45 protein-coding genes (1 of these 45 running past the window's edge) are annotated in these 57,671 nt (G+C 46.4%); 10 read left to right on the forward strand and 35 right to left on the reverse strand.

The features are described 5' to 3' along the window. Window positions 1-95 precede the first annotated feature (95 nt). A complete protein-coding gene (locus G519_RS50100; protein ID WP_244280087.1) occupies window positions 96-956 on the forward strand; it encodes an IS3 family transposase in 861 nt (286 codons plus the stop codon). Between the two features lie 179 nt (window positions 957-1,135). On the opposite strand, the gene G519_RS0109850 is transcribed toward G519_RS50100, so the two are convergent. Together G519_RS0109850 and gltB are read right to left on the reverse strand one after the other, a co-directional pair. Beyond that, window positions 1,136-2,620 (reverse strand): glutamate synthase subunit beta, encoded by a 1,485-nt coding sequence (locus G519_RS0109850; RefSeq protein ID WP_029194535.1) that lies wholly within the window; start codon window positions 2,618-2,620, stop codon window positions 1,136-1,138. Between the two features lie 144 nt (window positions 2,621-2,764). Then, complete coding sequence (gene gltB, locus G519_RS0109855) at window positions 2,765-7,357, reverse strand: glutamate synthase large subunit (RefSeq protein WP_029194536.1); 4,593 nt, start codon at window positions 7,355-7,357, stop codon at window positions 2,765-2,767. A gap of 614 nt (window positions 7,358-7,971) precedes the next feature. On the opposite strand from gltB, the gene G519_RS0109860 reads away from it, so the two are divergent. The 6 genes from G519_RS0109860 (at window position 7,972) to G519_RS42480 (ending at window position 13,199) form a co-directional block, all read left to right on the forward strand. Next, window positions 7,972-8,949, forward strand: coding sequence for an HD domain-containing protein (locus G519_RS0109860; RefSeq protein ID WP_084160096.1), 978 nt, complete (start codon window positions 7,972-7,974; stop codon window positions 8,947-8,949). Between the two features lie 41 nt (window positions 8,950-8,990). Then, window positions 8,991-9,566 (forward strand): thymidine kinase, encoded by a 576-nt coding sequence (locus G519_RS0109865; protein ID WP_029194538.1) that lies wholly within the window; start codon window positions 8,991-8,993, stop codon window positions 9,564-9,566. Window positions 9,567-9,623: 57 nt separating this feature from the next. Beyond that, window positions 9,624-10,805, forward strand: coding sequence for an MGDG synthase family glycosyltransferase (locus tag G519_RS42470; RefSeq protein ID WP_064743420.1), 1,182 nt, complete (start codon window positions 9,624-9,626; stop codon window positions 10,803-10,805). 25 nt (window positions 10,806-10,830) lie between these two features. Continuing rightward, window positions 10,831-11,334 (forward strand): hypothetical protein, encoded by a 504-nt coding sequence (locus tag G519_RS42475; RefSeq protein WP_064743422.1) that lies wholly within the window; start codon window positions 10,831-10,833, stop codon window positions 11,332-11,334. Window positions 11,335-11,486: 152 nt separating this feature from the next. After that, the gene (locus G519_RS0109880; RefSeq protein WP_173185800.1) at window positions 11,487-12,218 is read left to right on the forward strand and encodes a polysaccharide deacetylase family protein; all 732 of its coding nucleotides are present in this window, start codon (window positions 11,487-11,489) and stop codon (window positions 12,216-12,218) included. Window positions 12,219-12,272: 54 nt separating this feature from the next. Then, the gene (locus G519_RS42480) at window positions 12,273-13,199 is read left to right on the forward strand and encodes a polysaccharide deacetylase family protein (RefSeq protein WP_051253293.1); all 927 of its coding nucleotides are present in this window, start codon (window positions 12,273-12,275) and stop codon (window positions 13,197-13,199) included. Window positions 13,200-13,308: 109 nt separating this feature from the next. On the opposite strand, the gene G519_RS0109890 is transcribed toward G519_RS42480, so the two are convergent. Next, complete coding sequence (locus G519_RS0109890) at window positions 13,309-14,511, reverse strand: WD40/YVTN/BNR-like repeat-containing protein (RefSeq protein ID WP_051253294.1); 1,203 nt, start codon at window positions 14,509-14,511, stop codon at window positions 13,309-13,311. A gap of 265 nt (window positions 14,512-14,776) precedes the next feature. Here G519_RS0109890 and G519_RS0109895 point away from each other — a divergent pair, with 265 nt between their 5' ends. Next, window positions 14,777-15,787 carry a M23 family metallopeptidase gene (locus G519_RS0109895; RefSeq protein ID WP_029194541.1) on the forward strand — a complete coding sequence of 337 codons (1,011 nt, stop codon included), beginning with the start codon at window positions 14,777-14,779 and terminating at the stop codon, window positions 15,785-15,787. Beyond that, window positions 15,787-16,239 carry a bactofilin family protein gene (locus tag G519_RS0109900; protein WP_029194542.1) on the forward strand — a complete coding sequence of 151 codons (453 nt, stop codon included), beginning with the start codon at window positions 15,787-15,789 and terminating at the stop codon, window positions 16,237-16,239. Before G519_RS0109895 ends, G519_RS0109900 begins: the two co-directional genes overlap by 1 nt. A 399-nt stretch (window positions 16,240-16,638) precedes the next feature. Here the strand turns inward: G519_RS0109900 and G519_RS0109905 are convergent, their stop codons facing one another. From G519_RS0109905 to G519_RS0110060, 31 genes are all read right to left on the reverse strand, one after another. Beyond that, window positions 16,639-17,307, reverse strand: a complete 669-nt coding sequence (locus G519_RS0109905) for a DUF559 domain-containing protein (RefSeq protein WP_029194543.1) — start codon at window positions 17,305-17,307, stop codon at window positions 16,639-16,641. Between the two features lie 250 nt (window positions 17,308-17,557). After that, the gene (locus tag G519_RS42485) at window positions 17,558-19,096 is read right to left on the reverse strand and encodes a leucyl aminopeptidase family protein (protein ID WP_051253295.1); all 1,539 of its coding nucleotides are present in this window, start codon (window positions 19,094-19,096) and stop codon (window positions 17,558-17,560) included. Beyond that, entirely contained in the window at window positions 19,093-19,374 is a 282-nt protein-coding gene (locus G519_RS53265) for a metallophosphoesterase family protein (RefSeq protein ID WP_307720085.1), read from the reverse strand. The genes G519_RS42485 and G519_RS53265 overlap by 4 nt, the downstream gene beginning before the upstream one ends. Beyond that, the gene (locus G519_RS42490; protein WP_307720084.1) at window positions 19,371-19,991 is read right to left on the reverse strand and encodes a metallophosphoesterase; all 621 of its coding nucleotides are present in this window, start codon (window positions 19,989-19,991) and stop codon (window positions 19,371-19,373) included. Before G519_RS42490 ends, G519_RS53265 begins: the two co-directional genes overlap by 4 nt. Window positions 19,992-20,042: 51 nt before the next feature. After that, window positions 20,043-20,999 carry a carbohydrate kinase family protein gene (locus G519_RS0109920; protein WP_029194544.1) on the reverse strand — a complete coding sequence of 319 codons (957 nt, stop codon included), beginning with the start codon at window positions 20,997-20,999 and terminating at the stop codon, window positions 20,043-20,045. 32 nt (window positions 21,000-21,031) lie between these two features. Beyond that, window positions 21,032-22,051, reverse strand: coding sequence for a LacI family DNA-binding transcriptional regulator (locus G519_RS0109925; RefSeq protein WP_029194545.1), 1,020 nt, complete (start codon window positions 22,049-22,051; stop codon window positions 21,032-21,034). Between the two features lie 42 nt (window positions 22,052-22,093). Further along, window positions 22,094-22,981, reverse strand: a complete 888-nt coding sequence (locus G519_RS0109930; RefSeq protein WP_029194546.1) for a CehA/McbA family metallohydrolase domain-containing protein — start codon at window positions 22,979-22,981, stop codon at window positions 22,094-22,096. 23 nt (window positions 22,982-23,004) lie between these two features. Continuing rightward, the gene (locus tag G519_RS0109935; RefSeq protein ID WP_244280084.1) at window positions 23,005-23,916 is read right to left on the reverse strand and encodes a carbohydrate ABC transporter permease; all 912 of its coding nucleotides are present in this window, start codon (window positions 23,914-23,916) and stop codon (window positions 23,005-23,007) included. Between the two features lie 77 nt (window positions 23,917-23,993). Continuing rightward, entirely contained in the window at window positions 23,994-25,724 is a 1,731-nt protein-coding gene (locus tag G519_RS0109940; protein WP_029194548.1) for an extracellular solute-binding protein, read from the reverse strand. A gap of 84 nt (window positions 25,725-25,808) precedes the next feature. Next, the gene (locus G519_RS0109945; protein ID WP_051253296.1) at window positions 25,809-26,768 is read right to left on the reverse strand and encodes an ABC transporter permease; all 960 of its coding nucleotides are present in this window, start codon (window positions 26,766-26,768) and stop codon (window positions 25,809-25,811) included. Window positions 26,769-28,167: 1,399 nt separating this feature from the next. Then, on the reverse strand, window positions 28,168-29,193 hold the full coding sequence (locus G519_RS0109950) for an ABC transporter substrate-binding protein (RefSeq protein ID WP_029194550.1): 1,026 nt from the start codon (window positions 29,191-29,193) through the stop codon (window positions 28,168-28,170). A gap of 16 nt (window positions 29,194-29,209) precedes the next feature. Next, window positions 29,210-29,974 carry an ABC transporter permease gene (locus G519_RS0109955; RefSeq protein WP_029194551.1) on the reverse strand — a complete coding sequence of 255 codons (765 nt, stop codon included), beginning with the start codon at window positions 29,972-29,974 and terminating at the stop codon, window positions 29,210-29,212. Beyond that, on the reverse strand, window positions 29,907-30,746 hold the full coding sequence (locus G519_RS0109960) for an ABC transporter ATP-binding protein (RefSeq protein ID WP_029194552.1): 840 nt from the start codon (window positions 30,744-30,746) through the stop codon (window positions 29,907-29,909). The genes G519_RS0109955 and G519_RS0109960 overlap by 68 nt, the downstream gene beginning before the upstream one ends. Before the next feature lie 39 nt (window positions 30,747-30,785). Then, window positions 30,786-32,039, reverse strand: coding sequence for a DUF445 domain-containing protein (locus G519_RS0109965; RefSeq protein ID WP_029194553.1), 1,254 nt, complete (start codon window positions 32,037-32,039; stop codon window positions 30,786-30,788). A gap of 716 nt (window positions 32,040-32,755) precedes the next feature. Beyond that, window positions 32,756-33,427, reverse strand: a complete 672-nt coding sequence (locus G519_RS0109975; protein WP_036632562.1) for an HD domain-containing protein — start codon at window positions 33,425-33,427, stop codon at window positions 32,756-32,758. Next, on the reverse strand, window positions 33,424-34,308 hold the full coding sequence (locus tag G519_RS42495) for a TrmB family transcriptional regulator (RefSeq protein ID WP_051253297.1): 885 nt from the start codon (window positions 34,306-34,308) through the stop codon (window positions 33,424-33,426). Before G519_RS42495 ends, G519_RS0109975 begins: the two co-directional genes overlap by 4 nt. Before the next feature lie 184 nt (window positions 34,309-34,492). Continuing rightward, window positions 34,493-35,461 (reverse strand): sugar-binding transcriptional regulator, encoded by a 969-nt coding sequence (locus G519_RS0109985; protein ID WP_029194556.1) that lies wholly within the window; start codon window positions 35,459-35,461, stop codon window positions 34,493-34,495. Window positions 35,462-35,541: 80 nt separating this feature from the next. After that, entirely contained in the window at window positions 35,542-36,417 is an 876-nt protein-coding gene (locus tag G519_RS0109990; protein ID WP_029194557.1) for a cupredoxin domain-containing protein, read from the reverse strand. A gap of 33 nt (window positions 36,418-36,450) precedes the next feature. Next, a complete protein-coding gene (locus tag G519_RS0109995) occupies window positions 36,451-37,386 on the reverse strand; it encodes a TIGR03943 family putative permease subunit (RefSeq protein WP_029194558.1) in 936 nt (311 codons plus the stop codon). Between the two features lie 16 nt (window positions 37,387-37,402). Further along, window positions 37,403-38,434, reverse strand: a complete 1,032-nt coding sequence (locus G519_RS0110000) for a permease (RefSeq protein WP_244280085.1) — start codon at window positions 38,432-38,434, stop codon at window positions 37,403-37,405. A 35-nt stretch (window positions 38,435-38,469) separates the two neighbouring features. Then, window positions 38,470-39,681, reverse strand: a complete 1,212-nt coding sequence (locus G519_RS0110005) for a HupE/UreJ family protein (protein WP_029194560.1) — start codon at window positions 39,679-39,681, stop codon at window positions 38,470-38,472. Window positions 39,682-39,758: 77 nt separating this feature from the next. Continuing rightward, window positions 39,759-47,285, reverse strand: a complete 7,527-nt coding sequence (locus G519_RS51595) for an S-layer homology domain-containing protein (RefSeq protein WP_051253298.1) — start codon at window positions 47,283-47,285, stop codon at window positions 39,759-39,761. A gap of 464 nt (window positions 47,286-47,749) precedes the next feature. Beyond that, window positions 47,750-48,439, reverse strand: a complete 690-nt coding sequence (locus G519_RS0110020) for a response regulator transcription factor (protein WP_029194561.1) — start codon at window positions 48,437-48,439, stop codon at window positions 47,750-47,752. Beyond that, entirely contained in the window at window positions 48,436-49,911 is a 1,476-nt protein-coding gene (locus G519_RS0110025; protein WP_029194562.1) for a sensor histidine kinase, read from the reverse strand. The genes G519_RS0110020 and G519_RS0110025 overlap by 4 nt, the downstream gene beginning before the upstream one ends. A gap of 5 nt (window positions 49,912-49,916) precedes the next feature. Beyond that, on the reverse strand, window positions 49,917-50,666 hold the full coding sequence (locus tag G519_RS0110030) for an ABC transporter permease subunit (RefSeq protein WP_029194563.1): 750 nt from the start codon (window positions 50,664-50,666) through the stop codon (window positions 49,917-49,919). Next, window positions 50,659-51,396: an ABC transporter ATP-binding protein gene (locus G519_RS0110035; RefSeq protein ID WP_029194564.1), complete on the reverse strand. Its 738-nt coding sequence runs from the start codon at window positions 51,394-51,396 to the stop codon at window positions 50,659-50,661. Before G519_RS0110035 ends, G519_RS0110030 begins: the two co-directional genes overlap by 8 nt. A 66-nt stretch (window positions 51,397-51,462) precedes the next feature. Continuing rightward, on the reverse strand, window positions 51,463-52,395 hold the full coding sequence (locus tag G519_RS0110040) for a hypothetical protein (RefSeq protein ID WP_029194565.1): 933 nt from the start codon (window positions 52,393-52,395) through the stop codon (window positions 51,463-51,465). Window positions 52,396-52,594: 199 nt separating this feature from the next. Next, on the reverse strand, window positions 52,595-52,870 hold the full coding sequence (locus G519_RS0110045) for a Ger(x)C family spore germination C-terminal domain-containing protein (RefSeq protein ID WP_029194566.1): 276 nt from the start codon (window positions 52,868-52,870) through the stop codon (window positions 52,595-52,597). Next, complete coding sequence (locus tag G519_RS0110050) at window positions 52,863-53,756, reverse strand: Ger(x)C family spore germination protein (RefSeq protein WP_029194567.1); 894 nt, start codon at window positions 53,754-53,756, stop codon at window positions 52,863-52,865. Before G519_RS0110050 ends, G519_RS0110045 begins: the two co-directional genes overlap by 8 nt. Beyond that, on the reverse strand, window positions 53,753-55,204 hold the full coding sequence (locus G519_RS0110055) for a spore germination protein (protein ID WP_051253299.1): 1,452 nt from the start codon (window positions 55,202-55,204) through the stop codon (window positions 53,753-53,755). Before G519_RS0110055 ends, G519_RS0110050 begins: the two co-directional genes overlap by 4 nt. Further along, window positions 55,204-56,295, reverse strand: a complete 1,092-nt coding sequence (locus G519_RS0110060) for a GerAB/ArcD/ProY family transporter (RefSeq protein WP_029194569.1) — start codon at window positions 56,293-56,295, stop codon at window positions 55,204-55,206. Before G519_RS0110060 ends, G519_RS0110055 begins: the two co-directional genes overlap by 1 nt. 205 nt (window positions 56,296-56,500) lie before the next feature. Here G519_RS0110060 and bluB point away from each other — a divergent pair, with 205 nt between their 5' ends. After that, window positions 56,501-57,154, forward strand: coding sequence for a 5,6-dimethylbenzimidazole synthase (gene bluB, locus G519_RS0110065; RefSeq protein ID WP_029194570.1), 654 nt, complete (start codon window positions 56,501-56,503; stop codon window positions 57,152-57,154). A 262-nt stretch (window positions 57,155-57,416) separates the two neighbouring features. On the opposite strand, the gene helD is transcribed toward bluB, so the two are convergent. Next, on the reverse strand, window positions 57,417-57,671 hold the final stretch of the coding sequence (gene helD / locus G519_RS0110075) for an RNA polymerase recycling motor HelD (protein WP_029194571.1). The gene runs 2,043 nt beyond the window's last position; only the last 255 of its 2,298 coding nucleotides appear in the window; the start codon falls outside the window, past its right edge — the gene reads right to left on this strand; it ends in the stop codon at window positions 57,417-57,419.

Below are 57,671 nucleotides of genomic sequence, written 5' to 3' on the forward strand. Positions count from 1 at the left end.
AAAGACCGCCGTTTAGCTGATGTAGAAGAGGAATTGGCTATCGTAAAAAAGGCGGTGCACATCTTCAGCAAACCAAAGAATTAAGGTTTCAATTCATTGAAGATCATCGCTCTGAGTTTCCAGTGGAGAAGATGTGCAGCGTGCTTAAAGTATCCAGGAGCGGCTATTACAAATGGCGTACGGCAGCACCGTCCGAACAGCAAAAACACAAAGAGATGCTAACAGAGCGGATTAAGTTTCACTTTAAGGACTCTGATCAACGGTACGGAAGTCCAAGGATCTGGAATGAACTTAAAAAGGAAGAATTGCGGGTATCTGAGCGTACTGTCGGCAAGATCATGCGTGAACAAGGCCTTCGCTCTTGTATGTCAAAGAAATTCAGAGTAACAACAACGGATTCGAAACACAATGAACCCATCGCTCCAAATGTACTCGAGCAAGACTTTTCAGCGACAAAACCCAATGAAAAATGGGTAGCTGACATTACCTACATTCCCTGTCGTGAAGGAAAACTGTACTTAGCAAGCGTAATGGATCTGTATACGAAACAGATTGTAGGCTGGAAACTGAGCGACAGCATGACGACAGACCTCGTGCTAGACGCATTAAAACAAGCCTATCGCGCAAAGAAGCCTAAAAAGAATCTTATTCATCATTCTGATCGTGGCGCTCAGTACGCGTCCAGTGACTACCGTAAACAGCTCAAAACCTATCGAATGAGAGCTAGCATGAGTCGTAAAGGGAACTGCTATGATAATGCCTGTATCGAGGCATTTCATAGCATTTTAAAGCGCGAACTTATTTACTGCACCCCGACATTCAAAACGAAGCAGGAAGCCTATGAGAAGCTGTATCGTTACCTTGAATTATTTTACAACCGCAAAAGATCCAACAGTACGCTAGGCTATGTGTCCCCTCTACGCTTTGAGCAGCAGTATTATAGACGCACTGCCTGAAAATTAGGAGTGTCCACTTTCTTGACAGAAGAGCAGTTTTCCAGTTAGATGACCGTTTAGTTCAATTAACGCCAAATTAACGGGAGGAATTCCTGTTAGATTCCGCTCCGTTTCGAAACAAAATAGAGGCTGCTCGCTAGGTTATTTAACCTTTTGAGTCAGCCTCTTTCCACGCATCTTTATGGTAAATTCGATGATCCCATCAAGTATCGATCGACTTCACGAGCCGCTGCGCGGCCTTCGTTGATCGCCCAAACCACGAGGCTTTGCCCACGGCGCATGTCACCGGCAGCGAAGACACCGTCCACGCTCGTCGCGAACTTACCGTAGTCAGCTTTCGCGTTGGAGCGCTCGTCTTTGACGACGCCGAGTTGATCCAGCACCGTGTTCTCCGGTCCTGTGAAGCCCATCGCGATCAGTACCAGCTGAGCTGGATATACTTTCTCACTTCCGGGTACTTCCACAGGAACGAACCCACCCTTCTCGTTCTTCTGCCACTCGATAAGCACCGTGTGCAGTTCCTTCAAGTTGCCATTCTCATCCCCCACGAATTTCTTCGTGTTGATTAAATATTGGCGCGGATCTTCGCCTTGCACGGCAGCCGCTTCTTGTTGGCCATAGTCCACCTTATGGACTTTTGGCCATTCCGGCCAAGGATTGTTCGCAGGACGCGTGTCCGGTGACTTCGGCATAATCTCAAACTGCGTAACACTCTTCGCTTTGTGACGCAAAGATGTACCCACGCAGTCTGTACCCGTGTCGCCGCCGCCGATGACAATAACATCCTTCCCTTCGGCGGAAATGAACGCGCCGTCAGCGTGCTCGGAATCCAGCAAGCTCTTCGTGTTCTTGCTCAGGAATTCCATCGCCAAGTGGACGCCGCCTAGCTCACGCCCCTCGATCGGAAGATCGCGGCCTTTTGTTGCCCCGCCGCACAGAACGATGGCATCGAATTCCTCTTGCAGCTTCTCGATCGGATAGTTCACACCGACATGAGCGCCGGTAACGAACGTGATGCCTTCGGCTTCCAGCAGGTCCACACGACGCTGGACGTACTTCTTATCCAGCTTCATGTTCGGAATGCCGTACATGAGCAATCCGCCAACGCGGTCTGCACGCTCAAACACGGTGACCCAGTGCCCGGCTTTGTTCAGCTGCGCTGCTGCAGCGAGTCCGGATGGCCCCGAGCCTACGACAGCTACCTTTTTACCTGTGCGCACTTCCGGAGGCTCAGGTGTAATCCAGCCCTCATCGAAGCCTTTATCAATAATGGCTTTCTCGATGCTTTTGATCGTAACCGGTGTATCCTTCAGACCTACCGTACACGAGCCTTCACATGGCGCCGGGCAAACACGTCCCGTGAACTCTGGGAAGTTGTTCGTCTTATGCAGACGGTCCAGAGCCTCTTTCCACTGACCGCGATACACCAGATCATTCCATTCCGGAATGAGGTTATTGACTGGGCAACCAGCGGCCATGCCGCTGATCAACGCCCCTGTGTGACAGAAAGGAATCCCACAATCCATACATCTAGAGCCTTGCGTCTGCAATTTATCTTCTGTCAGCGGCGTCGCAAACTCCTTCCAATGTCCAATCCGGACTAGGGGAGCAGCTTCAGTTGCCACTTCACGACGATGTTCTATAAAACCAGTTGGTTTACCCATTTACGTTTAATCCCTCCTGAGAGTTTTCGCGAGAAAACTTACTTCGTAAGCATCTGCTGAGTTTTTCACCAGAAAAACGGGCATCGGAAGCATCTCCTGTTTTGCTTCAGCAAAACTTACTTCGTCAGCATCTGATCTGATTCGTTAATTTCCACCGACCCGAGAAACGTCCCTCATATTCGCCTCGAAAGCAACCATGATGGCTTCTTGTTGGCTTAGTCCGGAGCGTTTCACCTTTTCGATAGCATCAAACATCCGTTTGTAGTCCTTCGGTATAACCTTCACGAACTTCCAAACGTACTCATCCCAGTGCTGAATAACTTGGTGGGCAACGCTGCTATCCGTAAATGTGGCATGATGCTGAATCATCGTTTTCAGTTCGTTCATTTCATAGGTTTCTTCCAACTGCTCAAGGTAAACCATTTCTTTGTTCACCTTACTTGAGAAATCGCCCTTCTCATCCAGTACGTAGGCGATACCGCCAGACATACCTGCTGCGAAGTTGCGGCCCGTAGAACCAAGAACAACAACACGGCCGCCAGTCATGTATTCACAACCATGGTCGCCAACACCTTCGACAACCGCTCGCACGCCGCTGTTTCTTACGCAGAAACGCTCGCCTGCAATCCCCCGGATGTAAGCATCCCCGTCGGTTGCGCCATAGAACGCGGTATTCCCAATAATGACGTTGTCTTCAGGAACAAAATGAGACTTACTGGAAGGGAAAATAGCCAGTTTACCACCGGATAATCCTTTACCAACGTAGTCATTCGCATCGCCTTCCAACGAAAGCGTGATCCCTTTCGGTACAAAAGCACCGAAGCTTTGACCAGCAGAACCATTAAAGTGGAGGCGGATGGTATCGTGAGGTAAGCCGTCCACGCCGTGATGACGTGTAACCTCACTACCTACAATCGTTCCGACAACACGGTTGACGTTCGCAATTGGCAGGATGGCGTGCACATGCTCCTTGCGCTCAATAGCAGGCTCACAAATTGCGAGCAGCTTCGTTACGTCCAAAGAGCGATCCAAACCATGATCCTGCGACATTTGGCAGAATCGGCCTACATGCTCGCCCATCTCTGGTTGGTGCAGAAGCGGCGATAAATCGACGCCCTTAGCTTTCCAATGCTCGACAGCTTGCTTAGACTCCAGCACATCTGTGCGGCCGACCATCTCTTCGATGGTGCGGAAGCCAAGCTCAGCCATCATTTCACGCACGTCCTGCGCGATGAAGGTCATGAAATTGACTACATGCTGCGGATCCCCGGTAAATTTCTTGCGAAGCTCCGGATTTTGCGTAGCAACCCCAACCGGACAGGTATCCAGATGGCACACGCGCATCATTACGCAGCCGATGGTAATGAGCGGAGTTGTAGCGAAGCCAAACTCCTCAGCCCCTAGCAGGGCAGCTACGACAACGTCGCGCCCCGTCATCAGCTTGCCGTCTGTCTCGACGACGATACGGCTGCGCAGGTTGTTGAGCACGAGCGTCTGATGCGTCTCCGCCAGACCGAGCTCCCACGGCAGTCCCGCATGGCGAATACTCGTCTGCGGCGACGCGCCTGTTCCTCCGTCGTAGCCGGAGATCAGGACAACGTCCGCTTTCCCTTTGGCTACGCCGGCAGCGATGGTGCCAACACCGACCTCGGATACCAGCTTCACGCTGATCCGTGCCCGCGGGTTGGCATTCTTGAGATCGTGGATCAGCTCAGCTAGATCCTCGATCGAATAAATATCGTGATGCGGCGGTGGCGAGATCAAGCCTACGCCTGGCGTAACACCGCGAACCTCGGCTACCCAAGGATACACCTTGGTTCCCGGGAGCTGACCGCCCTCGCCGGGCTTCGCGCCCTGCGCCATCTTGATCTGAATCTCGTCAGCATTGACGAGATAATGGCTTGTGACGCCGAAGCGGCCGGACGCCACCTGCTTGATTGCGCTGCGGCGAAGGTCGCCGTTCGCATCCGGCGTGAAGCGCTCCGGATGCTCGCCGCCCTCGCCGGTATTGCTCTTGCCGCCGATGCGATTCATCGCAATCGCAATCGTCTCATGCGCTTCTTTACTGATGGAGCCATAAGACATGGCTCCCGTCTTGAAGCGCTTAAAGATCGACTCGATCGGCTCCACTTCTTCGATCGGGATCGGTTGTCGGCCTTCCTTGAAGCTCAAAAGCCCGCGCAAAGCCATATATTTCTCATCCTCACGTTTGATGAGCTTCGAGAAATTCTTATACATCGCGTAGTTGTTCGTACGAACGGCTGATTGTAAGGCATGCACCGTTTCCGGTGTATAGAGATGGTCTTCTCCATCTCGGCGCCACTGCAGATCACCACCGGTATCGAGTACCTTATCGCGTCCCTCTTGCTCGGAGAAAGCGCGGTTGTGGCGGATCAAAGCTTCCTTAGCCACAATATCGATGCCAATCCCGCCAACAGGTGTATGCGTCCATGTGAAATACGAATCGATGAGCTCTTGGCTAAGTCCAATCGCTTCGAAAATTTGCGCCCCGCGATAACTCTGGATCGTGGAGATACCCATTTTCGCCAGGACTTTAACAACGCCCTTCGTCACCGCTTTCATGTAGTTATAGGTCGCTTTCTCAATATCAACACCAACAAGCTGTTTGCGCGCTATCATGTCGTCTAACGTTTCCAACGCGAGATACGGGTTAATAGCCCCTGCGCCATAACCGAGCAGCAAAGCAAAATGGTGCACTTCACGCGGTTCGCCCGACTCTACAAGCAAGCTGACCTTGGTCCGTGTGCCTTGGCGAATCAAATGGTGATGAAGACCCGAAGTCGCAAGCAGCGCCGGAATCGGCGCCTTACGGAAATCCACACCGCGGTCTGAGAGAATGAATAGCGAAGCGCCTTCCACAATGGCTTGATCAGCCGCAGCATAAAGGTCTTGCATAGCCCTTTCCAGACCTTCTGTGCCTTCGGCCGCCTCGAATAGAGTAGGCAAGGTAACTGTTTTGAAGCCATCGCGCTTAATATGACGCAGCTTCGCCAACTCTTTATTAGAAAGAAACGGTGATTGCAAACGTATTTGTCGACAGCTCTCCGGTTCAGGGTTAATCAGGTTGCGCTCAGGACCGATTGTCGTGCCTTGAGCTGTAATAATTTCTTCGAAATTCGCATCGATCGGCGGGTTGGTAACCTGCGCAAACAATTGCTTGAAATAGTTATATAACAGCTGCGGTCGATCGGAAAGCACAGCAAGCGGGGCATCCGTCCCCATTGAACCAATGGGGTCTACACCCGTTTTGGCCATTGGCTCCAGTGTCTTACGCAGTTGTTCGAAGGTATAGCCAAATGCGTGCTGACGCTGCAGCACCGTGTCATGGTCGGAACCGAGCACGATTGGGGCATCTTCCAATTCTTCAAGGGAAACCAGGTGCTCGTTCAGCCAATCGCGGTAAGGCTGTTCGCCAGCGATGCGGCTTTTGATTTCCTCATCCGTCACGATGCGTCCTTCAACCGTATCAACAAGCAGCATGCGTCCCGGTCTGAGACGATCTTTGTACAGAATACGCTCAGGCTCAATATCCAAGACACCCACTTCTGAAGCGAGTACAATTAAATCGTCGGTAGTGACATAGTAACGCGATGGCCGCAAGCCATTACGGTCAAGGATTGCTCCAATTTGACTGCCATCGGTGAAGGCAATTGCTGCCGGACCATCCCACGGCTCCATCAATGTACTGTGGTACTCGTAGAAAGCCTTCTTCTCATCATCCATCGTTTCGTGCTTGGACCAAGGCTCTGGCACCATCATCATCGCTGCATGCGGCAGCGAACGCCCAGAAAGCATGAGGAATTCTAAGGTATTATCAAACATTTGTGAATCGGAGCCATCGGTATCAATAACAGGAAGAATGCGCTTGAAATCTTCACCGAATAATTCGGTTTCGCACATAGCCTGACGGGCGTGCATCCAGTTCACATTGCCACGGAGGGTATTAATTTCACCATTGTGAATCAAATAGCGGTACGGATGTGCACGTTCCCAGCTCGGGAATGTGTTCGTACTAAAGCGGGAGTGAACGAGTGCGAGTGCGGAGTCTACTTTCTCATCTTGCAATTCCAAATAATAAGCGTCGACTTGCTCAGGTGTTAACATTCCTTTATAGACAATCGTTCTGCTAGACAAGCTAGAATAGTAAAATTGCGAATCACCATGAGATAATTTGATAGCGTTTTCAGAGAGCTTACGAATAATATATAACTTACGTTCAAAATCCAAGTTGCTCGAAACATCTTCACTTTGACCAATAAACACTTGGCGTACAAACGGCTCTGCTGACTTCGCGGAATCTCCCAATGAACTGTTGTCCGTTGGAACGGTTCTCCATCCGAGGAATTGCTGCCCTTCTTGTTTGACAATTCGCTCAATTATACTCTCACATGCTTGGCGCGCCTCCAAATCCTGAGGTAAATAGACCATACCGACACCATAGCTGCCAGCAGCAGGGAGCTTTATATTTTCCTCCACACAAGCGGACTGAAGATACGTATCCGGGATTTGCATCAATAAGCCTGCCCCGTCACCCGTATTCGGTTCACTGCCTTGACCACCGCGATGATCTAAATTACAAAGGACACGAAGCGCCTGTTTGACGATTTCATGTGATTTGACACCTTTGATATTGGCGACAAAGCCAATACCGCACGCATCATGCTCAAACCCCGGATCGTACAATCCCTGTTTGGGAGGTAATCCAATTTTAGTCATGTTGTGCAACCTTTCTTTCCTCTTTTTTGGTTGTACTCTTCATCCTTGCTGGATGATGGAGTCATTTACCCTTGGACGCACGCGTTAAAGCGCTAAAAAGTGATGACACGCGAATGCCTATTCCATCTAAACCAAGCTAATTAATTAGCTAATTAATTAGATGAAATATTCTCAATATTTTTTATATTATATTAACACTTGATATCTTATAGTTCAATTCAAAAATAATTATAATGAGAAGGTTTTCATTATAATAGATTCCAGTCCGCCATAGTCGCCTGATTGTTCTGTAAATTATCCTTGTTGCTTTGTGATTTCACCGCTAAAAGGATGACCCGCTGCTATAAGTCTCTACCTTTAAATTCAATCGTTCTCCCACAGCCGGACCCGACTTGCCATCCCATACCGCAGCGCCTAAAATAATGATACAATCACTAGGAGTTCCATGGGGATGTTTCCAAGTAAAGTTAACTTTCCACGAGCATCCAGAGCCAAGTTTTGAGTTTCTTTTTCATTGGCCGATGATAGCGAACATTCTATGTTTCATGCTATGATAGCTTATACCGCTGCAAAGAACATACATCCAGATTCCACAGCCTAGGAGGAACTCTGTTTTGAGTATACAGCATACTTTTTCAACCGGAACGATCTGGGAGCCTCTTTATCAATGGCACATGCAGGCCCATCCGATTGAAGTTGAGCTTTTCCGGTCGCAGCCGGTTCGCCGTCTGAAATTTTTGCATCACTTCGGGGCATCTGCGCTATTTTCACCGATGACACATTCCCGTTTTGAACATACCGTAGGCGTCTGGTCATTGATGGCTCACTTTTGCCCAGATGATCCTCATCTGCGCATTGCTGCGCTACTGCATGATATTGGACACTTGCCTTTCTCTCATGCGGTTGAGAGAACACTTGGGTTCGATCATCATCAGCAGACTGAGCAATTGATAAGGCGCGGTGTCGTTGCTGATATTCTTATCAAGCACGGCATTTCACCACCGTCGATTGTCGATATTTTGAATCAAGACAGCCCTCTTACGAATAAAACGACACTTCTCGGGCTCGATCATCTGGATAGCTTTCTAAGGGATACTTATTATGCCGGACTACAAGTACGGTCCCCCTCAGAGATTGTCAAAGGGCTTCGCTTACGCGGTCATTACGTGGAAGCTGATGAAGATACAGCTGCTGCGCTCGTTCATGCGGTCGTCGAGGACCACCGGCTCTTTCTGAACCCGCAGTTTCTTGCGATGGATGCTCTGCTGGCCAAGGCCGCTGCTCATCACTGCGAGTCGAATCCCGGCATGAAGGAACGTATTCCTTCCCTTATGGATCATGAATTGATCCAGGAGCTTTTGCAAAGCAACAATACGACTTCCAGGGAAATCATTCATGTGCTGATGTACGAGCCCCAACGGATTCAAATCACAGGGGAGCCTGTTCCAGGTAGTATAGAAGTCAAAATTCGAAAGCTTTACAAGAAACAGCCGCTTATCGGCGATAAACTCGCCTCAGAAGCAAGCTTTCAATCCGCCGTCAAACTAGCAGAGCTTGATAGCATGACAGCCACCTACTTTTTTACCATTTAAATACTTACATTTATTTCATCCGCAGAGGGGAATGGCCCAGCTTGGCAAAATTGTATTTCCGTTATGGCACCATGAACAGTGGCAAATCCATTGAAGTTTTACGTGTTGCACACAATTATGAAGAACAAGGAAAGAAAGTACTGCTTCTCACGTCCGTCGTAGATGACCGTTTTGGGGTTGGCAAAGTCGTCTCCAGAATTGGCATGCAAAAGGTCGCTACCGTCGTAGACAAGAACTTGGATATGATTGCACTCGCGAGCACAGAACGCCCAAACTGCATTTTGGTTGACGAAGCGCAGTTTTTGAATAAAGAGCAGGTTGCTCAATTAATTGAAATTGTGGACGAATTGGATATTCCCGTTATTGCTTATGGGCTCCGGGCTGATTTCATGGGGCAATTATTCGAAGGAAGCGATGCTTTATTAGCTGTAGCTGACACGATCGAGGAGATCAAAACGGTTTGCTGGTACTGCGACAAAAAAGCGATCATGAATATGCGCTGCAAAGATGGAGAACCGATCTTCCACGGCGAACAGATTCAAATTGGCGGTAATGAAAGCTATGTACCTGTGTGTCGTAAATGTTACGCATCAAAGCGGAAATCTTCACAAATTTAAAGGCAATACTTATCTATAGGTTACAAAGATATGGTTTTATTAAGAAAGGTGAGTTCCTTGCGAAAAAAACGGATTTTGCTCTTATCCGAGGGCTTCGGGAAAGGTCATACGCAAGCGGCTCACGCGCTTTCAGTGGAGCTTAGGCAGAGCTCATCTGAGATTATTACACGTGTGATCGAGCTTGGTGCTTTTTTGCATCCTACCTTGGCACCTTGGATCTTTTCGGCATACCGCCGCACGGTTACATCACAACCCAAACTCTATGGTATGCTTTACCGTAATCAATATGAAAAGACGCCTAGCCGCGTTGCAGGGCTTATTCTGCACCGTATTTTCTACTCCCAAACAAAAGCGATCATCAAACAGCTAAAACCAGATGTCATCGTTTGCACGCATCCTTTTCCGAGCATTATTGTCTCTCGTCTCAAAAGAGCTGGACTTGCTGTTCCCCTCTTCACCGTCATCACCGATTACGACGTTCACGGCACATGGATTGATCCGGCTGTAGACAAATATTTGGTTTCAACACCGATGGTAAGAGAACGCTTGATTGGCCGCGGCGTGCCGGAAACACATGTTGAAGTCACAGGGATTCCTGTGCATCCTAATTTCCGTTTGGAACATAGCAAAGAGCAGATTCGCCAAGAATTCGGTCTAAAAGCAATGCCCACGGTTATGGTAATGGGCGGCGGTTGGGGTGTATTTAAAAAAGAAGAAAAAGAAGAACTGCTGACGTACTTGGCAAGTTGGAGCAAGGATATCCAGCTTATTATCTGCTTGGGGACGAATGAAAAAGCGCGTCAACAACTACTCGAGGAAGACGTATTCCGGCAGCCTAACATACATCTGATCGGTTACACAAGCGAGATTAACAAGCTGATGGATATCTCCGATCTGCTCATTACGAAGCCTGGCGGGATGACCTGTACAGAAGCGATGGCCAAAGGTATTCCGATGCTCTTCTACAGTCCAATTCCAGGTCAAGAAGAGACGAACTGCGACTATTTTCAGGAACAGGGTTATGGTCAGAAAATTATATCACTAGAGATGATAGATCACTGGTTCAACTTGCTGCTTGAACAGTATCCGGAACTTGTGAAACGCAGGATGGACATCCGTAACCACCAAAAATATACGGCGCAAGACTGCTCCGCAGCGATCATTCAATACCTAAAGTTATCGGAGAAGCGCTCCTATCTGCAGGCATCAACAACAACACCGCTCATACAATGGTATTAACCATGTAAAGGGCGGTGTTTTATTTATGGATCCCCTTCACCGATTTGGCAAGCAGTTCATCTTCACTTATTTGCTTATCTGGTTCGTCGGAAGCCTCTGGATGATGGCTCTGCTGGGCAGCGACTCTGTTCAGGGGAAGCTGCTTGGTGTCGACGTAAATCTGTACCACGAGTATGTGAGCTTTGGATTTGCGGGAGCTTTAGGCGGAGCGCTGTATGGACTGCGCATGTTCCATGAGCATTACCATGACCTCACCACCCAATGGGTGTACTGGTACCTGATGCGTCCAATACTATGCTTCGGATCAGCGATTATTACGATCGTCTTATTCGAGAGCGGCATTCTGCTGCTGCAAGTCGGAGACTCGATGGCCGCTCGTATCAGTGTGGCGTTTCTTACCGGTTATGGATACGGGAAATTCATGGAGAAGATTCGTGCATTGACGAATACGTTTTTCAATGGAAACGCGAATGCGAATGGGAGCAGCAGCGGAAGCGGAAATAATGGCGGTGATCAACCTAAGCCCTAATAAGATGATGCAAAAAGACATGTTGCCCTGCGCAGCATGTCTTTTTTTGTTCAAAATAACCATAAGAGCTATACGCTCCAAATGAATATTGAATTGGATTGGATTAATTGGAGATTATAATTTTGTCACCTACTTGTATAAAGGAGAACACCATGAGAATATTCTTGATATTGTGTATTTGTCTTTTTTTGATCCAGCCTGCTGCTAATGCTAATTCTGCCCCTAAGAAAGATCGAGCTTATTATGAGACACGCGGAGAAATCGTTTGGGAAGTAAACACCGATGAAAAAGTCATTGCACTAACGTTCGACGATGGTCCTCACCCTGCGTACACACCTCAGATTCTGGAACTGCTAAAACAGTACGAAGCTAAAGCCACTTTTTTCGTTGTTGGCAATAAAGTAAAGCTTTACCCTGACGTTCTAAATCAAACCATACGCGAGGGCCATGAGATAGCTAATCATACATATACCCACGCCTATCTAAGCAAAAAAAACAATATCAAAAAAGAAATTAATAAAACAGAGGAACTTATCTATGACACAACAGGAAAGCGATGCCTATTGTTTCGCCCACCTGGAGGATTTTATAATGAACGGCTTGTAGCTACTGTCCGGGCTGAAGGCTATAAGATGATTATGTGGAGTTGGCAATTGGATACAAAGGATTGGAGTACGCCAGGAGTCAACAAGATTGTAAATCGCGTATTAAAGAATGCGAAAAACGGAAATATTGTGTTATTTCATGACTATATTGAAGGTCCTACACAGACCATAGAAGCCTTGAAAATCATTTTGCCAGAATTAAAAAATAGAGGATATCAACTTGTTACCGTTTCACAGCTTCTAAACTATAACAAAGCTCTCCCTGCAAAAATTAATTAGACAGACATAGATATGCCTAAATCTAAAAAGTGATTTGAAATGGAGTGCTTTGCAATGGCACATTTTAAGCTGCGTTATTGTTTGATCCTTTGTGCGCTGCCGGTTTTGTCTGGATTCACAGCATCCGCTGGCGATTCCGTCATGACCGAGATTATGAATGAAGCTCCAAAAAAGCGAATCTTACCTATTTCCGCCAGAATTGATCGTGTTGAAGGTGCTATCCCTGGATACAATGGTCTGGAAGTCGATATTCAAAAGACATACGAAATGAATAAGAACAACCTTGGCGGCAGATCTATTCATTATGTATATAAGGAAATACCGCCAGAGATTCATCTTAACCAGTTAGGAGCAGCCCCTATTTATCGCGGCAACCCTCAAAAACCCATGGTTTCCTTCATGATCAATGTTGCATGGGGAAATGAATATCTACCACTAATTCTTGATACACTGGACAAGCATCATGTAAAAACAACTTTCTTTCTGGACGGATCTTGGCTGAAAAAAAATGTGACCACGGCCAAACAAATCCTGAACCGCGGTCATGAAGTATCCAATCATGCGTATTCTCATAAAAAAATGAGCCAATTAAGCAACAGCCAAGCCTACCAAGAAATCTCGAAAACCGAGAAACTGCTCTCCCAAGAACTACAGGTAAAAAACCGATGGTTTGCTCCCCCGTCGGGTGATTTCGATAAAGAAACCGTTGAAGTTGCTCAAAGTATGAAGCTGAATACAGTGTTGTGGACGTTAGATACGATTGATTGGAGAAATCCAAGCCCGCAAACCATTATTCATAAAATAAATACAAAAGTGGACAATGGTTTTTTAATCCTCATGCATCCTACTCCATCAGCAAGTAAAGCCCTAGATGGCATGATTACCGCTGTAAAGAATAAAGGATTGCACGTTGGTACTGTAAGCGATGTTTTGTCTACTAATCGGGTTCCAGTCGGTGAACAGTACTTTGGGACCGAATAACTTGGAACTTTTGGGGGAGTTACAGAACGCCGATGGGATTTCATGGGTGAATTAGACAGGGAAAAAGCCTTTCTATCAGCAGGTCTCTGCTTCCAGAAAGGCTTCTTCTTCATTTCGCTGCATCAAACGTATGCACCTTGTTCCAACTGACGCCACCGCTAGCGGTGGTGTACATCACGCTTGGCTGCTCATTGCCATTCGTGATGAGCCAGCCTTGATTGATGTCTGCCATAGCCAGCAGCAGTTCACCGTAACCTGTGAACGACTCCTTGCCGTTCACCCAGGTCTTGCCGCCGTCCTTGGTCCACCCGACGGAATTCGGTTTGTCGCAGCTCGGGCACTGCCCGCCCATATAAGCTACGTCTGGACTCACGACGTATAGAGGTCCCGGCTTGCTGCCCGTGTTCTTCGGCCCTGTGTTCTCACCCGCAGGGAAACCAGGGGCTGGTCCACCTCCGGCGGTGCTGTTTGCCAGAACCGTCAGCCAGTTCTTCCCGCCATCTTTCGTGTGAAACAACGAATACGAGGTTTGGGTCATCCCCGATTCACCAATGAACTCAACCCAAACATCGTTTACACCTACAGAACGAATAACGACACCGGTTAGTGAAGCTGCTGTATTGCGCGACATCACCTTATTCCATGTCTTGCCGCCATCCTGTGTGCGCTGGACTTCTATTTGATCTTTGACTTGTCTAACTGCCCATCCATGATTGGCATCATGGAAATAGGCGTCCCCTTTAATTCCCTCGGGTACTGGCAGGGAAGTCCATTTTGCGCCTCCATCCACGGTGTGTGCATTTCCGCTAAATGCTTCCGTCTTCGATACAAAATGAAGGAATGCCTGATTCGGCACTTTACCAACGGTTGTCCAGTGCTGACCACCATCCTTCGTACTTAGCAGTTTACCTTCATCACCGATTGCTGCCCAAGCATCTTGATTATTCAGAGCGAACAACTGCTTAATGTCGCCTGTCCCCTCATATTGAACCTTCCATTTCACGCCGCCATCATCTGTCCGTGCGATCCAACCTTTGCCGCCGATCCAGCCGGATTTGGCATCAGCCAGCCTTACCGCGGTTACCCCGTTCATCGATACCTTCGATGGTGTTTCATTCCCTTTATTAGGAACCGCTGTCGAACCAGGAGCTGGCGTGTCAGCCGCCATTGTCGGTTGTGGCGTGATCGTTGCACTAGGTGCAGGTGAATTGGAAGCATTCCCTGTTCCGCTTGCTGTACCAGAAGATTGACAACCTGTAAGTGCGAATAATGTTATTGCCAAAAGCGTAAATGTTTTTCTCAACATCATCATAGCTCCCTTCCTATCTAATCCTTCATCCATCTTATAGACGTAACTTTCACAGGAAAAGTTGAGCCCCATACCTATTTTAAATTGGCAGATTTAGTATGTCCCATAGCGTATTGTGCTTATGTTAAGCAACACTAAGTAATACTTAAGCTACAAAAATGACTGACATCCCTATCTAGCAAAATAATAAATTAGGCATGACTCATCCCATTGACGAATACAATCGAATCAAGGAGGGGGACATTGTTACGGAAAGGAAGAGGATCGGTTGAAATTCATCTGGGGTAAAAAAGAACTCACCTTAATGATCATTCCGGGCGCCAACCACCGAACCGTAAGATTCAAGCTTCCACACAGCAGTCTATATATTGTGCCAAGCTTGATCCTGCTCGTGTTGATTGGATTTTTTGTCACGATTTACTTAATGAATATCTACTCCCATCAAACGAGAACCAGCATGCAGCAAACGTTCGATGGACAAGAACGCCAACTGGTTAATCAAATTACACTTAAAAATAGCGAACTGGAACAGCTTCAAAACAATTTGATTGACTTATCCCAGCAAGCGAATGAATTTAAGGTGAAGTTAGAAGAAATTAAGAAACTGGATCATGTCATTCAGTTAATGAGCCAGCCAGAAGGAACAAACGGGACAAGCAAAAAGCTTTCTATGGAGAGTACAGAATCTCTGGGTGGCGTACGCTCTGACGTCGGTGGCAGCGAGGTCCCTGTTACCTCACAAGAAGTAACTACTTTGGTCAGCAGCACCAAACAAGGACTAACTTCGTTAGTTGGGGATATTAACGCCCTTCTTGTGAATTTGAGCGAATCCGAAGTCAGGCTGGAAGAAGCCGAGCGTCTACGCAGCATTACACCGACACTTTGGCCAACGACGACCCACCTTATTACATCAGGTTTCGGCATACGAAGAGACCCTTTTACGCTTAAGCCGACCAAGCATGCCGGGCTTGACCTCGATGGTGAGACCAATGACCCCGTGTATGCCACTGCTGCAGGTAAAGTCGTAGAAGCCAGCTTCGACAACGAACATGGCAATCATATTATTATCGATCATTCTCGAGGGATACAAACGGAGTACATGCATCTGAATAAAATGCTCGTCAAACGCGGAGAATCAGTAACGAAAGGTCAAAAGATCGGCCTACTCGGATCCACGGGACGAAGTACGGGCTCCCATCTGCATTATGAAGTTCATAAGAACGGCGTCCAGATTGACCCCTCCCCTTATCTTATTACCAATAGAAAGGATGAACCCTAATGCTTGGAAGCTCAAAGACGAAGCGAATCGATACGAAAACTACCGACACATTGATCGGGGGCAGTACGATTTGTGAGGGAAAAATCATGTCCGAGGCCAGCCTTCGCATCGAAGGCCAGATGAACGGCGACATTGAGTGCGCAGGCGACATCACGATTGGCGAGAACGCCGTTGTGCAGTCCAACATCCAAGCACGCGATGTCATCGTGGCCGGCAAGGTGAAAGGCAATATCCACACCAAAGGCAAGCTCATCGTGACCAGCTCCGGCGTGCTGGTTGGCAATATCGATGTCCGCTCCTTCATTATTCAGGAGGGCGGCATTTTCCAAGGAAGCAGTGCGATGAACCTCGCAGCTGTTAGTGACAAAGGCGGAGGCAACGGCAAAGTCATCGATGCCAAAGCACATAAACAGCAGAAGAACGAGCAGCAGGCTGCTTCTGGCGGGAACTAAACATTGGAAGTAAGCAAAAATAGAGACTGCCTATCAGCTGGCCTTTTTGGCCAGGTTGTGGGCGGTCTCTATTTTGTTCTGTGCAATGCAATGGCACCATACCTTCTCTCGCTCCTGAAAACGGTAAAAGTAGAGTCTGTGGAGCTCTTTGACTCCTCGAAGCCTCGAACCTCCCTAATTGAATTCCTAGTTAGAGCGAATTCAAGGCAGCTAACAAAGCCTGCGTAAGTGCAGTCTTTTCAATCGAGTCAGACTGTTTGGAAGAAATTCCTGCAAATATACAGTATTATTGCAGAATTTCTGCCTGAACTTGAGAAGAGTCGCAGAAAAGTGTATTTTTGCAGGGATTATATTTATCGAGCTAAATATGAGGTAAATGGATGTATAATTGCATTTATTCTACAAAAGCTGAACTGCGCTTCGTTGAAGTTCGTATCGCACGATGTTTTTGCCTGCTGCTCCTGTAACAGCGAAAAACCATCCTTTCGTACAGAGCGACTGCAGCGTTCGAACGGCAGTTCGGTGATTGATGCCTAAATGAGTCACTACATCAATAGGCCGCAGCGGACGAGCGAGTCTGCAGACGAGACGAACGATTTCCCTCTCCGACACGCTGCTCGAGCTTGCGGGAGATGATTGCGACTGATAGCGACTAAGCAGCATACGCAATAACGTGATGTATAGCTCTGGACGATGAGCAACGTCATCATAGGCAAAAGATATGATCTGGAATCCCATAGCAGATAGAAATGTTTCCCGGTTCAGTTCGTTGCAGTATTTTTGTCTGTCCATATCCCGAACATGCGAACCGAAACCTTTGATTTCGATGATCAGTTTTACAGCTTGCGTCAGCCAGGCGAAATCGCAGAAATAGGATAGGCCGCGCCAATCGAGTACTTCGAATTCCGGATGTAAATCGTCGAAATTTCCTAGGAGAGGCCACCATATGTTCCTGCAAAATAATCTCTCGGCTTCCCGGTGTCCTCGCTCCAAGCGGCCTCTTCTTTCTCCCCTTCGCCTCTGTAAATGGTTCTGAATAAAATAAGCATGTGACTTCTCAAACGTCATCTTCAACCTCCCCTCACAAATGAAAAAAAAAACGACCCAGCTCCATCTGTTGAGGAATGGAGCGGGACGTTCTTCGTCTCGTTGAGATTATTATAATGCGAATTCGTTCGGTTAACCAGTCCGAATATTGGATAATTATTCCTAATTTATGAGCGGAGCAGGCTGCCAAGGAAGGAGAGCTTTCTGATGCTGAGAATTTCCGTGTTTCTTACCTGCGAATATTAATCACAATCGTGAGGATATAACGGTACTAAAGCAAACGGCTATCCCCTTGGGAAATCACGTTTTCATTGGACACCCGATTGCGCACAAACTGCGCGAGCAAGCGGGCCCCGTAACCGGTCGCACCTGCCGAATGCCAGCCTTGAGCAGACGATACATCTTTTAAAGAGGCCATATCGATATGGGCCCAACGAAGCGATGGCTGGACGAACTTACGCAAAAATAAAGCTGCCGTCGTAGCCCCTGCTTCTCCGACCCTGCTGATGTTGCAGATATCCGCATAATCACTATGCAGGTAAGCCTCATATTCATCGACAAGCGGGAGCTGCCACACTTTTTCGCTCACTTGCTTCCCCGCTTGTACGATCTCCGCCACCATAGCGTCCTCCCCCCAGATTCCAGCATACTTGGAACCCAGCGCGGCTCCGCAAGAATAGGTCAAGGTCGCAATATCAACGGCTTCCACTGCCCCAAGGCGATGAGCATGAATTAAAGCGTCGGCTAGCACCAAGCGGCCTTCCGAATCCGTATTGCCCACCTGAACCGATACACCATTCGGATATTGCAGCACCTCGCCAGGCAGCAATGCCTCCCCGTCAGGCATATTTTCGGCAGCAGCAATCAGCACAACAACGTTCGCCCGAACGTCCCCAGCAGCAAGAATATCAAGCGCGCCTATCACGGCAGCCGCCCCAGCCATATCCATTCGCATATCGCTGATATCGAAATCCTTTTTCAGACTGATACCACCTGTATCAAAAGTAATACCTTTACCAATTAGAGCCGTAAGCGGCAATGCCTCATCTGTACAATAGCGCAGCTCCAGAAGCGCTGGAGGATACTTGCTGCCTTTGCCCACGGCAATCAAGCCGACCATACCATGCTGCTCCAGACGCTCCCCTTCATAAACGACAGCCTCAACCTTCGTATGGGCAAAATGTTCCATCGTCTTCTCGATAAGAGTCTTCGGACGCAGCATATTGGGAGGCTCATTCGCGAGATTGCGGGCTAGAATCGCTCCCTCTGCATAAATGCATCCCCATCGTACCGCTTCGTTCAACACTTCGAATCTTGCTTCCTCTTCCTTTACTACATCTGCTTCTGTTTCAGTGAGAAAGTGCAAGCTTACTTCCGCTTGTTGGGTCTGTTTCGTCCGATATACCTCGAACGCATAGGTGCCAAGCTTCCAGCCTTCCACCCAAGCGGTTACTGCTTCCGTTTCGCTCATGACAACCGAATGCTCACAGCGCTTCAGCAGCTCGCCCAAATTTATGCCTACTCGCGCTTTCTTGTGCTTATGAATCGCACGTCCTGCATTGCCCGCTGCCTCGCGGATTCGTTCCGTATCCAGGCGCGAGGCCTCTCCACAACCAACCAGCAGCGCGTGACGTTCTCCAATACGGCCATGAAGCCAAGTCAGCGCTCCTCGTTCTCCCATATGCGGCAGAAGTGAATAGGCTTGCAGCCATGAAGGAAGGCGTGTCGCTCCCATCTCTTCGATGTCGTCCGAGCAGATGGGAACAATGAGAGTCTGGGCATCATTTTCTCCACCAACCGTAAACGTCATCTTAAGATACCTCCATCTTCTAGCCGCTGCCATGTTTCAAAGGAATGCCTTCCTTCTTGCAGACGAATAACGCGAGCACCCCGAGGTAAGTCTCCGTAGGTGCTGCAGCCTGTCACTCTGCCAAAACATAACCGAATATCATGCAGCGTACCACAGTAATCATTGTCATGATCATGACCGACAAAGGTTCCCATCACATCACCCATTTCCACCATGGCAGCAAACAAACCGCTGTTGAGTTTGGGACAACATACCTCTTCGTGCTTGGTACCGCTCACTTTCCCCAGATTCCATACATCGTTGTATTCAGGAAGCGAATATGGAAAAACGCGAGCCCAGGCAATATAGCCCCGCTCCGTTCGCGGAGAGCAAGCGACTGCTGCTTATACCAATGCACCTGATCCGAGGCAATCCAAGCATAGCCGCCCACTGATTCTGGTGCCATCACGCCGGAATCGAGAAAATAAAGAACAGCAGCCGGTTTACCGGATTGCACGCTTTGAATCGTATGCATGTAATTGCCAACGCCGCTGAGATCTAATGGTCCTGCTTGCGAGTAGCAGGTCTTATGCTCCAATGCAATCGCCATCAGTTCCTCACGTGTCACATCCGCCTCCGCATCGTGATTACCGAATACGTGCGCCCAGGGTACACCTGACTCAACTGCGGGAGCAATAGCTCTGCGAAAGGATGCTGAAGAGTCAGATACGCCATAGCTTGAAATCAGATCGCCCGTATACACGATGAGATCCGGCTTCTCCGCCGCCAGCACCGCACTGACTAAAGCGAGCGTCCTCAAATCCTCTTCATTGTCCTTGTCGCCTCCTATATGCAAGTCCGTGAGCTGTACAATAGTAAATGTCCCGTCCTCCCGGAACCTCAGATCGTCCGCCATTCATCCCTGCCCCTTTCTAATCGCAGTTTCAAATCATCGACAAATCCCTCGTTATACCACCTCAGAATGGTCAGATCCCTGTTCTTTATTTTGCCTAATAAAAGCTTCCAGCCCTTCCCGATCCGGGGTACCGGTGCTGCCGCCATAAGCTCCGACGGACATGGCTCCACAAACGTTGCCATATAACAGGCAAGTCTCGACATTTAACCCTGTTAAGAACCCATACATGTAACCGGCATTAAATGAATCTCCTGCTCCTGTCGTATCTAAGGCTTTGACCGAGAATCCGGGGCAAGACGTTTGCAAACCGTCTTTCATAGCTACGGCTCCTTGCGGTCCGAGCTTGATTACAACATGCTTGCAGAAGCCCGACATATAGCTTAAGCTGTCATCTATGTGTTCGAAGCCCGTATAGTGGTGCGCCTCGGTTTCGTTCATCAGAAAGACATCTACATAACGCATCAATTCAAACACCCCGGAATGCCATTCTCCGGTATCATCCCACCCTACATCGCAGGAAAGTGTGACTCCCATCTCTTTCAACTTCTTAGCCATAGCAACGAATTCGTCATGGTTGCGTCGTCCTCTATAACCGGTTACGTGGACATGTCTGCCTGACGCTACTTGAGCTAAATCCAGCTCGCTTACTTGCATCTCCGCGTTTGATCCTGCATAGGTAATGAAAGAACGATCCTGTTCCGGATTAATCGCTATCGTTATGCCTGTACGACTCGTTTGGCTAGTCAGGATCAGACTAGTATCGATACCATATCGACCAAACTGTTCCCGGATATAATGACCGTAGCCATCATCTCCAAGAACACCGTTAAATGCTACATGCAGCCCTAGCTTCGCTAACGAGATCGTGAATAGAGCCGCACCTCCGCCTACATGCATCAACATATCTTCGACAAAAATTTCTTGTCCAGGCAGCGGAATCTGATTACAGCCCACCACTACTAAATCAATATTGGCATCGCCGATGACAACCGCATCAAATTTGTTCATTCCGCACTTCCTCTCCCGCTCCGTTCTCTGTCCTATCTCTCAGTTTGATAGGCCCTGCAGCTGTCGCGAACGACAAGTTTATGTCCCAAGATCAAATCTTCCCGCGGACTGAATGTAGGATCTGAAATTAATTCAATCAGCGTATCCACCGTAATTTTCCCCATGTCCTGAATAGGCTGCTCCATGGAGGACAAGCGTGGACGAACGAGCTCCGTCAGTTGGCTTCCATCAAAGCCGATGATGGATATATCGTCCGGCACTTTTAGCTGATGGTCATGAATGCAGTTCATAGCTCCAACCGCCATATCATCACTTACTGCAAATAAAGCGGTAGGACGAGGCTCACAGGCAAGCAGTTCCTTCATCAGATTGTATCCGCTCTGCGTCTTATAGTCACCGAACCGGATATAGTCATTCATAGTCCTGACCCGGTGATCTTTGAGAGCATTGCGATAGCCCACATAACGGTTCTGTCCTGAGGTGATATCTCTCATATCCCCGCCAATAAAGGCAATTCGCTCGTGTCCGAGCTCAATTAAATAACGGGTCGCATCATAGGCCGCCTCGTAATCATCGATAATGACAGAAACGAACTTATGATCTACAGGTCTTACACTTGAAAAGATGACCGGGATATCCAATTTATTAATAAAACTGCGAATGTCATCGCTTAATTTTTCATGCATAATAATAATGCCGTCTACACGCATCTCTTTAAACACATTCAAATATTTTAGCTCTTTATCCGTATCCTCGATAATGTTGCAAACCAGTAGGTTATAATCATTCAAGCTCGCCGTTTCCTCGATACTGCTCAAAATAGTGGAATAGAAGCTTGATGTCAGATCGGGAACAATGACGCCAATCAGGTTCGTTTTCTTCCGGACCAAACTCCTCGCGATGTGGCTTGGGGCATAACCAAGCTCCTCAATTACGCGTTTCACTTTGGCCTTCAGATCGTCCTTCACGTATTTTTCTCCGTTTAACACTCTGGAAACTGTGGTTACGGATACTCCCGCTTTCTTGGCTACATCTTTAATTTTTGGCGCCATGATTATCATCCTTCCTTACTTGCAGCATGCACATTTTCTCTGTTATTCGACAAATATCGGCTGAGCAAACGCTCCAAATCCACCTTCTAAGTAGACAGCAATGCGGATATATCCTTCATCGCCCTTGACCTTATACTTCACTTGATTGATTCTTCCTGTTTCCTCATGCAGTATACGGCCTTCTTTACCGATCAATGTCACATATTTATACATTTTATCATAGAATGGGCTCGACCGAAGATCATAAATAATTTGACCGTCTTCTACCCGAATTCCATCAAATCCATAGCCTGTAGAAACATAAAAGCTGCCTTCACGAATCGCGGTAAGAATAGCTCCATTCGTATTTTCTTCTGTGAGCACCATGTTCCAGGCTCGTTTCTCCTGCCCATAGACGTGTGAGTCATCATTTCCGAAACCCCATACCCTTCGCCCTGCGGACAATAGGTAATCCCATTTATCGAACGCGATATCGTATTCTGGATTTCCGTCCCCATTCACAACCTCAATGCCATTGTACCTCTGCATGCTGAGCATATCCTCATGCCGCCAATAATGGGAGAAAAAACGGTTCGGATGAGCCAATATGGATAAGCCGCCGTTCTCCACACATAGATCGGAAAGTCTCTGATAATTGGTAATCGAAAATTCATTGGAGTAGCCGTCCATGAGAGATCTCGGAGGGTGGACAAGCAGCATATGCGTTTGCGAACTGCTCACCTCAATGGCTTCAAATACAGTCCCTATCGTGTGCTCACCCTCATGCTCGGTAATCAGATCATGATCCGATATGCCTAGAAAATCATAATCATGATACATGCTGTACACCGTAGAAAGCGGATGATGCCCGTCACTGTTAGTCGTGTGGTTATGAAAGCTGCCTCGCAGCCAGATACCTTCTCTGTCATAAGGATTTGTTATTACAGTCACTTACAACCTCTCCTTTTTGGCGTCTATTCTTTAACCGATCCAATCATCGCACCCTTGGCAAAATACTTTTGAATAAAAGGGTAGGCAACAATAATCGGTGCCACAACCACGATGATCGTCGCCATCTTCAGGGAATCTCCCGTAAGCTGCATGCGCTCAAGCATTTGATATTGCGTCGTGCCGGCGGCCTGCATCAAGGATTCCCGAATCGCATCCTGTTTGGTCAGCATTTCCTGCAGCAAGGTCGATAAAGGTCTAAGCGAAGCGGTTCGGACAAAAAATGCCCCTGTGAACCAATCATTCCAATGAGTCACGGCTGTAAACAAGGAGATAGTTGCCAGCACAGGCTTGCTGAGCGGCATGATAATCCGCATAAAAATACCAAAGTCGCTGCAGCCATCCAGCTTTGCCGATTCCTCTAGACTGATGCTAATTTGCTGAAAAAACGTCCGCATGATTACCAAATTCCATGCACTGTATAGTCCAGGAAGGACATAGACCCAGATCGTATTGGTCAAATGTAGACTTTTGAGCAGCATATAATAAGGAATAATGCCGCCAGAGAACAACATCGTAAAAAAGACCATAAGCGTAAAAAATCGTACGCCCGGCATCGTCTTGCTTTTTAGCGTATAAGCAGCCATAGCTGCTAAAAACACGCCTGCAATGGTGCCTAGAGCCGTACGAAATATGGATATGGCAAATGCCTTTCCGATATTAGCCGATGTAAACACTTCACGATAATTTTCAAGCGTCCAAACGCGGGGCCAGAAATAGATTCCTCCTCTTTCCGCATCCTTACCTGCGTTAAAGGAAAGTGCCAGTATATTTAGAAAAGGCAATATGATGGACAGGCACAGGAGAATAATGAGTGCATAATTAACGAACTTAAATATTTTTTCACCTGCTGAGAGCTTATAAAATTCATTTCCCACGTTAATCTCTCCTCGTACTAAGAAGTGCGCTCCCGCCATGATCTGGGGGAGCGCCCGCTTCCCTACTCATCCATTCATTATTTGAGAATAACCTTTGTTTTAGGATCGCTGTCCTTCTTCATAAGCAGTTCTTCGAATTTGTCCAAGCCAGCTGCCTGCAATTGCTTCTTCGATGCATCTAGAATTTTTTGCGCTTCATCCATGCTTTTGGCATAGAACGCACGAATGACGCTATCATTGTAGTTCGTTAACGCTGTTTTTAATTCATTGCCTGTCGCTAGCTCGTTAATAAATGAAAGCGGACGATAGCCGTCGTTAATGATTGCGTTTTTCTTTTTCTCGTCATAGCCCCAGTACTCGGCAATTTTCAGAGGTGTCGCATTGGCTTCCGGTGAAACAGCATCGCCATACATCATTTCGCCGAAATCACCCAGCCTGTTGATATCCGTACTGCCGAGATAGCCTCCCCAGCTATTCCCTACTCCCTCAAAGCCAAGCTCCATTGCCGCTTTCGGATCTTTGTTCCGTAGCTCCAATACTTCTTTTTTGACCAACGGATTGCCTTTGGCATCCAGCGTAAAGTCTCTTCCCTCTAGACCATACTGCCAGAGCAGCTTGCCTTCACGACTGGCCAGGAAATCAGCGAATTTGACGATATCCTGCGGATTTTTCGTTGTTTTCGGAATCGACCAGGCCAAGGACCCGCTCTTATAGTCAACGGACATCCGGTAGTTTCCATCCACAGAATTAATAGGTCCAAGCGGAAGATAGCTCATATCTTTATTGAAGTCCAAATAGCTATGCATATCGCCGATAATGCCAAATGAACCGTTAATAGCTCCTTCAGTCGCTTTGTTTTCCTCCATCGCGTAATAATCAGGAGCCATTAGTTTATCCTTCAAAAGCTTCTGAACGAACTCAATACGCTTCATCGGATATTCCGTCTTGCTTTCGTGAACAATTTTACCTTCCTTGTTCTTTTCGAAGTGTTGGTCAGTCGCTCCCCAGGTCATATCATTGAACAGGGCTCCATTCTCGTGATTGCTATTGCCCCAATATCTAGGTCCAAGGGGGGTAACCACTTTTCCGTTTTTATCTTTGAAATTGCCATCTTTGATCTTCTGGGCCAATTCATACACTTGATCCGTTGTTTTAATCGTTCGAGGATCAACCTTCAGCGCTTCGGCAATATCTTTGCGTATGAAAGGTCCTCCGACATACTTGCGTTCTTCGTAGCCGCCCTCTCTTGGAATGTTCATATGGACAAAGTAACTGGAGCCGTTAAATTCCGGACGGAACATGACACCATTCTTCGTATCAAGCGGCAAATATTTATCATCCAAATATTTGCTGTATATCTTTGTACCTTTGATAAGAGGAGTCAGGTCAGTGAACATGTTTTCTTTGGCAGCTTTCAGAATGACTGGCATTTCTTGACGACCGCTGTTATTCAGATAATAAACGATGAAGTCCGGTAAATCATTGGAAGCCAGCCCTGCAATCAGACCGTCAATCGCATGCTGCGAGTTTACACCATCCATTTGCAAAGTAATCCCTGTCATTTCTTTCAGCTTCTTGGCAATCTCCGGATTGATGTCTTTCGTTATATCATCGCTGTCAATAAACAGAAGACCTTTGATTGTCCGGTCTGCAATCCAAGTTGCGGGCTTGCCGCTGCTGGCTGTGGTTGACGGTGTTGAGCTCGCATTGTCTCCTCCACCTGCTGGTTGACTGGAACTTTCACAACCGGCAAGCAGTAAACTCGCTGCCAAAGGCATGGTTACCCATTTGACCCATCTTTTGCTCATACAATACTCCCCTTATCCTTCAATTTTTATGAATAACACTCAAAGGTTCCCTTCAACAGTTGAAAAGCGGAAACCATGGTAACGTTACCATACTGATTCGTCAAAAAACTTTTTGGAGGCTCGATTAGCAGTTACAACAAGAATCAGTCCAATAACACCCTGCATTAAACCAACAGCCGTCGCATAGCCGTATTGTCCATTTTGAAGGCCTACACGAATGATATAGGTGTCAAGAATATCGGCTAATTCCATATTCCCTGGTGTTCTCATGAGATAAATTTGATCAAATCCCGCCTGGAGAATGCTGCCCAGCGACAAAATAAACAGGATCGAAATCGTTAACCGAATACCCGGCAAGGTAACATGCCAGATTTCATGCCATTTATTAGCGCCATCAATCTTAGCGGCTTCATGCAGCTCAGGATTAATACTGGCAATAGCGGCTAAATAAATGATGGAATCCCAGCCTATGCTTTGCCAAATATGGCTTCCAAACATGAGTGGATAAAAGTACTTACTCTCCATCATGAAAAAAGTGCTTCCATCTCCGCCGAAGAATCGGATCGCCTCGTTCAACAGTCCCGTTTCGGGAGCAAGCACCCGCTGCATAAGGCCAATGACGATAACCCAGGAAAGAAAATGCGGCAAATAGGATATGCTTTGTGTGATCCCGCGAAATCTTCGGCTTCTAACCTCATTGAACATCAGCGCAAGCAGAATCGGGAAAGGCAGCCCCAAAAATACTTTGATACTGCTGATAATCAATGTGTTTGTAATCAGCTTCCCGCTTTGATAGTCGTTAAAAAAGGCTTTGAAATACGTCAACCCCACCCAAGGGCTACCAAGGATTCCCTTGTTAAACTGATAATCCTTAAAGGCTAGCATGAGTCCACCCATCGGGATATACGAAAAAATAACGAAAAATACAATACAGGGAAGGAGCATGAGATATAATTGCTTGTGCTGTAGTATTCTTTTCCCCAGATCAGCATTTTTCTTCTTCACCGCAGCGCCAACTCTAGCTTGCGGCAGATTCGTTTCCATGTTATGACCACCTTCCTATGGGTTTCTGCAAAAACATCTGGTACCGATTCCATATTGCATAAAATAAAAAAATGAGCTGGAATTACACAAGCAACGTTATATGGAATCGCTTTCATATTGAAACTATTTCCAGTATAAATCCATTTTCTCCGTTTGACAACACAAATTTCATTTAATATTCTTAATTTTCTGTAAATAACTAATGGATCACTGTGCAGTGAATAAAAAAAGACAGCTTACGCCATCCTTCGTCATTTTGTGTAGGTTGATGCAGTTCGAATTACGTATATGTTTAAACATTTGCTTGCTAGCCCGTGTGTAATGTTGTATTTCTACAACTTTAGACAGGAAAATCCATGTTTTCCCCGCGAATTATTGTAAAAAATACAACAATTCTAGCCAAAAGTAGCTCTATAACACGGAAATAGGATAAATTGTTGTACAACGTACAACATCTGGAGCTTTCATAGAAGAAATCAAGCAAATTGTTGCACGAAGTACAACTTCGCGAATCCTGGGCGCGATTGAATGGCTAATTCTCCACTTCTACAAAAAACCAACAAACACAAGCTAGGAAACGAAACACTTAGATCAAAAAAATTAGAAAAAAACACCAGTAAACAAACACCAGAAAACAAGCATCAGAAAAAGTTTGCCACCTACCGAGTCAAATACTTATGCATATTTCCATATTCTCACTCAAACAACAAAGGGGTCCCGGGATTCGCGCGTGTTAAGTCAAAAAACATCCAGAACACATAGTCATTTACCCATATGTTTATGTATCCCCCCACAATCTCACTCAACTCAGTTAAATCAATAGCTAACCATGCCAAATAGGCGGAAGCTTAAACCTCCCCCTAACCCAACATCAATTAACAGAAAAAAATCATCATTCGGGTGATGAAGCGCAACCACTTATCCCCAACTTTATGCACACCTTATCCACAGACTGCGAAAATCATAATTTCCTTTAATTTCCTATACAAAAACAAATAAGCGCGGAAAACGCGCTTTCAGCAGGAGTTCCTCGAGCCGAAGCTCGTCGACAGTGTCTGAGAAGTCGGAAATCGACTTCTCAGCTGACCATCCTGTGCGTCCGTACTCCAAATAAGCGCGGAAAACGCGCTTATTCTTGCAGCCCCGTACAAATAAGCGCGTTTTCCGCGCTTTCAGCGAGAGTTCCGTGAGCCGAAGCTCGTCGACCGTAGCTGAGAGGTCGAATTGGACTTCTCTGATGACCGTCCTGAGTGTCCGTACTGAATAAGCGCGGAAAACGCGCTTATTCTTGCAGCCCCGTACACATAAGTGCGGAAAACGCGCTTATGTGTACGGGGCTGCCCTTAAAGAAAAGAAGAGCCTGATTCATCCAATACTTGGATGAATCAGGCTCTTCTATTTATTTCCCATTCTTCACTTCTTCGAGCATCGACAAATCGACGAAATTACGAAGGTCGAGCTCCTTTTTATTAATGCCCTTAATATAGCGGGCATCGATGGACACTTTCGCCATCTCCTCCATCACCTTGACGTCAACGTCGGTGGTAAGTTTCAAACGGCTCAGCGAAGCTTTGATCAAGCCTTTGTCCATCCCTTTGCCGCTGTATTGCTTCAGCTGGTTGTTGATGAGATCATAGGCTTGCTCCGGACTGTTCTGGATGAATGCTATGCCATCCCTGTTCGCCTTAATCGCGCCTTTCACCATATCCCGGTGCCGCGCAATGAACTTGTCGCTCGCGACCATGATGACCGTCGGATAGTCGCCGTTGTTCGGCGGGATCGCCTTCCAGTCGGCGACGACTTTGCCAAGCCCGGCCTTCTCGATCTGTGTCCCCCACGGCTCGGGGATGAGCGTCGCATCAATCTCGTTCTGACGGAAGGAGATCAGCGCATCCGACGGGGAGCGCACGATGAGGTGCGCACTCTCTGCACCTCTGCCCAAGCTCACACCTTCTTGCTGCAGCAGCATGCGCAGCGAGATTTCGTTAGTGTTTCCTTTGGACGGAATCGCGATTGTTTTATCTACTAAATCTTTAACACTATTAATTCCTGAGCCATTCCGGGCCACAAGCACCGCGCCGCCATTATTCGAACCGGATACGACCCGGTAATTCCCACTCTTCAAAAAGAAAGTTGTCGCAGGTCCAGGACCAACGAATCCGACATCGATATCCCCTGTCGCCATAGCGATAGACAAGTCAGAGCCGTTATCGAACGCCGTAACTTCGATCTTCACTTCGCTGCCCCATTCCCGGGCGAAATAACCTTTTTCCAGTGCGATATACGCCGCAGCGTGCGTGACATTTTTAAACACACCGACCCTAACAACCTGAGCCTTGCCAGAAGAAGTCAACTTCTCCCCGCATGCACTCAGGACCAAAACAGTGACCAAAAGCAGCATCAGCACCCATGCCTGTTTCCTCATCCGACTCACTCCCTACTCAAGACTTCGAGCCAGCGAGGCCGTAGCGCTCCAGCACTTTATCTTCGAGTTTCTTGAAGCAGAAGTGGTCAGATACCGTGCCCAGTACCGCGATAATAATGACAATACACAGCATCAGCGAGGTATCGCCAAGATTTCTTCCATCCTGCAATAGCTGGCCTAGCCCAGCCCCTTTGGCAATAAGCTCACCAGCAACAAGCGCGCGCCATGCGAAAGCCCAAGCTGTACGAACACCGTTGATCAAATGCGGGAACGCAGCAGGAATCATGACCTGCACGAATAGATTAAACCCATTGCCCGTTCCCATCGTCTGCGCGGCGCGCAAATAAATGGGTGGGATATTTTTGATCCCGGTACGGCTGGCCAATGCCATCGTCCAGGTTGCTCCGAGTGTTGTAATGAAAATGACCGAAGATTCGTTAAGACCGAACCAAATAATAGCAAAAGGCAGCCAAGCAATACTCGGAATAGTCTGCAAAGAAACCACCAGAAATCCAAGCGTATCATCCAGCATTTTGTAGCGTGCGAATAGGAACCCAAGGGTTGTACCAATCAGCAAAGATAAAGCAAAGGACACCAACAACCTCGCCATACTCGCAATTGTCGCTTGGAGCAGTTCTCCATGCACCAACCCGTCGTAGAAGGCTTGCAAGGTTTGGGTGGGCGAAGGGAACTTCCAGCCCCATCCGAATATTCTAAATCCCGCCTCCCAAGCTATCAGAAGCAGTACCAGAAAAATCGTTCTTCTTGATGATGTACTCATCGCCAGTCTCCTCCCTTACCACTTTCTCCAGCTCGTCAGCCAGCGCGTCCATAATCGAATTCTCCACATGATGGAGTACGGTGTCTGCGCTGTCCCGCGGTCTCGCTGCTTTCACGGCGAACTCCTTCTTAATCGTCCCAGGACGCGTGGACATCACGAATACACGATCCGAGAGGATCACGGATTCACGAATGTTATGGGTAATGAAGAGGATCGTTTTGCGCGTACGCATCCAGATTTCTTCCAGTTCTTTATGCAAAATAAGGCGCGTTTGCTCATCCAAAGCGGCGAATGGCTCGTCCATCAGCAAAATCTCCGGGTCCATGGCAAGCGCCCGAGCGATTGCAGCCCGCTGCTTCATCCCGCCCGAGAGCTCATGCGGATAACGATCTGTAAACCGGCTGAGATGCACCGCTTTGATCTGTTCCATCGCCAGCTCGTAACGCTCTTTTTTTCCAATACCCTTCTGCTTGAGACCGAAGGCTACATTGTCCAGCACCGTCAACCATGGGAATAGTCCATGCTCCTGGAACACGACGACACGGTCCGCTCCAGCGCCGGTCACCTTTTTCCCATTCACCTGAATAACGCCCTCACTCTGCGTATCGAAGCCTGCGACCAAGTTCAGCACGGTCGATTTGCCGCATCCGGACGGGCCCAGCAAGGAGACGAACTCCCCTTTTTCAATCGTTAAAGTGATATTATCCAGCGCCTGATAGCTGCCGCCTAATCGCTGAACAAACGTCTTACTAACGCCTTTAATCTCGATCAAAATGCCTACCTCCACTCGGGCAAGTCCCGTCGTTTTCATTTAAAACAGCATTTTTAACCCTGCCAAGCCAAGTCCGATGATGAACCCGCATATCGCACCGTTGACACGAATCCACTGCAAATCATCGCCTAGCTTATCTTCCATCAACTGGGTCAGCTTTTCGCCCGTCAGCTTATCCAGATTTTCTTTCACGAGTTGACCGATTTTGCTGTGATTTTGCTCCAAATAATCAGCTATTTTCTCTTGAATCCAGCTCTCGCCGCGCTGCAGCATATCCTCGTTTTCTTTCACCGATATCAGCATTTTACGAATGACCGGAACCACATACTGAGGCACAAAATCGGTCTGATCCACGTACTCCTCTGCCTTCGCCTTCAACCGCTCTAACAGCCCCGATAATTTCTCATCGATATCAAATAGACCCGGCAGCTTAGCCTTCAAACCTTCTAGCTCAGCCAAAAGCTGCGGATTCCGCTCAAGCTTGTTCAGTTCATTCCGAATAAAGGTAAGAACCGCTTCTCTGCGCGGATGATTCTTCGTCCGCATCTGCTCAATGTAGGAAAGAACGAAGTTCTGGATAATGCCGCCAATCTTCTCTTCATTCACCATACCGATGAACGCATTAACAGCAAATGCCATGAAACCATTCGACTGCAGCCCCTCTAACGCTTTGAGCGCCATAGCGCCCAGTTGATCGCGCGTATCCGTCTTAACAGCCCATGCTTCCACTTTATCGATAACAAAATCAAACGTTTTGCCGTCATAACTGCCGTCGACAATGCTGTTTACAATCGTGCGAACGAGTCGACTCGAATCTACGTCTTGGAGTGCTTTATGAATTTCCTCGGCCAACAGCGGCGTCAATTTGTCCAGATCAATCGCGTTTATGGCTTGTTTGGCAAGTGTCGAGAGACCTTTGTGAAGCGCGACATTGTCCAATTGGCTTTCCGCCAGCTCAAGTCCACGTTCAAGGAAACTAATTTGCTGCAAACGGACACGAATGGTTTCTTTGGAAAGCAGTTCATTTTCAACCGTCGAAACGAGCGCTTTCGTGATCCTCTCACGATTCTTCGGCAATAGGGCCGTGTGTGGAATCGGAATGCCAAGCGGATGACGGAACAGGGCACTAACCGCAAACCAGTCAGCCAAGCCGCCTACAACTCCAGCCTCAAAACCACCTTGTAAAAAGGTTCCCCATATGGTTGAAGATACTGGCGTGGGCAGTGTGGCTAGAAAGCCTGCTCCCATAACGCCTAAGGAAACTGTCGCTATATACTTTGCTTCTCTTTTCATCGTCATAACATCTCTTTCTACTCGAAGTTAATTAATCATTCCTTCTATTTTATCACAAAATGCGACGAAAACTGTTCTTGAACCTTTTTTTGTTGAATACACCTCGTTGATGCGTAATAAATGAGTGTGCATGGCTCAAAGTTTTAGTTATAGGAGGACGTTTTCCATACGATCGCCAAGCTTTACATCGGTGCTTTTACAGAACTGCGGAACCGCATTTTAAAAACAGACCCCGCACTACCGATCTCCTCTGAAACGATGATCCAGCTCTCTAAGGATATTTACCCTATTGTTCAAGGGTATTATCAATTCGAGGGCTATTTGCAGCATCTGCGCATTCAAAATAAAATCGTTGTCTCCTTGACTCCCGTCTACTTCAATGGGACCCTTTTGGAAAACGGAGAATATATCCGCATTCTGCACTATTGGATGAACAAAGCCGTCTTTTGACTAAGGAACCTTACGAGGCTCCACCTACATGCGACATTAATTCAAAAAAACCGCCATATGGCGGTCTTTTTTGTCGAAAGTTTAAATAGGCAGATTAACGGGAAAAAAGCATGCTAATTTCATGGAATCATCGTCTTCACGCCATATTACAGGATTTTTTCCAGTTAAGCAGCTCAGTTCCTTCATCAACGTAATATTAGCAGGAGGATTTCCTTTTAATTAAAGTAAGGAGGGAGCACTGACAGGCAGTGACAGGAGCATTTACACTATCTCTCGCCTTCCCACTCCGCGTAAAATTGTTCGAGATACTGCTCCATGAAGCGGTGCCGCTCCTCTGCCAGCTGCCTGGCGTAGGCAGTGTTCATAAGCTCCTTCAATTTCAGGAGCTTCTCGTAGAAGTGATTAATCGCGGTATCTTTCCCAGCGCGATACTCCTCCTCCGTCATATGCTCACGGGCCATGACGGTAGGATCGTGAATCGGGCGGCCTTTCCAGCCCGAATAAGCGAATACGCGCGAGATGCCTACCGCGCCTATCGCATCCAACCGGTCGGCATCCTGCACGACCTGGCCTTCCAGCGTGCGCATTGGCGGACGCGCGCCGCCCTTGAACGACATCGTGCTGATGATCTCCAGCACGTGCTGCACTTGCTCCGCTGGCGTGCCGCTGGCAGCGAGCCACGCCTCCAGCTCGCGCTGCGCAGCGGCTGGATCAGCATTCAGCTTCTCGTCGACGACGTCGTGAAGCAGCGCCGCAAGCTCGCAGACGAAGCCGTCCGCGCCCTCCTGGGCAGCAATGCGCTTCGTCGTCTGCACCACGCGATAAATGTGCCACCAGTCGTGGCCGCTGCTATCGCGCTCCAGCTTCTCCTTCACGAGCGCTTCCGCTGCGAGTAGAATTCCCTCTATCTTCGTTTGTTGCCCGTCATGAAGCGTCATTTCTTCTTTCTCCTCTTTCCTTCGGCAGACTTTCCTTCACTAGACTTGACTTCCAACGACTTCCCTACATCCTCCGTTTGGGGATCCATCATCTTCATTTCCGTATACTTCTGAATAATTTTTTTGAAGTTCTTGCCATATTTATCTTCCAGCTTTGCGCCCATATCCTGCTGCAGCTCATGGATCACCACATCGCGGAAAAAATTGTTCAACAGCAGCTCCACCATCGCTGGATGCTCTGTCATCATCGCCAGAGCCGGTTCATCGCCGCCTCGTGTTCCAACAATCGCCAGCTTGCGGTCGATCAGCAGCGTAAATTTTCGCCCATTGCGCTTCTGCCAACCCTGCTCGCGTCCGTGCTGGAATCGATGAGCCCCGCTTGGCAGCTCAGCTTCGCCAATCGTCGAAACCAGCAAGCGCACGCCTTGTGCTGGCACTTGCCTAAGAGCTTCCTTCAGAAGCTGCGCTTCTTCCGACCATAGCTCACAGAGCGCCTCTTCCTTCGCCTTTTTCAGCTCCGTTCGTATACGCTCGATGACCTTTGCGTCTCCCTCCAAGCTGAAGTACTCCGAGCGGTGCGCACCCTGCTTCGGCATATGCGTTTTCACATAGCGGATCGAGGCTTGCAGCTCCGCTTCAATTCGCTCGCCGATCTCCTCGATCGGCACGCTCTGATAATGCGTGGGCTCACCGTGACTCGTGAGCACAGCCCCCTTTTCCGCGAGCTTTTGCAGCGCGGAGTAGACATTCGAGCGCGAAACGCCAAGCTGCTTGGCGATTTCGTAGCCCGTCTGCGTGCCGTTTTCGGCGAGCACGTGCAGGCACTTGGCTTCTAGGTCCGTGAAGCCAAGATTTTTTAAATGCAGATGAACATCCTCCATGCCAGCTCCCCTTTTCATCACCCGTTATGATTTCTTGATCAATATTGTAACATGATTTTCACTTCAGGTTGTATAGACTTCTGCTTCCATCATCAGTACATCCGTCTTATACAATGACGGTCTTTTCGGGGCAAATAAAAAGGACCGGTCTGCAGCCGCATTGGCCACCCTCCGATCCTTTTTCTTAAATTGGTTTTACACTGCTGCGTTCCAATAAACATTTCGCCGTAAATTGGTCGGTTATGAGCACATTCGTATATTTGCCGCGAAGTGCGCCGTAAATGCCATCCACCTTCTTTACGCCACCTGCGATAAGAATTGATTGTTCTTTCTTTTTCAGCTCTTCCAGTTCAATGCCGATCGTTCGTTGGTTTAGCTCATCCGAGCAAATATTTCCATCTATATCAATATAGCGGGAGCAAATATCTCCAGCGCCTTTTTCATAAATTATTTTTAAGTCGGACTCCGAAAAGTAGTTCGCTTTAACCAATACGGAATCTTCGGTCGGCGCCCCAACCGTAACAATTGCAATATTTGATAGCCTGCCCAGATTAAGAATGTTGCGAATATGCCGGTCTGCCTCAATCGCATGTTTGACAACAGAATGATCAACAATAGCTGGCAGTGGTATGAAATAGGGTATTGTATGGAATGCTTTACCAAACAAATTTACAATCTCATAGGCATAGGTATTTATTTCTGAATGACTAACCCCCCCGTTTAACTGAACAACCTTGACATCCTTTAGAGGCTTAGACTTCAAATTACTAGCCAACTCATATAACGTAGTTCCCCACGTCATAGCAATAATGTCACCATCTTTGACTATCTCATCCAAGTATGTGGCTGCTTCTTCGCCCAAATACTTTTTGACGATCGCGTCTTCATACTGAGGTACGGATACAATGATTGCTTTCTTTAACTGAAATTTCTTCTCGATCTCTTTAGCCAGATACTCATTATTTCCCCTAGGATCTTTAATTCTGATCTCAACATATCCTTCTTCTTTAGCCTGTTGCAAAAAACGGGATACCGTCGGACGAGAAATACCAAATGTTTGTGCAATCTCTTGCTGGCTGTAATCCAACTGGTAATACATTCTGGCTGCATCGATGATTCTGGCTAATTTGTCCTCGGCACGTTCATCAGCCATCTGTAACCCACACTTTCAATTTATCTTAATTTCTTGCTAATTATATCCAGATTCCACTGAGATGGCAATCGCTCCCCCAATTATTTAACTATAAAAGTCCCTTGTATTGACTTGGATCCCACCGAGTAAGCGTAAGTACCTGGCTGCGGGTTGTTTAGCAAGAACACATTCTCACCTGACTTCAAAGGAGCGTTAATGTGCAGATCATTAGAAACCAATGTCATTCCTTCATCGGAGGAAGCTGATACAACAAAGACCGCCTTAATCATAATGCTTTTTTTAAAACTAATTTGCTTCGGGTTAAATCCCCCAGCGTTCAATTCAATCCTTGCCGTTTGAAGATCGTTCACTTCGTCATAGCGGGCTTCTTGCGATTGCGTTTGCCCTATTTGACCTAATGAAATGGTATCTTTCTGTACGAAGAGCAATATGCCCATACTACATACAAACAAACTATAAATGACACTTAAACCAACAACCGTTTGAACATTCGTTTTCTTTGTCCGTGGTGTTTTGGTTCTTTTATGAGGGCGTATCACACTAGATTGCCATTCAACTATTTTTAATAGCAGAAACAGTATCATGATCAATAAAACATCCGCGATAAATATCACTTTGCTAGACAGATAGAGCGTCATCCCAAAACGCATGCCAAGTATTGCTCCAAGTATGCCTGTTAAGATCGTGTTCCAAATCGTATACACACGATAGAAGTTACCTGCCGCATATCCAACACAAATGACAAAAAGCATCGAAACCACAAAAGACAAATACACATTATATTCAAACACTTGGATAGCTACGATACTAAATGCTGTACTAGTAACCACAGCAAGCAGAGTGATGATTGCTTTTCCAATTGCTCTATGCAAAGCCTCTTTATGCTTGTAGAAATTTAAAATGAAATAGCCTGCTGCCAAAGCAATAAGAACAAGACTGCCAATACCGAGCGCCATTCGGGCACCTCCATGTGAAATACTAAGATGACTTTATAGTTTACTTGCAAAATTCCAATCCGGATAGACATAGGGTACCGTCGGAGCGGTTGCCGGCTCGATGTTGTCAATGTTAATCTTCATTACTTTCTGTCCATGATACATCGTTTGGTCAATGGTTCCCGTTATCGTAAGCCATGAATCATTCTTATACTGGGCAGCATCCACTGTCTCACTTACGATTCCGTAAGGAGAGATATCCGCTATACAATGTGTCATGGCCATCCGCCCCAAAATAAATTGCGTTTCCGGTAATCCGTTCTCTCGATATACGAAACCAGTCATTTTAATTTGCTTTCCTTGGAAGTTTTCCACAAATGTGTTGATCGCTTGCAACTTCTCTATAAACCATTCATCTTTCATTTCAATTAGCTCATGGTTATATAATTGGATACCTAACTTGGCATAGTCCCGATTATAAACATTTGTCTTAAACATTTTTTTAAGCTCTGCATCGGCATTTCCATCGATTTCGACAAGCTCTGACGACCCCGCTTTGGCCTTCGCAGCAACGCCGCTAACATTCATTCCTTTGTTTTGTGCAAGTGAACCGGCAAGAGCCGTATTCGGCATTAAGGTGCCTAGTATAAGCGGTAATGCAAACAGACTGTAGATACCTACATGCATCCATATGGAGCGCAAAGGTCCGTGGCTGTGACTGTGTCTGAACTCATGATCTTGTTCATGAACATGGTCATGCCCACAATCACAAACGACCACTTTCTTTTTAAGGGAAAGAACTAAAATATAGATTTGAAAGCCAGCCATAATGACAAGCCCCGCAGCACTAACTTCAACATAGAACATCAAATGTGGCGCTATGTAAAGCAGCATATTTCCTGTAACAATTAGATAGATGACTAGACTCGCAAAGCCAATCAGTATACCTGTTTTAATCATGCGATGCACGGCTTCGTAATTCCAATTCATAGGCACTCGTTTCACCTCATTTCAATACGGTATATTCTAAGATTAAGGAACCTGCATAAACGAAAATAATAATTAACAGACTGAGTAATACGACAAACTTTGTTTTGAAAACGGCTAACATCATCAGTAAGCCTTTCAAATTCAGCATAGGTCCAAACACCATAAAGGCGATTAGCGACCCTTTGGAAAAGGTCGAAATAAATGACTGAGCAACAAAAGCATCTGAGGTTGAACAGAGAGATAGCAGAAAGCCCAGACCCATCATAAGCAAATTCGCGCTTCCTTCTCCTTGTCCTACAGCGACCAGACTATCCTGACTAACGAAGGTCTGCAGTATGCCAACGAGAAAGGCTCCGAACATCAAATACTTGCCCATTTCAAAAAATTCTTCAATCGCATGTCCCATAACGCTAACCAATTTGTTTGTGCCTTCAGGGGAATGGTCATGATGATGGTTATCTTCTCCAAGCACACTATCCTTCTCGCTCCAACGCAATGGATTGCTTTTGACAAACCGGTACACAATCAACCCAATCAATAGCGCGACGATAAAAGCCAATCCCATACGCGTGTAAACCATTTCGGGACGATTGCGAAAAGCGGTAAGGGTTGACCAGAACACAATTGGATTCAGAATTGGGCCCACTAGGATAAACGTTGTTGCTACATGAATCGGCATCCCTTTGCGAATCAACTTCCGGATCGCCGGTACCATGCCGCATTCACAGATGGGAAATATAATACCAAGCACACTTGCCGTAAGAATACCTAATAAGGGATTACGAGGAATTATTCTCCGAATCGCACGTTCAGATACAAACACTTGCAGAATCGCTGAGATGAAAACGCCAATTAATATAAACGGCATTGCCTCGATAATAATGCTTAGGAACATCGTCTTAAACAGCTGCAGCTTGGGGTGATGAAAGATGGTTCCGGGTGCGTAATTTGAGAAAACATATAAACATACGATACATGCAAGTAAAAGTGCAGCAAACAGATTGGCGCTAGACTTCTGGGGTTTCCTATGAATAGCTGCTTGATACAAAATAATACCTCCTACCCTGTATGATCTCGATGATTTTAAGCTTGGAATACCCTTTCGATCAACCATACCGCGCCTAACAACAACGCCAGACTAGAGCCTGAGATGACGATTCTTCTAGCATATTTAAAGCGATGAAGCATGTATAGAAGGGGAATCAACACGCCTACGATGGTGAGTTGGACCGTTTCGATCCCAAGGTTAAAACTGATTAAGTCAGTGGCCAACTCAGCTTTGGGAATTTCCATTTCTTTTAAAATGTCGGCAAATCCCATGCCGTGAATGAGTCCGAACAGGAAGGTCAATACCCAGCGAAGACTAACAGTCTGACGGGCAATATTTTCAAGCGCCACATAGCAAATACTAAGCGCAATCAGAGGTTCAACGATGGCGGGAGAAACATGAATGATATTAAATACCGTCAACGTTAATGTTAAACTGTGCGCAATTGTAAAAGCGGTGATCATTGTTGCGTACTGTTTAAATGTCTGACGAGCGATGAGCAATGAGAATAAGAAGAGCAAATGATCATAACCACCTAGAATATGATTCATACCCAGCTTGAAGAATGAAAACCAATCTGAGGGCGCGTCATTTTTCTTAACTGCATCCACTGCGTGACTGCCAACTGCCGACTTTTCATGATTTGGTGACGGCTGCGCCTTCATACTTTGCAAATCTTGTGACAAACCTGAAATTTCATTATCTGTAAGCATCATAGTCCAGCTGCGATTCTGAGCAGATAATGCCGACGTACTGCTCTCCGTTCCATAATGGATCGTTAAAAGATCAACATAATTGGCTTTCGAATCATTTTGATAAAATGTATCCTTCAAGGACACTGGCTTGCCGGCGGTTACTGGAGGATAGGCAGCTTTCAAAATGACCTTTGTCGCGTCACCTTGCCGATCCAGAGCAATGCTTTGAAGCTGCATTTCGGATTGGACTTCTCCGCCAATTTTTATAGTCAAATTCTGTTTAACAATGCCAGCAAACTTCTCTTTGATGCGTTCAAATTCTTCGGGCTCCAACATCTTGTTATCATTGCTGTCTCCGCCAGCCAACTCGATGACAGAAAGCTCATCAATGGCGAACGTTAACCCCGTTTGAGATTTAGTCAAATCCAACGTGGTGTAGCTCGCGCTATAAGCATGAGCATAGACCGCTTGCTTAAACGGTATAACCATAAGCATGACTGCAGTCAAGATACATAGAGCCATACGGCTGGCAGAAACAGATAGCCTGTACATGATTATCCCCCTGTCTAATATAAAAGTAAGAGGGATGCCATTCTTTCGAATGACACCCTCCCTGAATCAGGACTTGATTAGGAATGATAAAGCAGATTGTAAATGACTTGGGCCGCTTCCGCACGAGAAGTAATTCCCGATGGATCAAATTGGCCTAGTGCGCGTCCTTGAATGAATCCCAGCTTAGCTGCCGCTTGCACGCTGCTTGCCGCCCATGAAGAGACGCTGTCCATATCCTTAAAGCTAGAGTCCGAGATAGCCTCTAGCTTCTTACCAGTGTGAACCTCATAGGATCTCATCATCATGGTGACCATTTCTTCACGGGTAATGAGACCATTCGGATCAAATTGGTTAGAAGTCTTGCCGCTAATAATACCCGCCGTATATGCGCTAGCAACTGCTTTGGCATACCAAGCATTTGCTGATACATCGCTGAAAACTACCTTGTCGGATTCATTCAGCTTCCATGCTTTTACCAGCATCGCTGTAAATTCCGCGCGTGTAATTGAACGGCTAGGTTCAAACGTTGTTTGACTCGTTCCACTTAGAATTTGTTTCGACGTTAGCTCTGTAATTACGTTGTGCGCCCAGTGACTAACCGGTAAATCGTTGAAAGCTTTCTTCACTTCTAGAACTGCGTATTTACTGAAATGGCTGATTTGCGCCACCATTTCACCGTCCTTGTATTCACCGCCTATATACTCCAAATCCCCTCGATCAGAGATGTAGAATATACCCGCTTCCTTCTTATTAATGTTCGGATCCACTTTTAAGCGAATGGTGATCGGCTGATTGAACTTGGCAAGATACTCCGTCTTCCCGTCAGCCGAAGTAATCGACAAACTGAATTCGTACACATCGCCTGCAAGCTTAATACCCGCATTGGATGAAATCTTGCTTTGGGTAATAATAGCTTCCGCCGCTGTTACGCTTAACGGATTCATCTTCAGAGAAATTGTACTATCCTTCAATTCTTCTGTAGTGAATTTATTCTCCAATTGCTTAAGGAGATCAGTTGGAAGCTCCAACTTTAATTTATCTGACTTAATTTCAAGCTTGTTGTTCGCCAGCAGCTCAGAAGTATTTGAAGGTAATTTGACTTCAGTCGTATCAGGTTTTATAACCACTGTCGCCTTACCGCTTTCTTGTGTTTTAAGCTGGTCTATGGTTACCTTGACCGTGCCAGTCGGCTCAATATTAGTTGAGCTTGAGCTTGTATCCCCTCTACCTCCGTTGGTATCCGGATCCGAAGCCGCTGTGACTGTAACCACAGTAGATGCTTCAAAATTTCCGTCCGTCGTTTTCACGGTAATTGTCGCCTTTCCTGCTTTCATAGCAGTCACGACTCCATCCACTACTGTGGCTACTTTGCTGTCGCTAGTGCTCCACTTTACGGCTTTATTCGTCGCCGTATCTGGTGCTACCGTTGCTGTCAGCGTCTCGCTGCTTCCTACGGTCAGGCTCAGCGTGGATTTGTTCAGCGTTACTCCCGTTACCGGAACTTGAACACCTACGATTTGTTTTAACTCTTTCGTATCTCTGACTCGAATCCGATCTCCCATGGCATATTTACCAGAGAGGCCGACAGCCTCGAGCGTATCCCCTACTTTAAGCTGAGGAATCGGTCCGCTTTGATTGATAATGAAGCCATCTACGAAAACCATAACCTCACCCGAACCATCGTCAATCAAGTAAGTAGTGTCATCCGGTCTCGCAGTAACTTTACCGGTTACTTTCACTAACTGTCCTTGATAGGTATCAGACACTGAATCTTTCGTATTGACAATTTTCGGTTCAATTGGTGTACCAGAGCTGACCTGCACAATACTGTTAGTAAACTTATCGAACTCAATCTCTGTATTGTTTTCGAAAATTTTAATATGTCCATATACTCGGATCACATCGCCGAACTTGAGCGTTCCGACTGGCACCTCGTTAAATGCCATAATGCCTCCAGTATCGTCTTGAACATATGCCGCATCGAAGAATACACCCGCAGCTGTCGTCACTTTGCCCTGAATTAAAACCTGAGTACCCTCTGGCAGCTTGCGCGCATCAGCGATATTCGTCACTTTTGGTTCCAGATGGGACAGCCAGTTCACTACGTTAAGTGCAACCGGGTCGTTTCCTTTGGGGTTGTAAGTCTGGTCCATCTGTTTGTCATTGAAGATATTCATCCCCGAGACAACGATTCTACCGTTACCTACGACCTCTGAAGCAACGAGTGGTATAGCTGACCCGCCCGTTACATCGGTTAACGCTGGTCCCGACTTACCATTAGGGGTGTGAACATTATACGTAGCGGTATCTGCCTTAATTTGCGTTGAGTCTTGGAATGTAGATTCATTACCACGTACCAAAATCGTTATTGAATCGGTGTTAGTCAACGCAACTTTATTGCCAGTACCATCATTCTTAGCTAAACTCGAGCCACTATAATATTCAATTGTAGAAACAAAATCTGTTAAATTGTTGCTAACCGGTTTCGGATGCACACGAACTGAGAAATTGGAATTGAGCGGTGTCCCCCAGAAGTTTCCATCCGTCGTCTCATCGAAAACACCATCATTATTCACCATGAGGCTCGAACCTGCACCTGATAAAATGGCATTCAGATTTTGATTGGAACCGCCATAATTACTCTTTTCTGCTAGGTATAGAGATCCGCCTTGCCCGACAAATTTGGAAATAGCTGCAATCTCCGCACTACTGTAGGCCGAAGCTGGATGCGAAATATACATTACCGAGACATTCTTGAGTACATCGTCTGTGATGGTTACTGCATTCTCGGCAACTGTATATCCCTGCTGTCTCATCATGGTGGTAAATAATTTCAAATTATCTTTGTATGTGCCCGCGTCTTTGGTTGTATTTTCGTTTTGTTTCGAAGCATCGATAAGAATCGTTTTGCCTAGAGGCGCTTTGACTGTAAACACTTGTTCAAATCGATTATCTCCGAGATCTTGATCCACAGAATTCATTATGACAATGACGGTATGGTTTCCTGTAGGAGGATTATTCCAAACAATACTTGCCGTTGTGGATTGATTCACTTTCAGGGAAGAAATTTGAGCATCTCCAATGAGATGACCGGAATCTACTTGATCATAGTAGAAGTGTGCCGTCATATTGGTGATGTCTACAGTGCCCATGTTGCTAATACCCGCTTTTAACGCTGCGTTGTAACCGCCGACAATAGCTCCATCAACAGCCGTCACATCGCTTACTTTTACCGATACAGGTTCTACTGGAGACCAGATCGGCGAAGAGTAAATACGGTCTCCGTCTTTCTGTGTTACACGAGTAATGAACCATTGCTGCCCACCTATGACATTAACGGTAGGTGTCCAAGTAAACGAAGTTTGATTTTCAGTCGGTGTATAACTGTCTATAACCCTTCCGCCATTTGTAAGCAGTTCGACCTTTGCAATGTTATCGTCACTAATTGTCTTCAGATAACTATATTTCGGGTCAGTTTGCTGTTCCAAAACAGAATCGCTTCCGACGATGTTAAACTGCAGATTCTTGGTGTCTGTGGTAGACCCCATGTACCATCCGCTTGCAGACACATCTAGCTTTGCATTCGAATCTTCTGTGAAATAAACACGCATTTTACGCATGGCTTCCATAAGGGAATCCTGAGAAAGATCATTAGCGACGATGACTGTACGCTTTTTGGTTTGACCCCAAGTAGCATCGTGGTTATCCTCGCCATAGGTTGGGGCAACATGCCATCCTAAATCCAGAGCACTGAAAAGCTTCTCTTGGGCATTCGCATAGGAGTATTTCCCCGACCCATTACCAACCTCTAGCATCGTAAAGAGCCTGTCCACATTCTTATCATAAGGAATGAAGTTGTCGAATGCGTTCGCCGACATTGCCGGGTGATTGAATTGCGCAACAATGTTGTCGTATGTCAGAACCCAAGCATAGTAGTTTTGCAGATTTTGATATTTGCCTCCGCTTTCAACACGATCGATAAAGTTAGAAGTACCGAACACATTGGAATGTCCCCAAGTCGTGGAGGTCATTTCGAAAGCCGGGAATACAACAAAGCTGCCGTCTTTTGTATAATTTTTAGCCAAACTCTTCGTTAGTGCCCAATCGGAGCCGCCTGTCCGCTCCGGCATTCCATTATGATCAACGGTGTCCGAGCCAACTTGAGAAGCATCGATATCATGTGAATGATCAGAGAAAGCGAAGAAGTCATAATCATGCGCCATGGCTGCTTTCAAGGCATCCTCCGGGGTACCCGTGGCATCATGGGAAATGTCAGTATGATTATGTGTTGTTCCGTAGTAATGATTACCGCCGGTAAATCTCTCAGCGACTTTAAACTTCCAGGTTCGGGTTGACTCATTACCAAGTTTATCTTTGCCTGATATCGTTACCGAATGTTCACCAGTGCTCAAATCGTCACTTGGCGTTAGCGTCAACTTGACTCTTGTCTCTGTAATAGCAGCCTTCGCCGTAAAGTCATTGACACCATCTATCCAAATTTTGACGGATGTCTGATCGACTCCATTCGCATCCTCCATACTGGCGGAGATTGCGGGATGCTTAGTTTCGATCTCGTCCCCTTCCAGAGGAAGGAAATCGGCATATGCGGGTCCGTCTTTATCTTCCACCACATCGATGGTAATTGGCTCTACCACGCTACCGACGTTTTTCACATTACCACCGTTTATCGCCTCTATATAATACAGCAATTTTCCGGCAGGCATGCTGGCAGTTGCAATCTTGCCATTGTAGTTCAGCTTATCAGCCGATACCATAGCAACGGACGTATACGTCATGTCCGACTGGCCTTTATACCAGATTGTTACACTATCTGCAAATTTCGCAGTCGCTTTAAAATTAGTATCCACACCGATGTATGCTTTCTGCAAAGGAGTATGCATGAGCTGCAGTTCGCCTTGAATATCTCCAGCTTTCCTTGGAAGCAGAGCATAACCGCTGGTATACGGAGAAGCTTGTTTGGATTGCTTCACAATACCTGTGAACGTATAAGTTTCGCCCAACGTAACAGCTCCGCCTGCCACATCGATTCCGGTAGTACTCAGAATGCTCACAATTGCGGTATTGTCAGAATCGTCTGTAACCGTCACGTTATAGTCCGGACCTGAAGCAGGAATATTCGTCACTTTACCCTTGAAAGAAACTAATTTACCTTCCATTGGTTCAGTATTTGCGTATGCGTTCCAGGAATTCAACGTCATTGGAGTTGTACTCGGGAGTGTATTCCCCCCTTCATCCAGCATGGAGGCAGGAATGAATTGCGTTGTTCCTGCTGTAAAGGCTAGTTTACCTGTAATTCTCATTTTATGGCCTAATTGAATAGGTACAGATGGATCTGTGCCGCCGATTACATTTATTCCACCTGTTGCGTCCTGAATATAGAAATTTGTTTTCTCAGGACCCAGCGCTTTATTGCTTGACGATACGACACCCTCGATCATTGCTGAATAGCCGATATTGAGAGGTAAGCCATTCGTGTCGTTTTTGCGCAACTGATCAATCGTAGTTACGGTGCTGGTGTATCCGGTTACGTCGATACGTGTATATTTGCTTTCTTGTGTATCCGTATGAGTCAAATAAACCGAACTACCTGAAACAGGGAAACTTAAAGTAAAGGATCCATCCGCCGCGGATTTGGCTTGAACCGTGTTAGAAACAGTACCGTTACTTTCCAAATAAGCTTTTACCGTTGACGATGCCGGAACGGCTCCTGCTGTACCTACAACTGTACTTGTAGCACCACTTGTGGTAAACGTTATTTTCGATGCATCCGGAGAAAGCATATAGTTTGAATTTCGGATGATCACTTCAGCCGGATTACTCGTGGACGCAGGGGTATTTACAACAAAATCTTTAGAAGGATCTTTTGTAAACCATCCGTTATTAAATCCTATCGCTCCTCTAGGATCAGAGCCAGCGTTGGTCAACCGCAGGATGGTACCACTGCCCACATTTGTAGCAACAAAAGGCTGCCCCCAATATAAAGGATTCTTAAAAACCGTTGTTGCAGCATTCGTATAAGCAAGCAAATCTACCACATCCGGATCAGTAACGCCTGTTACTGCCGTCGTTTTTTTGGCAAGTACGATAGCACCGCCCGTAGATCCACTAGTTGTAAGTCCAGCTACATCTAAATCAGTTGCAATTGGAAGATCTTTACCAGCTGTACCCGTTTGAAAAGTAATTAAGAAATAGCCATGTGCCTTAATCGTACCCGATAACGGCTTTCCAGCTCCAAACGACATTGTAGCCGCAGAGGTGTAAGCGATAGACCAACCATTAAGGTTAATATCCTTATCCGTATTATTATATAATTCAATAAACTTTGTTTTATAAAACGCTCCTGAGTTACCGCCATTCACATACAACTGACTGAGAACGACGTCACCGGGATTAATAACTTGTGTTGCCATAAAAGTAACGGCGACCGGATCGCTCGAATCTTTACCGTTCTCCTGCGCCGTAACATATATAGTTGTTTGGGATTGCAGGTTGGATAAAGTTAGGTTAAAGGATCCATCAGCTGCGGAAGTCCCTGAACCGATCTGCGTTGTCTTATTAGAATCGGCATAAACAGATACTAGGACGCTGCCAGCAACTGCTCCGGCTGATCCCGTAACACTAGTTAAGCTAGGAAAAGTGAGCTTCGAGGCAACTGGATTAGCCGTCTTCGTCTGCACTGGCGCAGGCGCTACTGTAACTGTGCTAGTCGCCGTAAAACCTCCATCTGCCGTTGTTGCTGTGATCACCGCCGTGCCCTCAGTTAGCGGAGTCACTACACCGCTGCTGTTTACACTAGCTACAGCTGCATTGCTTGAGCTCCATGTGACCATTTTGTTTGTCGCGTCGGACGGACTCACGTTCGCGATCAGACCATACACGGAACCTCCAACTGTCATCGATGGAGCGGTATTATTCAACGTAACTCCCGTTACGGCTGTAGATTGACCGGGATTAAGCGGTGTGCCAGTAATGATGATATCGGCAATCCTACTGTTGCCATTAGATTGCGTAATCGTCCCTGTTCCATTGCTACCGACATTTGTCGCACTAATCGAGGAATTGGACGTATTAACCCATCTGATATAAACAACAGGTTGATTATCTACTTCACTAGGCAAACTAACATCTTTTTGAGTAATGCTCGTCGCAAGTTGGTATACAGTGGAAAACGAAACAAAATTAGTTCCATTAAGACTATATTCGAGTTGAAAATCTTTCGGACCTCCATTTGTGCCGTATTGCTTTGAAGAAAGCGATAACCCGGAGTATCCTAAAGTGCTGAATTTCGCCTCCCAGTATCCTCTTGTGGGTGAAGCCCAACCATCTTTATATATAGTGTTGCTAGTAGTTGAGTAAGTAGGAGTTCTATTATTGCTTAATATAAGCACTGCATTATTTTGGTTTTCGGTAGTACCACTACTCGCTTTACTAATATTCGTCGCTGAAAAGGTCCACCCCGCAACAGTCTCCGTCGCGGCTTTTGCCTTTTGAACCAGACCACTCGGCAAAACCATCGTTGCCAGCATCATCACAACTAATACAAGACTGTACCACTTTTTATTCCTGTTCATAAAGCCTAACAATCAAAGCACCTCCATTTTTCTTACAAAATCCTTTAAGTTTTGAAAAGTTGAATTAGGACTGGTTGCAATTTTTATGACACCCCAAAAACCAATCTCCTTAACCTCCTTCGCAAATCTAAATACCTACTCAAATATCTAAGCAAAAAGTACTATAGCATTTATTTATTCGACCATTGTCAAGGGAATGTTAACTTGAAAAAAAGAATACGTTAATTTGAACATAATTTCATAAATCGAATACCAAGAAAACGTTTAAGAAACAGATATCATTCATTTTCTTTATCCCTTGCCATTGATCAAAGTATTAATAATCACAAATAACTTGCATAATGCTCAAATAAAATGAACAAATGGAAAATTTTTGATATCATATTTGTAAAACAAAAAAAGCCTGATCGCACAGAAAACATTCTGTACAATCAGGCTCTCGCTTAGAACACTACCTCATTACAGCACAACCCTAATTAAATCCGAAACCGATATCCCGCTCCCCAGATCGTCTCGATGTATTGCGGGTTGGACGGATCTTGTTCAATCTTCTCGCGCAGCTTGCGAATATGTACGGTCACTGTCGCAATTTCCCCCATGGCATCCATGCCCCAGAGGAGGTCAAAAAGCTGCTCTTTGCTGTACACCCGATTCGGATTCATCGCCAGATGGGTGAGTAGATCGAATTCTTTCGTCGTGAAGACGACTTCTTTCTCATTTACAAAAACACGGCGCGCGGTTTTATCGATCATTAAACCGCGGATGCGGACTTCATCATTCCGCGTTTCGCGCCGCCCCATCAGCCGTTCGTAGCGGGCTAAATGGGCTTTGACTCTAGCCACCAGCTCGCTGGGGCTGAAGGGCTTGATCATGTAGTCGTCAGCGCCAAGGCCGAGGCCGCGGATTTTATCGATGTCTTCCTTTTTAGCGGAAACCATCACGATGGGAATGTCCTTCTCACTGCGAATCCGCCGGCAGATTTCGAAGCCATCCACCTTCGGCAGCATCAGGTCGAGAATAATGAGATCATACTCCGTAGAGAGGGCTCGCTGGAGCCCCTTGTCCCCGCTATTTTCGATATCGACTTCATAGCCGCTAATCTCCAAATAATCCCGCTCCAACTCCGCAATACTTTGCTCGTCTTCAATAATTAAGATTCGACTCATCCTTCGCTCTCCCCCTGCTGACTAAGCGGTAATGCCATGTACACGGTCGTTCCCCGTCCGATGATGCTGGTTGCGCTGATTCTTCCGCCGTGCTCTTCCATAATTTGTTTGGCTATCGCCAGCCCAAGCCCGCTTCCTCCGGTAGCCGTATTACGTGAAGGATCGGCCCGGTAAAACCGGTCAAAAATATGAGGAAGCGACTCTTCCGATATGCCTTGACCTCTATCTTTTATTTGAATGACGGCATGGCCGTCTATCTCTCTCAACGTTAAAGTAATGTGACATTGGCCTTCTTCACTATATTTTATCGCATTTTCGATAATATTGAGCAGTACACGTCTGAGCTTGTCACGATCTGCTGTCACATACAGCGGTGATTTCGGCAGCTCGGTGAGCACGAACTGAACCCCTTTTTTCTCCATATCGAACTGCAATTCCTGCGCGCAATCCAACACGTATTGTCCGAGATCAACCTTCTCGAATTGAAAGGGCACTTTGCCCAAATCCAGCTTGGAGAACAGAAATAATTCATCAATGAGCCGGTCCATATCAGCTGCTTTGTTATAGATGGTTCGAATGTACCGATCCAGCTTGTCTGGGGAATTCGATACACCGTCCATAATCCCCTCGACATATCCCTTAATGGCCGTAACCGGCGTCTTGAGATCATGGGAAATATTCGAAATAAGCTCCTTGCGGTTCTCTTCATATTGAAGCTGAACCTCCACGGACTTCTTGAGCTTACGTCGCATTTCTTCAAATGCCGTACTAAGCTCGCCGATTTCATCATCGGAATGCGGTACAATCTCAAAGTCGAGATTGCCTTCCTTGATTTCCTCCGCCGCACGTTTAAGCGCTCTTAATGGCCTAATAATACTGCGAGAAACGAAGTAGGTTAGGACACCATTCGTCAACACGAGAATGAGAACAAAGGTAACAATGACAGATTTGGAAAATTGGTGGAGATACTTTTGAAAAGGACCGCCGTCCAGAAAGACGAAGACTGAGCCTTTACTTTTATCTGAAAATAAAAAATCCTGCTGTCTAGTTATCCACAGGGAACCTTGATTCCGTTGAAATTGACCGGATGATGTGCCAAATGAAGGCAGCTTGGAGGTATCCTCAGCCTCACCCTGCTTAATATACGGTGAAACGTACGTAATCTCTTTATCCTTCCGGATGATGATGCCCATATTAATTTTATGGAATTTCTCCTCAAGATCCTTCACAAATGCAGGATCCAGAAAAGCATCCGGTTCCGTGTCCGTCTTCGCTTTCATGTAAGCGACATTCTCTAGCTCTTGATCAACAACACGTTTGATCGGATTGCCTTGGGAAAAATCCACCTGAAAGACGGACTTCAGATTCCCAAACGTTGCGACGCTGATTAAGATCACGGCTAGCACAGAGAGCACAAGCGGTACAAGCAGCATGGCTATATAGGAAAGTACCAGCCGTAAACGAATCGACATCCGGATCAAATCTCCTTTTTATCAAACAAATAATATCCTGCTGTAAAAAACAATATACTACACGCCATCAAAAACATAAAGATGCTGCTCATCTTGCCAATGGCCATCGAGCTGCCAATCCAGAGCATATGCCAATCCGTGTAAGCTGTTGGCGAGTAGGTTGCAATTTGCGGAATGAAAAAAGCAGCTACTTTAAACCCCAAATAAAGAAGAATGCTTACGGTCAAAGCGGAGCTGCTGCTGGAGAAAAACTGTGCAAGAAACACGGCTGCTATACTGAGCACAAGCAGAGGAACGAATGCCGAGCCATAGGCTAGGAACCACGTAATGACTGTACGACCGCCTCCGAAATGTTGGAAAAATAAGGCAGACAAGATAGAAGCCAGCAAAGCAGCGATTAAATAAAGCGCAATGTACACGCCCAGCGCGATTTGCTTGGATGCGAAAACCTTAAAGCGAGTGATGGGCCGAGTGAGCGTATTCTTCATCGTGCGTTCACCCATCTCACCAGCGAATACATCCGCGGCTCCCATGAACACGAACAGAGGCAGGAATATACTCGTAAATAAACCGAGCATGACGATAGGGAAATCGCCCGATGCGATGGCTCCGATGCCGATGCCACTTTGAAAACGTGCAAGCAGCAAGCCTGCAATAACAGGAAGAAGGAGCGTAACAACTAGGAAGAAAATAGTTTTCTTTTTCGATGCGAGTTTGATCGTTTCGTTCCAGACGTTGGCGGTTAAGCTATGCATGGGCAGCGAGCCTCCTGACTTCATTAATTTCACGCAAGTACGCTTCTTCCAGCGTCGCGCTGCCATTGGATAACTCAGAGATGAGCCCCTCACGAACAAGCCGTCCTTGATGAATGATGCCCATGCGATTGCACATCAGCTCCATTTCATGAATGAGATGACTGGAGATGAGGAACGTTATTCGCTCTTCACGCGCTAAGTGCATGATGATTTCACGAATATGAACCATCCCTTCAATATCAAGCCCATTGGTTGGCTCATCGAGAATTAGAAGTTCTGGCTTCGACAGCATCGCTGCCGCTAGTCCTAGCCGCTGCTTCATGCCCAGTGAGTAGCCCGCAACCTTTTCGTGCTGAAAAGGGGTGAGTCCGACGATCTCCAGTACTTCGTCCACTCGCTGCTTGCCGATCCCAGGGTAAAAACGCGCCGCTAACTCCAAATTCCGCTTGCCGCTCATATAGGTGTAAGCTTCGGCTGTTTCAATCAGCACACCAACCTTCGCCATTGCCTGCTCATAATGTGTAGACACATCATAGCCGAACAGCTTCACTTCGCCTTGCTGCGCTTTTGTTAAACCAGCCATGATCTTCATGACCGATGTTTTACCGGCGCCATTGGGTCCGAAGAACCCATAGATATCGCCCTGCTGCACCGTCATATTCACTTGATGGATGCCGCGCAAATTTTTGTAAGTTTTCGTGAGGTTCCTAATTTCTACTACGGGTTTCATGAACGGGCCGCCTTTCAGAATGAATGAGGAGGTCAACGCTCGTTGAACCCTCCCCTTGTCTTTCTATTAATGTTTCTCTCCCCAGTTTTTGTGGGAATTCTCATCAAACTTCACAGTTTCCACTTGTTTTCCGTTCAAATCAATCGAATCCGGTGTTGTCGAGTTCAGACTAGATAATGTCATATCTACACTTAAGACCACATCATGCGCTGCACCCTGAGCATCTTTACCGGAAATATGGATTTGTGCCGTTTGATTCGTAATGTGGTTATCCGCATCCACGCTAGCGTTCACTTCGACCTCATCCATTTTGATGTCCGTTACAAGCTGAGGCAGGCTGTTTTTAAGTGTCGTTACATCTACACCAAGGGTATCCGCTTTAGCAGGGATTGGACGGTGACTGTTCTCTGCAGTGCCGTGTTTAATAACCAGCGAGCCAATTGTGTTCACAACAGGTGAAATCTGACTACCGGACAGTTTGAAATGAATGTCCTTCACGTTACCAGGTGCTTCACTCATCGTTACATAGTTCTTCAGGTTGCCAACCAATGCATCGACTACATTTTCCACTTCGCTAATCACTTGTGGGTCAGGTGTATGGTTTGCTTGGTCATGCCCTTTGAACTTGCCTGGCATACCTTCACCTTCCAGTACTTTATACACTTCGGAATCCTCTGTTTTTACAATCTGCTTCCCATCTTGGCTGTAGAAGTGAATCGTTTGCTCATCCGTTCCGCTTTTCACGTTGACTACCGCGCTGCCAGCTTGATCGACGCCAGTGCTCTTAATGGTTGATTTCACATTGAGTAATGAAGCCCCATTGTCTTGTAGGGACACATTCACCTGGCGTGTTACATTCTTCACCGCTGCTGTTTGTTTGAATGCTGATTTGAATGTCTCATACCCGGGAGCGTCTCCCACACCTGCATATACCGAGGTCACTAGCATCATGCTGCCTACCGCAACGCCTAATCCCAACATCGCTAACTTCTTATTCATATCTTATTTCCTCCGCGTATTCATACGCTTTATCTAATTTGGATGCGTTCCTCGCTTCCATGTATTCATCATATCCCCTCCGAATTAACTGCCTCTAAATCACCTATAAACCTCGCCTAAAACAATTCTTAAATTTTTATAAAAAAAGCCTCCAAAACCGCAATTTGCGGAGATGAAGGCCTTAACTTTTGGCTAATGACTAATACTGCTGCTCCTTGTCTTTCATCTTAAGCATCCCTGAGTGAGTTAACTGGATATCTACTTTAATATCCCCTAATTGATAGTCTTCCAGCGGTTTCTCTCCGTTAGATGTAAGCTTAGACCACTCGGGAAAAGCTTGTTTATATAACGCATGTTCGAGCTGAAAAACATCCGTATCGAGCTTTCTTCCCTGCTTAAACGTTTGCTCGATTTCCTCTGCGATTGATTTAACGATCTGTTTTTGCAGCGTATCTTCATCAACGTTCTCAAGCAATTCGGCAACGACAGCCTTGGCTTCGATATGAACTATCGAATACGGGTTGATCTCCTTTCATTCGAGGTGTAATGCGAGCTTTAGGCTTCTGAATAGAAACAGATAGCCCAGCTTTACCATTTATATAAACGACCATAGGTGTGCGAACTGTGCTTTTTTCTAACCAACGCGCACCTTTGAATTCATCCTCTGACAGCCATTCCACATGATTTTTTTTAGCTATCGCATAGACACCGCTTACTTCTAGTTTAGGATCTGGTTTTTCATTTTTCACCCACACGTCCTTACGAATTGCCAAGGAGGGCATCATCACTGTGTTCCCAGGCTCTCTAGCAAGGGCACCAACCCTGTACAATTTGAGCGGACGAATATAAGAACGTTGAAGGTAATTTTCTACAGGCTGCATAAGAATAGAAGACAGAGGGGAGACATTAAAAAAAGGGATGACCGAAAAAATCGTCTCTATCGGCTCATCCGTACTATAAACCCATTGGGTATACCTCGTTTCACCATAACGTACGGAACTATCAGTAAAATTACCTATACCTTGCTTAAGTGCCTCTCTTGTAAAAACATAAGCACCTACATGCCCCCAAAAGACTCGCTGCTGTGTTGTTTTGTACAAACGGGTGTAAGCATCATCAACCGTGTCCCCTTCCTCTTGTCCGACCCAAATCATGGAAGGCCCTCTTTTACCGCCCTCCTGTTTAGCCACGCTGGAGAAGTCTAACATTTGGCAGTATACGACATAGCGCCCTTTTTGATAATCGAAGCCTATCGCAGTAATGTAATTCGTATCTTGGATCGTCTTTATATCCCAACAGCCTGTCTGACTTACCAGAAGCAGCATTCCGAAGACCAGTCGTCCTAACCCTTTCGTTATCATGAGGACTCCCCGCCTTGGCGTGTGTCATCCTTCGTATGTAATGCCTTCGGTCTTCGCTTCATTTTGTTCCACGGCTTGGCCAATACGGAAGAGATAATATCCCTGAACTGTGGCGGCGACAAGGGCGATAAGTAAGGCACTCCGAATGATTCTAATGTTGACAAATATAAAACGAGCCCCATGAGGGATACCATAAACCCGTAAATACCGAAAATTGTGGATATGATTAAAATTATGATCCGCAGCACGGTAATCGTTCCCGCTAGCGATTGATTCACTAGGGTGTACATCGATATCGTCGAAATGGAGGTCACCACTAATGTTGTAGGGCTCGTAATTCCCGAACGTATCGCGGCGTCCCCAACAATAAGCCCGCCAACGACAGTGACCGTTTGACCTACCACCTTGGGCAGCCGCGCTCCCGCTTCACGAAACATTTCGAACAGCAGCAGCATGATAATAAAATCCATCGGACCTGACAAGGGTAAACCCAACCTGGATGTAGCGATAGTAGCTACTAACGGATACGGGATTTGGTCCAGATTAAAGGCGGATAGTGAAATCCAAAAACCAGGCAATAAGGCTGAAACGATCAACCCGCCTATACGCAAAATACGTTCGAACGCGACATAATAGTAGGGGGCATGCACATCTTCAGGGGATTTCAATATATACATCAAATTCGCCGGCGCAATAATAACCATGGGTGAACCGTCCACGATGACCGCGAATCGTCCGCGCAGCAAGCAATCCGCTATATAATCGGGTCTTCCCGCATAATCCAACAGGGGAAAGAAGGGGTATTTGCGCCCAGACATCTCACCTTCTAATTGCGAGCTGCTAATCAGGGCATCAACGTTAATAGCTTGAAGCCGCTGCTTTGCTTCCTGGAGGATATTCGGATTTATTACATCGCCTATATAAAGGAGAGCTACCGAGGTGTTACTTCTCGTCCCGATTTGCATTTTTTCAACGCAAAGACTGCGCGTCAGCAAGCGTTTGCGAACGAGCGCGATATTCGTAACGATGCTTTCTGTAAAGGCGTCTCTTGGACCTTTGATAGATGTCTCTGTACTCGATTCCTCTGGTGAGCGGTTGGGTGGCGCAGATATATCCAGTGCATACAATAATTGCGTCTCTTCAAAAAATAAGATCAGCGATCCTGCATACAACGAAACCGTCATCGACTCTTTGGCGTTAGATCCCGTAATTTCAATCAATTGAAGCATCGTATTCACATCTAGCTTAGACGCACTAATAGCAAGTTCATTTTTAAATAGACCTTCAAGCTTAGGCAGTACAAGATTCTCGATATGATCCATATTGGTCATACCTTCGCAGTACATGAGCAACACTCGCCCCTTCGGATGAGCATCCGATAATCGGTAAGATTTCACGATCACATCGTCAGACAACGCAAACCAATCTCGAAAATCCTGCTCATTCATTAGGCATTCTTCTCCTTTCGTTTCCCCGGCAGGATCGACATCACAAGCAAGACAAGAAGCAAGCTTAAGCCTATTCCAAACATAATGGGATAATATCTATTTTGAATGAGATGCACCATCTGGTTGTCTGTAACTGGGTACAAGCTCGCCGCTAGGAACAACAGGCTGATCCCCATCAGCATTAGAGTCCGTGTGCGCTTCTTTTGAATACCAATAAGATCCACACTAAGAAACATTAGCATCGACGTCCGGACACAAGCCCCTGATATCCATTGGAAAATAGACAAGAAATCCAAATGGGAAATATATTTCCCCAAGGTAACCATGCGCCACTGTTCAAAGGCTGGATACCTTATATCCGCGGCTTCAAAAGGACCGAATATGGCAATAGCGCCCGTTAACGGTCCTATGGTAAGTCCAATCATAATTGCTGCAAGAATCAATAAAGCCGACAGCCGGATACGGGAATCGACATGATGTTGGAGGAATACAAGAGTTAGCAGTTCGAAGGAGGCGCCACAAGTAAGCATGATGGAAGTAAGTGTAGGTCCATAACCGTGTGTAAATAAAGGCGTAAGCAGGCTGTAGTCTTTATACTGGAAATTAGCTCCCATCACAAAATACCCAAGAAAAACGACAACCGGCAGTAGAATGCCTGAGGTAATTGCAATCGCTCGCACCCCTGATCTCGCCGCGAAAAAGCAAAAAATTATAAACAGAAGAGCAATCATGAAAGGCGGTGTCCGAGGTAAATAGGTCACATTTGTCCATGTCACCATCTCTTTTATAGTTATTATTGCATTTACAAAACAAATGGTAATGAGACCTAGTTTGAATAGAATAACGACCACTTTCCCAAATTTTTGTTTAATCCACTCCATCATGTTCATCTGTTTCGTACGTTTAACGACGATATAAAGCAGACATACCCATAGGAGCAAAGGAATCAGGGCGACAGCTGCGCCGAACCAGGAATCACGCTTACCTAAATGCAGCAGCACCGGAATTAATAAAACATGGTTCGTGATGCCAATGGATAGGACTAAGATAAAATATAATTGAAGCGCGGTAATTTTCTTGGTTCCGGACATTAGCTAATCTCCCACATTGGTATTAGGTGGAAACTTTTTATAAATTAAGATTTCCTATTCCTGCGGATTTATGCGGTGCGGCAAATTAGATTTAGACGCCTATCGAAATTAGGTCTTCCATCGATTGCAAAAAGAGAAGAGAGGGTGTAAATTTAATGAATAATGACATAGTACGGCAGCTTGATGAAGGGGTGAGGTGAAAGGAATGTTTACGGAAGAAGAAAAAGAGGGCTTGTACAAAAGCATTTATACAAGAAGGGATGTACGCACATTTTTATCGGATCCTATCCCTGAAGAAACGATAATGAAATTATTAAATGCAGCACACCATGGTCCTTCAGTAGGATTTATGCAACCCTGGAATTTTATCATCATTTCTTCAGATAAAGTGAAAGAACGTTTGGCTTGGGCGGCAGATAAAGAGAGACGGGCCTTAGCCATTCATTATGAAGATACACGACAAGACGAATTTCTAAATCTCAAGATCGAAGGCATCAAACAAGCACCAATTACGATTTGCGTTACTTGTGACCCTACACGCGGCGGTTCTCATGTGCTAGGAAGAAATTCTATACCAGAAACCGATATCATGTCTGTTGCTTGCGCGATTCAAAACATGTGGTTAGCAGCATGTGCAGAGGGATTAGCTATGGGTTGGGTAAGCTTCTATAAGAAAAATGATGTGCGAGATATCCTAGGGATACCTCCTCATATTGATCCAGTAGCCTTGCTATCTATTGGATTCACAGAAAATTATCCAGAGAAGCCCATTTTAGAGACAGCCAATTGGGAGAAACGCCGCAGCCTGACGAATCTAATATTCAGCGAGACTTGGGGACATTCAAAAGGTTCAATTTAGCATATAAGACGATTGATCCAGATCTAACTTTCGCAAGAAAAGCCGCCCTCCTATCAATCAGAGGGCGGCTTTGTGCATCCTATTTTATATTAGAATGTTGCGAGAATGATGACCAACAGAATGTACAGAACCAATACAATAGCTGTGTTAGAATATCCAACGCCTGACATGGCTATTCCTCCCTTCTGCCTGCAAGAACCTTTTCTTTCTTGTTGCTCGATCTATCCTATGTCGGGCAGGGCAGATGTGTATGGACGAATGTCTATTCGTTCAGGAGAAAAGGTGTCAATTCACCTAGATAAAACACGTCTAGGTGATGAAGGGCACGGGTGCAAGCGGTGTAAAACAGCTTGCGTTCCTTCGCTTCCGCGTAGACAGCCGCCCCGGCATCGTAGAGAATAACGGCGTCGAACTCGAGCCCTTTGGCGAGGTACGCCGGCAGAATCATGACGCCTGCCTCATAGTGCAGCGTCTCTTTGGTGATCCGCGCGAGTCCCGGCAGCAGCGGCTTAAGGCT

The sequence above is a fragment of the Paenibacillus alginolyticus DSM 5050 = NBRC 15375 genome, from assembly GCF_000422905.1.
Classification (GTDB): domain Bacteria; phylum Bacillota; class Bacilli; order Paenibacillales; family NBRC-103111; genus Paenibacillus_E; species Paenibacillus_E alginolyticus.

Coding starts and splice junctions, on each gene's coding strand:
- G519_RS0109850 (WP_029194535.1), bottom strand. CDS start 2,620: ATGGGTAAACCAACTGGTTTTATAGAACATCGTCGTGAAGTGGCAACT.
- gltB (WP_029194536.1), bottom strand. CDS start 7,357: ATGACTAAAATTGGATTACCTCCCAAACAGGGATTGTACGATCCGGGG.
- G519_RS42475 (WP_064743422.1), top strand. CDS start 10,831: ATGGATCCCCTTCACCGATTTGGCAAGCAGTTCATCTTCACTTATTTG.
- G519_RS0109880 (WP_173185800.1), top strand. CDS start 11,487: ATGAGAATATTCTTGATATTGTGTATTTGTCTTTTTTTGATCCAGCCT.
- G519_RS42480 (WP_051253293.1), top strand. CDS start 12,273: ATGGCACATTTTAAGCTGCGTTATTGTTTGATCCTTTGTGCGCTGCCG.
- G519_RS0109890 (WP_051253294.1), bottom strand. CDS start 14,511: ATGATGATGTTGAGAAAAACATTTACGCTTTTGGCAATAACATTATTC.
- G519_RS0109900 (WP_029194542.1), top strand. CDS start 15,787: ATGCTTGGAAGCTCAAAGACGAAGCGAATCGATACGAAAACTACCGAC.
- G519_RS0109905 (WP_029194543.1), bottom strand. CDS start 17,307: ATGACGTTTGAGAAGTCACATGCTTATTTTATTCAGAACCATTTACAG.
- G519_RS42485 (WP_051253295.1), bottom strand. CDS start 19,096: ATGACGTTTACGGTTGGTGGAGAAAATGATGCCCAGACTCTCATTGTT.
- G519_RS42490 (WP_307720084.1), bottom strand. CDS start 19,991: ATGGCGGACGATCTGAGGTTCCGGGAGGACGGGACATTTACTATTGTA.
- G519_RS0109920 (WP_029194544.1), bottom strand. CDS start 20,999: ATGAACAAATTTGATGCGGTTGTCATCGGCGATGCCAATATTGATTTA.
- G519_RS0109925 (WP_029194545.1), bottom strand. CDS start 22,051: ATGGCGCCAAAAATTAAAGATGTAGCCAAGAAAGCGGGAGTATCCGTA.
- G519_RS0109940 (WP_029194548.1), bottom strand. CDS start 25,724: ATGAGCAAAAGATGGGTCAAATGGGTAACCATGCCTTTGGCAGCGAGT.
- G519_RS0109945 (WP_051253296.1), bottom strand. CDS start 26,768: ATGGAAACGAATCTGCCGCAAGCTAGAGTTGGCGCTGCGGTGAAGAAG.
- G519_RS0109950 (WP_029194550.1), bottom strand. CDS start 29,193: ATGAGGAAACAGGCATGGGTGCTGATGCTGCTTTTGGTCACTGTTTTG.
- G519_RS0109955 (WP_029194551.1), bottom strand. CDS start 29,974: ATGAGTACATCATCAAGAAGAACGATTTTTCTGGTACTGCTTCTGATA.
- G519_RS0109965 (WP_029194553.1), bottom strand. CDS start 32,039: ATGAAAAGAGAAGCAAAGTATATAGCGACAGTTTCCTTAGGCGTTATG.
- G519_RS0109975 (WP_036632562.1), bottom strand. CDS start 33,427: ATGACGCTTCATGACGGGCAACAAACGAAGATAGAGGGAATTCTACTC.
- G519_RS42495 (WP_051253297.1), bottom strand. CDS start 34,308: ATGGAGGATGTTCATCTGCATTTAAAAAATCTTGGCTTCACGGACCTA.
- G519_RS0109985 (WP_029194556.1), bottom strand. CDS start 35,461: ATGGCTGATGAACGTGCCGAGGACAAATTAGCCAGAATCATCGATGCA.
- G519_RS0109990 (WP_029194557.1), bottom strand. CDS start 36,417: ATGGCGCTCGGTATTGGCAGTCTTGTTCTTATTGCTTTGGCAGCAGGC.
- G519_RS0109995 (WP_029194558.1), bottom strand. CDS start 37,386: ATGAATTGGAATTACGAAGCCGTGCATCGCATGATTAAAACAGGTATA.
- G519_RS0110005 (WP_029194560.1), bottom strand. CDS start 39,681: ATGTACAGGCTATCTGTTTCTGCCAGCCGTATGGCTCTATGTATCTTG.
- G519_RS0110020 (WP_029194561.1), bottom strand. CDS start 48,439: ATGAGTCGAATCTTAATTATTGAAGACGAGCAAAGTATTGCGGAGTTG.
- G519_RS0110025 (WP_029194562.1), bottom strand. CDS start 49,911: ATGTCGATTCGTTTACGGCTGGTACTTTCCTATATAGCCATGCTGCTT.
- G519_RS0110030 (WP_029194563.1), bottom strand. CDS start 50,666: ATGCATAGCTTAACCGCCAACGTCTGGAACGAAACGATCAAACTCGCA.
- G519_RS0110035 (WP_029194564.1), bottom strand. CDS start 51,396: ATGAAACCCGTAGTAGAAATTAGGAACCTCACGAAAACTTACAAAAAT.
- G519_RS0110040 (WP_029194565.1), bottom strand. CDS start 52,395: ATGAATAAGAAGTTAGCGATGTTGGGATTAGGCGTTGCGGTAGGCAGC.
- G519_RS0110050 (WP_029194567.1), bottom strand. CDS start 53,756: ATGATAACGAAAGGGTTAGGACGACTGGTCTTCGGAATGCTGCTTCTG.
- G519_RS0110055 (WP_051253299.1), bottom strand. CDS start 55,204: ATGAATGAGCAGGATTTTCGAGATTGGTTTGCGTTGTCTGACGATGTG.
- G519_RS0110060 (WP_029194569.1), bottom strand. CDS start 56,295: ATGTCCGGAACCAAGAAAATTACCGCGCTTCAATTATATTTTATCTTA.
- bluB (WP_029194570.1), top strand. CDS start 56,501: ATGTTTACGGAAGAAGAAAAAGAGGGCTTGTACAAAAGCATTTATACA.